This window comes from Cyclobacteriaceae bacterium, from assembly GCA_013141055.1.
Taxonomy (GTDB): Bacteria; Bacteroidota; Bacteroidia; order Cytophagales; family Cyclobacteriaceae; genus ELB16-189.
In genome coordinates this window covers 1,903,158-1,960,828 of sequence record JABFRS010000001.1, presented here as the reverse complement: position 1 = coordinate 1,960,828, position 57,671 = coordinate 1,903,158, and the positions used below count along the sequence as shown (strand labels likewise).

Sequence of the window (57,671 nt, the reverse complement as noted above, 5' to 3'; positions counted from 1 at the left end):
ACCAGCCCATAGAAGATCTGAAGACGAATATTCGCGAAGCACTTGTTCCCATCGTAAAAGAACAAGTAGATCAGATCTTCTTTTATGGAACGGGTGTTTCCTCTCAAAAGAATCAGGACCTGGTAAGAGCTGCATTCCTGGAATTTTTCCCCAAAGCAAAGGTTGAAATTGAATGGGATTTGCTGGCAGCAGCAAGAGCCCTGTGTGGTCATGAACCTGGAATTGCATGCATTCTGGGAACAGGATCCAATTCATGTTTGTACGATGGAAAAACAATAACAGGTCAGGTGGCAAACCTGGGATGGATACTGGCAGATGAGGCATCGGGCGCCAACATTGGAAAGAAGTTTCTATTTGATTACCTGAGAAAAAAGATGCCGGCAACACTCGCTGAACAATTTCAGAAGAGATTCCCATTCACAAGAGAGGAGTTTCTTGAGAAGATCTACCAGCAGGAAAAACCCAGCACTTTCCTGGCAACATTTTCCAAGTTCATTTTTCAGCATCTCAAGGAACCGTATTGTTATCGATTAGTGTATGACAGCTTTTCAGAATTCTATGAAAACAATGTGATGGCATATGAAGGTTATAAGAATCTTAAGGTTCACTTCGTTGGCTCTATTGCATTTTACTATAGTGATTTACTCAGACAGGTGGCGAATGATAAAGGCGTAACGGTGAAGGTTATTCTGGAAGCGCCGATATCCGGATTGACCCTGTACCACCAGGAGTTAATGAAATAACAGACCTTTGATTTACTAAATATCTCAATCGTGAGCACAACTGAATCAACTTCCCACTACGATCACCTGGAAAACATGAGCGTCCGCGACTTGCTTTCCAACATTAACAAGGAAGATAAGTCGGTACCCACGGCGATTGAAAAGATTATTCCCTCCATTGAATCACTTGTTAAAGTTATCGTTGAGAAAATGCAGGCAGGAGGCCGCCTGTTTTATATCGGGGCAGGCACCAGCGGAAGACTTGGTATTATCGATGCGTCAGAGATTCCACCGACGTATGGAATGCCTCATGGAAAAGTGATTGGACTGATGGCAGGAGGTGATGCGGCGATCCGCAAAGCCGTTGAGCATGCTGAAGATGATGTGAATCAGGCATGGAAAGATCTGGAAAAGTTTTCCATTACGGAACAGGATGTATTGATTGGGATTGCAGCGTCAGGTCGCACGCCTTATGTGATCGGTGGGGTTAAAGATGCACGGGCTCATAAAATAGCGACAGGCTGCATTACCTGTAACAACGGCAGTGATCTAGCTTCCAATGTTGACTATCCTGTAGAGGTGGTGGTCGGACCGGAGTTTGTTACCGGTTCTACAAGAATGAAGGCGGGCACGGCACAGAAATTGGTATTGAATATGATCTCTACAGCTGTAATGATTCAGCTGGGAAGAGTGAAGGGAAATAAAATGGTGGACATGCTTCTTACTAATAACAAGCTGATTGACCGCGGTACAAGAATGATCATGGCGGAATTGGGTGTTAATGAATACGAAGCCGAAAAACTTTTGAAAGAATTTGGATCAGTGCGCAAGGCGATTGCGGGTAAGAAATAATGCATAACATTGAGCCCTACTACAACTGGCTGAAATATTACGATTCCTCTTTTGATGAACGCTCACCGTTCTTTGGGAAAGAATACAACTACGATTTATATCAGGACAACATTTATGGCTATTACATCCATCCGGGATGGGATTCAATAGAGTCAGAGACGCTTTACCTGAAAGTCCTCTTTGTTAACTACGAGAAGAATTTTGCCATCATTGAGTTCATCGGTGAGTGGAATGATACCATCAATAACGACATCATGTCGCTGAAGAGAAACTTCATCGAAGTGCTCATGAAGGAAGGGATTTCCAAATTCATTCTGATAGGAGAGAACATCCTCAATTTTCACGGTTCTGATGACTCTTATTATGAAGAATGGTTTGATGAAGTGGAGGATGAAAATGGATGGATAGCTGCGGTAAGTTTTCCTGATTTTGTTCAGGATGAAATGCGTAAGTATCATGTTGATCAGTTTATCAACATGGGAGGCACTCTTCAGATTGAGAACTGGAGGACGTTACACCCCAATAGATTGTATGAGTTGGTGAGTTCGCTGATTGTGAGAAGACTTGGTCCCTGATCTTGCGCAGATTATAACAGGCTGAGTTGTGCGCTGTCGATGGGCACATCTGCAGGAACGAGATAATTCCGTTTGGTGTTGATCTCCCGGCAAATGACACGGGTTCTTTTCAACAGACCTTTCTTAAACCAGCGACCATGCAAACCAAAGATGCTTCCTTCCGGAATTTCTGAAAGCAGCGTTACAGATTTCTGGCGTTCGTCATACTGACGGAATGCGTGAGTTAAAGTGGAGTCAGAAAAGCTGGAGGCTTTAGGATCTGCCATGTGTCTTCTCAGCACTTTTAATAAACCTTCCGGGTAAATATCTTCCGTAAGAACAGGAGCCATCAATTGAGTGAAAGTATTTTTCCATTGATCACCGTGTGCTTCAATTTTCCAGCCATGCTGCTGATGCACAACGAGGTGAGCAACTTCATGAACATACGTCATGAGAAAAAGATAAGGATGACTGTCGTGATTGATGGTGATCCGAGGAGTCTTACCCTGATGACAGGTGAAATCACCAACCTTGGAGATTCTCTTTTTTCTAAGCTTGAAGTCGAAAGGATATCGCTGCCAAAGTTGAAAGCAATACGGAAGGGCCGCGGGGGGAAGATGTTTTTCCAGGATTGAGTAAAACTTGACGGCGTCCATGGAAAGTAAAGGAAATAAAAAAAAGGCTTTAGATGCTAAAGCCTTTCCCGGGAAAATCTCTTCGTCAAGAGATTACTTCTTTTTCTTTGTTGTTGCAGCAGCGGCGATAGAATCAGCCTTTGCTTGAGCAGCAACAGCAGCAGCAGTTGAATCAGCCTTAGCTTGAGCAGCGGCAGCAGCCATTGCTTGAACACTAGCAACTGAATCAGCCATTCTTGTAGAATCAGCTTTTGCTTTAGCAGCAGCTTCTTCCTTAGCCTTATTGCTACATGCAACGAAAGCCAGTGCCAAAGCGCACACCATAATTAGTCCGAATACTTTTTTCATAGTTTACAGGTTTTTTAAAATTCCCCGCAAAGATAGGAGTTTGGGCCAATTTTAAGGCATCCCCCAGGAAAAATTTACATTTTGGTGCAAATCGGGGTGAAAATTAGACCGCACACTTGTTAGGCCTTATTTCTTTCTGAAAAACAGTCGAAGGGGCACCCCTGTGAAGTCAAAGTTCTCTCTTAGCTTATTTTCAAGGAATCTCTGATATGATTCCTGAATGTATTGAGGAAGATTACAGAAGAATGCAAACGTTGGCGTTGCCGCATTTACCTGAGTAATATATTTGATCTGGATGTGTTTTCCCTTTGTCGCTGCTGGTGGATAATGGATGATTTCCGGAAGCAAGGCATCGTTCAACTGGGAAGTAGGGATCTTTTTCACCTTGTTTTTGTAGACTTCCATTGCCTTTTCAACCACCTGGAAAATGCGTTGCTTTTCTGTCGCGGAAGCAAAGATGATCGGCAGGTAATCCATCGGCATCAGCTTTTCCACCATCTCCTTCCGGATATTATCGGCGGTCTTGCTGTCCTTTTCAATGAGATCCCATTTGTTCATCATGATCACAATTCCCTTGCCCTGTTTCTGAGCTAACGACAAAATGCTCACGTCCTGAGATTCCATTCCGCGGGAAGCGTCAATGACAACAATGGCAACATCACATTCCTCCAGCGCGCGCAATGAGCGAAGGACTGAATAAAACTCTATGTCCTCATGGACCTTGTTTCTCTTTCGGATACCGGCAGTATCAATCAATATAAAATCATTGCCGAACATCCTGTATCGTGAGTGCACCGCATCACGCGTAGTGCCGGCTTCATCGGTAACAATGCTTCGCTCTACTCCAAGCAGTACATTCAGGTAAGATGATTTACCAACATTAGGTCTTCCAAGAATTGCAATCTTTGGAATGCCGGCGTTTGGATCTTCTACATCATCTGCTTCAAATACTTTCACAAGTTCATCTAGAAGTTCGCCGGAACCACCACCATTTTCTGCGGAGACAGGATATACTTCACCCATGCCCAGTGCATAAAACTCATTGGCAAGTATAGCCTTGTCGGGAGTGTCAGCTTTATTGGCTGCAACGAATACCGGCTTCTTTGATTTACGAATGATGTTGGCAAACTCTTTATCGTATCCGGTAAGTCCATCGCGTGCGTCCACCATAAAGATGACGGCAGTTGCTTCTTCGATGGCCATCTCAACCTGGCGACGGATCTGTGATTCAAATTTATCATCTGACCCCGTTACATATCCACCAGTATCAATGACTGTAAAATACTTGCCTACCCATTGCGCGTATCCATAGTGACGGTCACGGGTAACGCCAGGCATATCATCCATGATCGCCTCACGAGCTTCCACCAGCCTGTTGAAAAAGGTTGATTTCCCCACATTGGGACGTCCTACGATTGCGATGATATTAGCCATTTCCTTGAAATACGAAGTAAAAAGTCTGCAAAGGTAAGCAAATAATAAGGGTCTGGGGTTTGAGATGTGTGGGTAAGCGGGATGAGTAGTTTTTCAACTCAATCTGACACGCTGACATCATTTTTCTTTTCAGAGGATCAGATCATCTCAATTCCGAAAAGTCGTTTTCCGGATTTAAAAAGCTCGATTTTAAGAGCCTGAAGCCATCTTTCACGGTGTTTCATCTAAGTCTTTCCGATTTCTTCCCAGAGTCTTATCGGATAAAAGAGGGGGAGTGACCGTGGAGTGACCGTGGGGTGACCGTGGGTCGACCGTGCTTTTGAATGATTTTCTATGAATTGATGCTGGAAACGCTGGTGCAAGCTCAAAAAAGTGTGCAACTGAGCAAATTATTAGGTTTTAGAATTTTCGATTTGCTCGTTTTTCCGCTTTAAAACCTTAACAGGAATGTCAAAATGTCCCTATGGGGAGACCAGATTGGTAACGAAAAAGTTGATAGGAAGGATGAGGAAAAACTATTTTTTTGATTCAGATAATTCATCAGGAGTTACTCAAGATATCCAAACATTCTAAGCTTCTCTTTCTGCTTTCTCCAATCGCCGGCAACTTTCACATGGGTTTCGAGGAAGACCTTCTTGCCGAAGAATGATTCCATATCGGTTCGTGCTTCGGTGCCGACTTTCTTCAGAGAACTTCCGGCTTTGCCAATGACGATTCCTTTTTGTGAATCACGTTCAACAAAAATCGTAGCGCGTATGCGAAGTATCTTTTCTTCGTCTTTAAAATCTTCGATGCCTACTTCTGTACTGTAAGGAATTTCCTGCCCATAGTTCTGAAATATTTTTTCACGGATGATCTCAGATGCAAAGAACCGTTCACTTCTGTTGGTGAGTTCATCCTTTGGAAAGAAGGCTGGATGTTCCGGCATCAGCGCCAGCAATGAAGGAAAGATCTGGTCAACATTTTCTCCCGTAACGGCAGAAACAGGCAGGATCATTTTCGCTGCAAGATGACTCTTCCAGTATTCCACGATTTCCTTGCGACCGGTCTTTGGTGCTTTATCTACTTTATTAATAAGAAGAAGAATGGGTGCCTTGACTGACTTAAAACGCTCATAGGTGGTGACGTCAAATTTTTCTCCCCACTCCACTACCAGGAGGATGACATCGGCATCTTCGAGGGAGACTTTGACGTAATTCATCATTGCTTCGTGCAAAGCATACTTGGGTTCAAGAATTCCAGGGGTGTCGGAATAGACAACCTGGAAATCGTCGCCGTTCAGAATGCCCATGATCCGGTGGCGGGTAGTTTGGGCTTTAGGGGTAATGATGGATAGGTTCTCGCCCACGAGCCGGTTCATGAGGGAAGATTTGCCAACGTTGGGCTTCCCTACAATGCTTACAAAACCGGCTTTATGGGGTGATTTCATGCGTTTTTTGATCAAATTTAAGCATCATTTAGGTGGTTTGATCCATTTACCTTCCCTATACGTTAGAGTATTAACGTATATAACCCCCCAGTTGTGAAAAGCGCCGTTGTTGCCCTGATTTTTGCAGTTTTAGTTTCTTCCTGTATGAGCCACCAGTCGTCTGGTTCGGCTTCATCGGTTAGAAAATGGAAGCCTGTAAAGGATCGTACTTCGTATCAGAAGACAGTAAGGCAGGCGGAAAAAGATTAATAACAACAATGAGGTGAATTATTCATGCGTGAAAGCGCTTATGATATCCTCGGGAACGATTCAATAAGTATTCAGGATAAGTAGTTGTCTTTTCAGTTGAGTTTTTGATTTCGCTGGAAAGGAGTACTTTTGTGCCACTAAATCGCGGGGTGGAGCAGTTGGTAGCTCGTTGGGCTCATAACCCAAAGGTCGTAAGTTCGAGTCTTACCCCCGCTACAAAAAGTCGTTTGGCTCATGAAGTTCGAGCCTTATCACAACAAAAAGGTCATCCAAAAGATGGCCTTTCTTTTTTTCATGAAATATTACGTTTACGTTCTATACTCTGAGAAATTCCAAAAGATATATATTGGTTACACCTCTGATCTGAAGGCTCGATTTGAATCGCATAACATATTTTCAAAGAAAGGCTGGACTATCAAATTCAGACCTTGGACGATAATTCATCAGGAGGAATATGACTCTAAATCAGATGCTATGAGAAGAGAAAGAGAATTAAAATCGGCAAAGGGGCGAGAATTTATTTACACTAATCTCTTAAAAAGGAACTAGTCGTTGGACTCATATCCGCCAGCTGGCGGACGTAAGTTCGAGTCTTACCCCCGCTACAAAAAGTCGTTTGGCTCATGAAGCTCGAGCCTTATCACAACAAAAAGGTCATCCAAAAGATGACCTTTCTTTTTTCATGAAATATTACGTTTACACTCTATACTCTGAGAAATTCCAAAAGATATATATTGGTTATACCTCTGATCTGAAGGCTCGATTTGAATCGCATAACATATTTTCAAAGAAAGGCTGGACTATCAAATTCAGACCTTGGACGATAATTCATCAGGAGGAATATGACTCTAAATCAGATGCTATGAGAAGAGAAAGAGAATTAAAATCGGCAAAGGGGCGAGAATTTATTTACACTAATCTCTTAAAAAGGAACTAGTCGTTGGACTCATATCCGCCAGCTGGCGGATGTAAGTTCGAGTCTTACCCCCGCTACAAAAAGTCGTTTGGCTCATGAAGCTCGAGCCTTATCACAACAAAAAGGTCATCCAAAAGATGACCTTTCTTTTTTTCATGAAATATTACGTTTACATTCTATACTCTGAGAAATTCCAAAAGATATATATTGGTTATACCTCTGATCTGAAGGCTCGATTTGAATCGCATAACATATTTTCAAAGAAAGGCTGGACTATCAAATTCAGACCTTGGACGATAATTCATCAGGAGGAATATGACTCTAAATCAGATGCTATGAGAAGAGAAAGAGAATTAAAATCGGCAAAGGGGCGAGAATTTATTTACACTAATCTCTTAAAAAGGAACTAGTCGTTGGACTCATATCCGCCAGCTGGCGGACGTAAGTTCGAGTCTTACCCCCGCTACTACAAAAGCAGTCAAGGTGACTGCTTTTTTTATTTAAAGACCTTTTTATTGTCCGCATTTACCTCAAATGGTTGCGCACTCATTGAATTTCTCTAATTCTCCCGGAATCCTTGATATTTGCCTTTGATAATGGTTCAAAGGCGCATGATGATGAGGAAAAGAGTAATAAACGCGTTAAGAATTGCCCTACTATTTATTTTGGCAATTCCCTGTGTTGGCTTTGCGCAAACATATTCATTTCCATATTTAAGACCCTCTGACAACTTTGCTATTGACAATGATGACAACGGGGTCTACTGTCTCTACCGTTCTTCAAAAACCAAAACGAGCACAACCTTTCTGAAAGTTCTCTTAGATCAAAATCTGAGAGCCATTGATTCTGTTGAATATGTTCTGGATGGAAATGCTGAATTGCTTACCAGTGGTGGGAATGAGCGATTTACATTCCATGCTTTCGAATCAAAATCTGAAGGCGTACGGTTTATCGAATTTTTAATCACCAGCAAGTCAGGAAAGTTGCAGTATTCATTCAGAAAAGGAGCCGTTGACATTGAGCGAATGTTTGGAAAGCACACAAGGGTTCAGGATGTACGTTTAGAATTTTTATCAGACCCCGACAATAACATTCTGCTGGTTAAGTTTAACGAATTTCGTTCGAGAGACCCAATCATGATCGTAGCATTCGATATGCAAAATGGTTCCCAGCTGTGGAAGAGCACAAGAGGTAATTTCAACATCATTCAAACTACAGATTCATTAGTCATTGCTTTAAGGAGATTTCCTCTTGGCAGTGAGTCTTCTTACTCGATAAATTATTTTGGCAAACAATCTGGAGTTCTCATTAAGTCTATGCCTTACAATAGCGCTGGCGTCCGCCCTCGTGTGATTACTGTGATGGCTACCAATGGACAGCAATTGATGCTCGTTGGCGAAGAATACATAAAGGAGGCGTATGGAAAGGAATCACATTTCTTTATGACGATGTTCGATATGAATGGACAACAGATCTTTGATAAGGTTGATACTGCTGATCGGATGGGAAAACACCGGAGGCATTTATCAGGTTCTGTTTTCGATGCCCAAGGTAATCTTGTTTTGGTAGGTGAGGGCTATCGATTGGATGCCACGAGAATGGTTGTTTCTGGTCTGGCAACTATTGCATTGGCGGTAGCTACAGGTGCTAACACTTATGGTTATGGGGGGTTGGGGGGGCCTGATGATCGTGTAGATTTTATTACCTCAGCAATTATATCTCCTGAAGACGGTGAGGTCAAGCAGCATTGGAATTTTCCGGTCGGGCCCTGGATTGGGTTTCCAAGTTTTCTTACGGATGGCAAAAGAATTCTGATAGGTATCTCTAATAATTTTCTGCTTTATAAAGTTGATGCACCCGATGTGCCTCCTGTGAAATTTGTTTCGTTGAAAACCAGAGAGCAGTTAGTGCTAACCTCATACGGACCAGCGATTTCATACCGTCACTCCACTTTAAAGATGCACACGCTTGAATTGTTAAAACCTCTGCCAGAGCCTGTAAAAAAAGAATGAGCCAGCCCACCCCTGAGCCAGCCCACCTTATTACCCTATGAAGGTTTTCTTTATCGTATTGACAATACTTTGAATTCTGTTCTACGATTCATCTGATACTGTTCTTCTGAACATTTCACTCCGTCTCTGCACTTATTGACAGGCAAAGATTCTCCGTAACCTGCTGCACGCATTCTGGAAGGGATAATTCCTTTCGATGCGAGGTATTGAACAGCAGCATCAGCACGGTTCGCGGAAAGCTTCATGTTAAAATCATATGAAGATCTGCTGTCAGTGTGTGAACGCAACTCAATGCGCATATCAGGATATTTCCACATCAACTCAGCAAGCTTATTAAGCTCAGGCTGTGCATCAGCACGAATGTTGAACTTGTTAAGATCATAATAGATGTTCTCTATCTTAATGATATCACCAATACAGATCATCGTAAGGTCTCCGTTCAATACTTTTGAGCGCTTTAATCCCACGGTAGTGAAGTCTACCGAATTGAGACCGCAATTTTTTCTGGCCGCCACGACCGTGTAAGTACTGTTGAGATCAAGTTTGAATTTGTAAGAACCGTTTCTGCTGGTGGTTATTTCACGAATGGTGCTACCCGAAGCGTCGATCAACCGGACATTAACATTTTCCATTGGCTGCTTGTCTTCTTCACTACGCACAACTCCGGCCAGCTCAAAGTGAAGCGGACTTAAAGGCATTGGCACTTCACGACGATCAGAAGTGACAGTACGATCTTCATATGTTTCTTTGCCTGCTTTGAATGAATTATCTCCAGGGTTCATGCAGAAACTTGCGCGACCATCGCGATCAGTGTAAGCTTCCATATCTCCAGCCACGACTTTTACAGAGTCCATTGGAAGATTAGTAATAGAGTCGTAAGCAACCACTACTACAGATTGACAGTTTTGCTGGAAGCTATAAATGTCATCATCAGCAAAACCTCTTTTTCTATTGGAACTGAAGAATCCTCTTTTCAAATATTTATCCCAGGTGATGCTGAAATCATCCTTTGATGAATTGAAGGGAGCTCCCATATTAGTGATGGCTCCTATCCTTCCTTTTTTTATTGGTGCTTTGAAGATGTCAAGTCCACCTAAACCCGGACGGCCATCAGAAGAGAAATAAAGATTACCAGCTTCATCGATGAAAGGAAACATTTCATCACCACTGGTATTTACTTCTTCAACGTTAACAGGCTTTGACCAGCGACCTTTGTTGAAAGCCACAACATAAATGTCGGTGCCACCTTTTCCGCCTGGACGGTTAGAGACAAAGTATAATTGTTTGTTGTCAGGTGTAAGGGCGGGATGCCCGCTGGAATAACTTGATGCATTAAATGGCAGTAGGATCTGCTCACTGGATAATTTCATATCCTTAACAAAGGTCATGAAAAGTGCTTGCTGACTTACCTTTTTACCGCTTGCTGCGAGTGTGTAGGTATTGTTGCGGGTCATGATTAATGTGTCGCCACTTTTAAAGACGGCGGCAGGGCCTTCATGAAATTTCTTATTCAAATCCTCAAACCTTATGATCTTGGCAACCTTTTCATAGTGATAGCGAACACTGTCAAACATAAAAGCAGTTCCATAATGACCGGGAGTGTTTGTGTCATTGCTGGTTGTGTAGGTATCAGCATCATGAGCATTTTTACCAGTATTAACAATGTATGAAACCACCTCCTTGTTTAGTTCGGTGTAGAGGGCGGCGGTGTCGGTAACAAAATACCAATCAAGAAAAGCCGATTCATCATATTCTGAAACGTGTTTGATAGCATGTTCCTGCTGACGGTTGGAGAGAAAAGCCAGTCCGTTTTTTACATATACAGGTCCGAATTCAGACTGCCAGGTATTGATAGAGGCAGCGTACTTCAGGTTATATTTGGAAGAATCCTGATAGAATTGATTGATGTTGTGCATCGCCAGGGCGAATTTTTTTCCATTCGGATCATCCGGCAACAGCACAGCGTAATTCTCATACCATTTTGCTGCTTCCTCATATTGTTCATTTGAAGCAAGCGCTTGTGCATAATGCCATACACTTACTGCATCAGGATTCTCATCCTGTGCAAGATCAGAATAGATGCGCATGGCATTCTTAATGTCATTCATTTTGCGATAGCATTCTGCCAGTTTGACTTTTGCCTCATGGTTTCTTCTATCCTTTTTAAGGATTTGCTCATACCAGGTAATGGCTTCCATGTAGCGCATGTTTTCGAAATCCTTGTTGGCAACCTTCATCGTGAACGATTGTGCTTTCAGGGACTGGATGCTTAATGTCAGTGCGAGGAGTGACAATATGCAGTATGTGATCTTTTTCATTGGTGCTGTTGTAAATATTTTGATCATCGTGATTAGAAGAAACGGGGTGAGATCATTCTTTTCTTTTCATATCCGAATTCGTATCGGAGCATGATCTCATGACTTCCTGAATTTCTGAGCTCACTCAATGTCCAGTCATATGCATAACCGACGCGGAACTGATTATTAAGTTGTATTTCAAGCATAGAGGAAATAATGCTGCTGCTTCTTACAGATGCGCCTAATCCGATAGTTCTGTAAAACCAGGCATTCAGGTTTACATCGACATTGATTGGTGAACCCTGAACCATTCTTATCAGAGCGGAAGGTTTCAGATCAACCGCTGGCGAAACTGAAAACACATAACCTGAAGCGAGGAACCAGTGTGCGTTCTGACGTGACAGATCTTTACTCACGTTACTCTCACTATAAAATGTCCCCTGACCAAGAATGTGTGGAGAAGAAAATCCTACATAAAACCTGTCAGTGCTGTAAAATGCACCGGCGCCAATGTTAGGTTGAAAATCATCTAATGTTTGATTGAAAGCATTATCTACCTGACTTCCTGAAAGCTGGAGTGTCTGATAGTTTGCATAAAAGCGGGTGAATCCACCTTGTATGCCCAATGCCAATGTTCCTTTATTAAACTTAAGCTTGTATGAGTAGCTTCCGTACACGCCAGTAGTTTTGTTAATACCGATCTCATCATTGAGGATCTGAAGGCCAAGACCAACTTTTTTATTTGGAAGAGGTGAATCGATGGAGATCATTTGGGTAACAGGTGCTCCTGGAACGCCAACCCATTGAAGACGATATAATCCGGTAACGCTCAACACATCGCGGTTCCCTGCATAAGCAGGATTAACACCGAGCATGTTAAACATGTACTGTGAGTACAACGGATCTTGTTGCGCCTGACAAAGATTCAGGAGGGTTACACTAAAGATGATTGACAGTAAAAATTTCCGGTTCATAAAGGTTATCGTTTAAAAATTTTAAAGCTCCTCTTTCACGTCCTGGCTGGAATAATACCTGTGACATGGCGTAACAAAAGTGCCACTCCTGTACCTCCCATAAATCAGGAAAAGACTGGAATGCTAAAATCAGGAGTTACCAGTCTCATCGGGGTAATCACTGAGAGGGAGTTGAGAACCTCTATTTTGAGCTGTTTTGGACGATTTAAGCCTCAAAAGAAAAGCCCCCTGAAGTTCTCAGGAGGCTTTCTATCTATGTTTGGGAGGACTGAACCTTTATCTTTTGATGACTACGAAGCTTGTGAATTTCTGTCCGCTTGAAAGCTCAATGTTGTAGTAGTAAGTGCCTTCAGGCAGAGGTCTGTCAAGGAAAGAACCGTGGCTGGAAGTTCCATTCCAATCGTTCTTGTAGTCCGCAGAGCTGTACACCTTGTCACCCCAACGATTGAAGATCAATAAGCTTGCTGATACTCCACAGCTTAGTGTTATTTCATAGTTGTCATGCTGTCCGTCGCCATTAGGAGAGAAAGCATCCGGGAAGAACAAGTTCGCTGGAGCCAGTGTCAATGACGTCGGTACATTTTCACTTGGGTCATGGTTCAGGTCAGGATCAGCAGATGTTCCATCTGTTGACACATCGGTAACCTTATTATTTCCAGGGCCAGTACCAGTCGCTCTCGCAAGGTTAAGGAATGAACCATAATTTCCGTTAGGTGAAAGTATGATAGTGAATGACACCGTAGCTTTTTGCTGAGGAACAAAATTGTCTGTTCCGGTTAACAAATGACTGTCAGTGATACCATTGAAGTTCGCATTAACGTGCAGTGTCGGACTCATTACATTCGTCACTGAGAAGGTTGCTGGTAAAGGGAACACTTTACGAAGTGAATCCGTCACATCAAGCATCGTCAATGTAGAATTTCCGAAATTCTCAATGTTCATTGTATAAGTAACCTCGAAATCACAGCTGGTCAGTGCGATTGGAGTAGAAACTGTTTTAGAGATTCCGATCAGCTCGTTTGCAATTAATGTAATACGGGTTGCCTCATTTTCATTTGCACCACAAGGATTTCCATCGCCGTCTTCATCGCACACCATACCCATATCAGAAATATCCATCGTGGTTTGCAAAGTTGTCATACCGGTAGCCATTCCATCCACTGAGCTAAGGAAGAGTCCGAATGAATTGTTTGCTTTTACGTTAATGGAGAAGGAGATCCATTGTGTGTCACCAACTTCCAGCTTTCCTGAACTGATCATATCCGTGTTTGTCTTCCCGTTATAAGAAGGATTGAGTACAAGGGAACCAATTATTTGTGGTGCGGAAGTGATAGTCACTACTGCAGGAGCGGGGAATGCATCAGCAAGATCATTCAACAAATCAATACTTGTCAGATCTTCATTACCCATGTTCTGTACAGTGATAGTGAAGTTGATGTCATAAGAACCATCTGCCTTCAGCACTGGAGTCGAAGCATTGTTAGCAATACCCAATACCGGTGCAAGTTGCAACAGGAATGGAGTTGGCTGACTTTCATTTGTGTCATTAGGATTTCCATTTCCATTTGGATCAGGATCTGAACCTTGTGTTGAAATATCACCGTATGTCAGTGAATTGTCAGAGTTGCTCGCAAAAGCCAGCGCAGTGTTATAATATGGTCCGGCACTGATCGGTCCTGGGATGTTCACAGTAAACTTGATTGTTTCTTTTCCGCCGATTGCCAGCGTAGAAGTTCCAACCAGCAAGTTGACAATCGTGCTTCCATTGAAAGAAGGATTTGCCACCAGTGAACCAGTTGTTGCAATTGTGCTTTTCAAAGTGAATGGAGTTGCTACAGGTAATACCAATGCAATGTCATCGTATACTGCAATGTTGCTGAGTGCTGTGTTGCCTAAGTTCTCAACTACAATTGTAAAAGTAACATCGTATGAACCGTTCATGTTTAACAATGGTACGGAAGCGGATTTTGCAATACCTACTACCGGAGTCAGGATCAATGTTACCGGTGTTGCAGAATCTTCACCCACATCTCCAGGATTTCCATTTCCATTTGGATCAGGATTATTTCCAATCACAGACAAATCTGTAGTAGTCAAAGCTCCATTATTAGCATTAGCAGAACCCGTCGCTGAATTATAGAAAATTCCAGCGCTGCCATTTGCCTGAATGTGTACTGTAAAGTTCACAACGGCAGAGGCACCCACACTCAATGAGTTTCCGGCTGCGAATAAGTTCTTATCTGTTTTTCCATTGAATGCAGGGTTCACAGTAAGTGTACTTAACGTATTAACATGGTCTACTGTAAAGGTTGCAGGAGCAGGAAAAGCCTGTGCAAGATTGTCAGTCACCTGTACTTGATTCAGGATAATGTTACCAAGGTTTTCAACCGTTACTGAGTAGGTTACATCGAAGCTTCCATCAGTTTGCTGAAGTGGAACGCTTACTGCTTTTGCAACACCCAATACTGCGTGTGGTGTAAGGTTTACGCCAGTTGGGTCGTTTTCACCAGCATCAGAAGGATTTCCATTTCCATTTGGATCCGGATCAGTTCCATTGCTTGAGATATCTGTGTAGGTAGTCAGGGTGTCATCGCTGATGGATGTAACCGTCGCACGATTGTAGAACATTCCTGAAGTTCCATTCAGATTAACCAGCACAGTATAAGTAATTGAGAAGTTTGCACCGATCGCCAACTTGCTTCCAGGAGCCAGAAGATTAACATCTGTACTTCCGTTATAAGAAGGGTTAATGATCAAAGTTCCCGTTGTAGCACTGCCAGGAGCAACTGTGAAAGTCACAGGAGCAGGGTAAGCATTACTCAAGAAATCTTTTACCTGGATATTGTTGATAGCGTAGTTACCAAGGTTTTCAACCTGAAGTGTGTACACAATTTTGTATGTACCATCAGCTTGCGCAATCGGTAAGCTTGCAGCTTTTGCAACTCCGGCAATCATGTTAGGAGAGAAAGTGACTGAGGTTGCTATATCTTCACCGGCATCTCCAGGGTTTCCGTTTCCATTTGGATCAGGATTTGTTCCGCTGTTAGAAATGTCTGTGTACGTTACTGCACCGTTGGTTCCTTTTCCAATCGCACTATTAAGGAATGGACCAAAGCTTCCGTTCGCCTGAACTTCGACTGTATATGTTACAGTTTGTGTTGCGCCAACTGCAATGGAACCAGAAGTGATCAGGTTAATGTCACTTACTCCATTATAAGAAGGATTCGCAACCAGTAGACCTGAAACATTTGTTCCGATAAGGATGAACGTTGCTGGTAAAGGGAAAGCGTTATTCAAATCATCTGTCAACTGAATGTTATTCAACGTTACGTTACCCATGTTCTTTAAAGACACAGTGTAAGTAATGTGATATGAGCCGTTTGCCTGAACAATTGGAGTGCTTGCAGCCTTTGCAACACCTAACACTGGTTGAGGAGTCAATGTGATAGAAGTAGCATCGTCTTCGCCTGCATCTCCAGGGTTTCCGTTTCCATTAGGATCAGGATTTGTTCCGTTAGCAGACACATCAGAATAATTTCCGGAAGGGCTGGTAGCGGTACCTACGGCGCTGTTGTTGAAAGGACCAAAGCTTCCGTGTGGATCAATGATCACCTGGAACGTAATGGTTTCAGTAACACCAATCGGCAGAGTATTCACTCCGGAAAGAAGATTGATGTTGGTTGAACCATTGAATGCAGCATTAGGAGTTGCTGAACCGGATACCACTACAGGTCCGCTTACTGTATAAGTTGTAGGGCTTGTGAAAGTGTTATTAAGATTGTCAGTTACCTGGAAGTTTGTGAAAGGTGCATTACCAAGATTCTTAACCGTAACGGTATAAGTCACCTGATAAGTACCATTCGATAAGATCACAGGAGTTCCAGCTGATTTTGCGACACCCATGACAGCATTAGGAGTAAGGCTGATCATTGTTGCATCGTTTTCACCTGCTTCAGAAGGATTTCCGTTTCCGTTAGGATCAGGATTTGTTCCACTTGCAGAGATATCAGTAGTGTTGCCAGAACCGGATGCGCCAGTGGCAGATCCTTTCGCAGAGTTATAATAAGGGCCAAAGTTTCCGTTCACGACAACATTGGTTGAGAACGTGATCGTTTGTGATTCACCAGGAGCTAAAGAGTTTCCAGCAGCAAGCAGATTGATATCAGTTCTTCCGTTATATGAAAGATTTGGTGACAAACCGCCTGTGCTGCTAGGCAACTGAGTGATTGTAAATGTAGTCGGTGAGCTGAAAGCTGTAGTAAGATCATCCGTTACCTGGACATTGTTAAGAGTAACATTTCCATGATTTTTTACGGTGATCGAAAGAGCTACGACATAACTTCCGTTAGACTGAAGAGTTGAAGAAACAACTGATTTAGCAACTCCAATTGTAGGATTAGGAGCAAGTGAAATTGAGGTAGCTACATCTTCGCCAGCATCTGATGGATTGTTATTGTTGTTAGGATCAGGATTAATACCATCGGTAGAAACATCTGTAGATGTTACTGCAAATCCAGATGCAGTCGCAGTGGCAACAGCAGTGTTGAAGAATGGACCAAAGCTTCCGTTGGGCATTACATTGATATTTAATGTAATGTGTTCGGTTGCGCCGGCGGCCAATGTGCTTCCTGCGCTTAGAAGATTGATATCAGAACTTCCGTTAAATCCAGGATTTGCGATTAACGACAATGGAGTAGTCACTGAACCTATAACGCTGAACGCTGAAGGAGAAGGAAAAACGCTTGTAAGATTATCAGTTACCTGAACATTATTCAGCGCCACGTTGCCCATATTCTGGATCGTGAAGGTGAACATCATGTTATAACTTCCGTTTGCCTGAAGCGCAGGTGCACTCGCAGCTTTTGCAATACCAATCAATGCATTCGGTGTCAGTGTAAATGGAGTTGGAACACTTTCGTCTGTATCTCCTGGATTATTGTTTCCATTAAGATCAGGTTGTGTACCATCTGTTGAAATATCATTTGTGGTAGCAGTGGTCAAAGCATCTTTAGCAGAAGCAAGTGCCGTGTTAAAGAACGGTCCGAAGCTTCCGTTAGGAAGAACATTTGCCGTAAATGAAATCGTTGCTGTTGCACCCGTAGCTAAAGTACTTCCAGCCGCAAGAAGATTCTTGTTGCTGTTGCCATTGAATCCTGAGTTAACGGCCAATGTTCCTGAAGCAGAAGGAGCAACTGAAATAGTATAAGTAGAAGGTGCTGGAAGAGCGGCAACCAGATCATCCACAACCTGCACGTTTGTGAGTGCAGTGTTTCCTAAATTCTTAACTGTGAAAAGGAATGCCACATTATAACTTCCGTTTGATTGCAAAACAGGTACGCTTGCAGATTTCGCGATTCCAATAACCGGGTTTGAAGTCAGGTTAAGAGAGGTACAATTGCTTTCTGAAATTTCAGAAGGATTTCCGTTACCATTAGGATCAGGATTTGTTCCGCTGGTTGAAACATCCACTGTTAGACCAAGACCCAAAGGGCCTGTTGCAGTTACGATAGCTGTGTTACAATATGGACCGAAGAGACCACCAGGTCTTACATTAACTGTGAAATTGATCGTCTGTGTTTCACCGATTCCAAGAACACTGTTAAGTCCATCAAGAAGATTAAGATCCAGAGTTCCGTTGAATCCGATGTTAGCTGTCAATCCACCCGTTGTACTAACACTTGCTGTTAATCCAAAACCTGCAGATAAACCGAGAGCTTGAGTTAAGTTGTCAATTAACGTGATGTTATGAAGAGATACGTTTCCGTAGTTTTTAAGAATAATTCCATAAGTAACATTGTAGCTGCCATCAGGCTGCAGAATTGCGCTGATCACATTCTTTGCAACACCAATGATAGGTGATGGAGTTAATGTGATGATGGTAGGAAGAACTTCCAATGGGATACCGTCGCCGTTAGGATCAGGATTGTTGCCATCCATTGAAACATCGATGGTTGGCAATAAGCTTCCCATGCCCGTTGCAACAGCACTATTAATAAAAGGTCCGAAGAATATGGTCGGCTTGATGTTCACTGTAAAAGTGATGGTTTCACTAGCCCCAACATTCAGCGTGCTTCCTGATGCTAATAAGTTTTGAAGAGCATTTCCGTTGAATAATGTGTTTGCAATCAATGTTCCTGTTGAAACAACATTTCCTATAAGATTGTAAACTGTTGGAGAAGGGAATGTTGTAACCAAAGGATCAATAACCTGAACATTATTCAATGTTTCATTACCTAGATTCTCTACAACAAATGAGTAGGTAACATTATAGGATCCGTCAGGTTGAAGAAGCGGTGTGGAAGCGCTCTTTGCAATACCAATCACCGGCACGGGAATTAAAACAACAATCGTTGGTAAGGTTTCTAAAGGAATTCCGTCACCATTTGGATCAGGGTTGTTTCCATCCATTGAAAGATCGATCGTCGGCAAAAGACTTCCCATAGCACTTGCAATCGCAGTGTTTACAAAAGGTCCGAAGATTGCGTGAGGGACAGCATTTACCGTAACGGTGATCGTTTGTGTTTCGCCAACATTTAAAGTGCTACCTGGAGCAAGAAGGTTAGAAAGAAGATTTCCGTTAAAACCCGCGTTGGCAATTAATGTTCCGCTGGCAGCAACATTTCCAACAATAGTATAAACGCTCGGCCCAACAAATACAGATGCCATGTTATCAGTCACCTGAACATTGTGCAATGGTTCGTTTCCAAGATTCTTTACGGTGAATGTATACGTGACGTTATAAGAACCATCTACCTGCGCTAACGGAGCTGATGCACTTTTTGCAAGACCGATTATCGGCATTGGAACAAGATTGATGATCGTTGGCAATGTTTCCAGTGGAAGACCGTCACCATTAGGATCAGGATCATTTCCATCATAGGAAATGTCAGTTGTTGGAAGCAGGCTTCCGGTTGCACTTGCAATAGCTGTATTCAGGAATGGCCCAAAAGCCGTATGAGGTTCAACGTTAACCGTGAAAACTACAGTTTGAGTGGCTCCTACCGCAAGGGTGCTTCCAGCAGCTAATAAGTTTGTAATTCCAAAACCATTAAAGCTTGAATTGGCAATCAGTGATCCGCTGGCAATAATATTTCCGACTAAAGAATAAGTGGAGGGTCCGATGAAAGCTGAGGTCAATACATCAGTCGCCTGTACATTACTCAGAACTTCGTTTCCAAGATTCTCAAGTGTAAGCGTGAAAGTTACATTGTAAGAACCATTTGGCTGAAGCTGAGGTGAAGAAGCGCTTTTTGCAATACCAATGATTGGCACGGGTACCAATGTTACGATAGTAGGAAGCAACTCCAACGGAAGGCCGTCTCCGTTTGGATCAGGATCATTTCCATCAACTGATATATCTAAAGTAGGCAGCAATGAACCAGTAGCAGATGCAATCGCGGTGTTAACAATCAATCCAAACAAACCGTTTGGAACTACATTCACTGTAAATGTGATCGTCTGTGATGCTCCAACTGCAAGAGTGCTGCCAGGCTGAAGTAAGTTGGTGAAAAGATTTCCATCATATGCTCCGTTTGAAACAAGGGATCCGCTGGTAAGCACATGACCAACAATGCTGAATATGGATGGAGATGCGAATGTTGAAAGGAGATTATCCGTTACCTGTACGTTATTCAATACTTCATTACCAAGATTTTCAATAACGATGGTGAATGGAATGTTGTAAGAACCATTTGGTTGCAGTACAGGCACTGAAGCACTTTTTGCAACACCAATGATTGGAATGGGTAGCAATGAAACGATCGTCGGTGAAGTTTCAAGAGGAATGCCATCTCCGTTAGGATCAGGATTATTCCCATCAACAGAAATGTCAATGGTGGGAAGAAGACTTCCATTGGCAGATGCTGTGGCAATGTTGGCAAATGGTCCAAAGGAACCGTGTGGGTCAACATTTACGGTGAATACGATAGTTTGGGTTGCTCCAATCGCCAGGGTGCTGGTAGAAGAATTCAAAAGGTTAGTAGCAATATTTCCGTTGAAGCCTGCATTTGCTGTAAGTGTTCCGCTGGTGATAACACCGCCTACGATTGAGTAAGCAGAGGGTCCTATGAAAGCAGTGATAAGATTGTCAGTCACCTGAACATTAGTCAATGGCTCATTACCAAGATTCTTGACCGTCATGGTGAATGTCACATTGTTTGTTCCATCAGGTTGTAACAGTGGAGCAGTCGCGCTTTTCGCAATACCGATGATCGGAGTTGGAATTAATGAAATAGATGTAGGCAAAAGTTCCAATGGAATACCATCACCATTTGGATCAGGATTGTTTCCGTCAACTGAAAGATCAAGTGTGGGAAGAATGCTTCCGTTTGCAGAAGCAGTAGCAGTGTTTAAGAAAGGGCCGAAGAGTCCGTTCGTTACCACGTTTACATTGAATGTTATGGTCTGAGTAGCACCTAAACCAAGTGTGCTTCCGGCAGCCAGTAGATTTGAATTTGTATTACCATTATAAGAACCGTTGGCTACCAATGAACCGGTAGAAACAACAGAACCTACTGTGTAGGTTGATGGAAAAATAAATACTGAGCTAAGATTATCTGAAACCTGAACATTATTAAGGATCTCGTTTCCAAGATTCTTGATCGTGATTGTAAATGGAATGCTATATGATCCGTTCGCTTGTTTTTGTGGAGCTGCTGCACTTTTGGCAACACCAATAACTGGCAGAGGGCTAAGGTTAACAATCGTAGCAGATGTTTCAAGAGGAGTTCCATCACCATTTGGATCAGGATTGTTTCCGTTTACCGAAGTATCCAGCACCGGAAGAATTGTTCCGTTTGCACTGGCAACAGGCAAGCTTGCAAATGGTCCGAAAATCAAATTCGGAACTACATTGATTGTGAAGATGATCGTCTGCTGAACACCAACGTTCAGAAAGCTTCCTGCTGCAAGAAGATTGGAATTCAATCCGCCGTTGAAGGCAGGATTACCAATGAGCGTTCCCGTAGCAACAACATTTCCAACCATCGAGTAGGTTGTAGGAATTATAAAAACAAGACCCAATGCATCAGTTACCTGAACATTGGTTAGTTTTTCATCACCATAATTTTTCACCGTTAAGGTGTAAGTGATGTTATAGCTTCCGTCCGCCTGGAGAGCTGGTGCTGCAGCGCTGGTAGCAAGCCCAATCTTGGGAAGTAAAAATGGTGATGCATGTAATGTCTGGAAAAGACCAGATAACATGATCAGAAGGGTTACGGTGGTTAGTCGAAGTTTCTTCATAAGCTGATGTTTTAAGTCTCAGGTGCTGGGGGTGATTTGATCCGGCGACATGAGGCAACAAAAGTGGCCGGTTGGCGCCTCCCATGAATCAGGAAAAGACTGGAATGCTAAAATCAGGAGTGGCCGGGATCGTAGGGGTTTCTACTTAGGGGGAGTTGGGAAAGTGCTTTTTTAGCCAAAATGGACCGATTTTGTAAATCCCTGATTAAGAATTTGATAATCGGGATCCTGGTATTTCATCGTGGAAAAGTTTCCCCAATAAGCCTTTATCCAATTGGGGGATAAAAAATACCCCTCCTTTTAGCCCATTCTTCCGGTGGCATAATTCTTATCATATGTATACTAAACCTATAACTATGAAACAGATATTGAATCTTTTCCTCCTGGTAGCCGCATTTGTCCTTGTACAAGCTTGTGGACCTAAAAAGGAAAACACAGAAGAAACAATGGCAACCGAAACTTCAGTAAGCGCAACTCCAAAGTTGACTGTTGAAGAACGTCGCGCCAAGATTGAAAAAGACAAGGCTGATCGTGCAGCAGCGCGCCGTGCCAGATGGGAAGAAAAACTTAAAACATCACCTACTTATACCGATGAAAATGGTGTAGTAGTTTACAACAAAGCAGAGGTTGATCCGATGTATGTTGGTGGTGAAGATGCAATGAACAAGTACTTACGCGACAACCTCATGTATCCTGAAACTGCAAAAGAGCAGGAATTGGAAGGAACAGTGTTCGTTGATTTCGTGGTAGCAAAGGATGGCGTAGTTCGCAACGTGGTAGTAACTGATGAAGGTGATGTAGATCAGAGCCTTAGAATGGAAGCTATCAGAGTTGTATCCAACATGCCAAAATGGGTAGCAGGATCCCAAAAGGGAAAACCAGTTGATACCTATTATAGCCTTCCGGTTTCATTCGTTCTTTATTAAGACCCAAAAAATAACCACTACAGAAGAGCGGCCCACATCGGGTCGCTTTTTTTTATGACTAAACCCCACCGTATCCCCCTTTCCGATCATAAAACATAAGGATTTCCAGTGGATGATTTTCGTATTTTCAGGGTTTGAATGATTCACCATGACGATTGATTTACGAAGTGACACTGTTACAAAACCTACTCCTGGAATGCTGGAAGCCATGTGGCAGGCAGAGGTGGGGGATGATGTTTTCGGAGAGGATCCAACCATCAATAAACTGGAAAAGAAGTGTGCTGAACTTCTGGGTATGGATGCCGCGGTGTATTGTCCATCGGGCACTATGACCAATCAGATTGGGATCAAAGTGAACACTCAACCCTTTGATGAGGTAATTTGTTACCAGGGCGCTCATATCTATAAATATGAGGGCGGTGGACTGGCCGGCAATAGCAATGTCAGTGTAAGATTGCTTCCAGGTGATCGGGGCCGTTTATCTGTTGAGGATGTTGCAGGAAATATTAACAATAGTGCAGATACTCATGCTGCAATCACTTCAGTTGTAGCACTTGAAAACACAATCGTCAGAGAGGCTGGGAGTTTCTACACACTTAATCAGATAAAGCAAGTCAGTGAATTTTCCAGGTCGAAAGGTCTGAAGATGCATCTTGATGGAGCGAGATTGTTTAATGCTTTCGTTGAAACAGGAGAATCGATCAATGAAATCGGTAAGTACTTCGAAACCATATCGATCTGCTTGTCAAAAGGTTTGGGAGCACCGGTGGGGTCTGTGTTGGTATGTAAAAAGGATCTGGAATTTAAAATAAGGAAGGTGCGTAAGGCATTTGGTGGAGGTATGCGTCAGGCGGGATTTCTGGCAGCAGCGGGAATTTATGCCCTGGATCATCACGTTTCAAGATTGAAGGAAGATCATACCCGGGCAAAAGAGCTGGGTAATGTCCTCAAGGCTAAATCATATGTTCGTTCGGTCATGCCGGTGGATACTAATATTGTAATCTTTGAACTGGATTCACGAATCACCCCTCAACAGTTTCTTGCAAAGATTGGTGACCATGACATGAAGGCTCTCGCCTTTGGTCCGTCACAGGTACGGTTGGTTACTCATCTTGATTTTTCGGATATGATGCTGGAGAAGGCGGTCTCTGTCTTTAATAAAATTTCAATCTAGCATGGACGATTTGGAGAAATCATTACCGGGGGCTGAAGGCATGGTGGAAGCTGAGGAGGCTTCTTCCAAAAAGACTCACAATGAGTTTTGTCTTAATTGCGGTACACAACTACATGATAAATTCTGTCATCACTGTGGGCAGAAAGATATCCCACGTCGCCAAACATTAAGTGAACTGTGGGAAAACTTTATTTCCTCTTTTTGGAGTTATGAGGGGAAATTTTTTCGAACCACAAAATTTTTATTGCTTAAGCCGGGTTTCCTTGCGATTGAATACAATAAAGGACACCGTGAAAGCTACTACCATCCGGCAAGGATGTATGCCTTTATCAGTTTTGTATTTTTTCTCGCTTTTTTCTCTCTTCCGGATGCACCCGATGATGAAAAAGAGGAAATGCAAAAAACTATAAAAAAGGAAATTGCAGACGAACAGGCAAAAAAATATTGGGACCCAGCGAAGCTTGATTCAATTCTTGCTCAGATTCCTAAAGGAGATACTAGTAAAATTGACTCTATTAAGAAGACTAAGAAGTTTAGAAAAGGCAAGAAAGAGAAGTTTAGTATAACAGGTGAGAAGTATACAAGAGTTGGTGAGTATGACTCGGCTCAGGCAAAGTTGCCGGAAGACGAGCGTGATGGATGGTTTAAGAAGCGACTGATTTTAAAGACTATTCAATTAAATGAGCGCTTTGAAAGTTCTGATGAGTTTGGGAAAGAGTATGGAAAAATTTTCATGGATAATTTTTCTAAGGTTCTGTTTTTCCTTCTTCCCGTTTTTGCTCTTGTGTTAAAATTGCTCTACGTAAGAAGAGATTATTTCTATAGTGAACATCTTGTATTCTCTATTTACTACTACAATTTCGCTTACCTGGCGGGATCTCTCCAGATGGTGATCAATCTGGTTCCGGCCCTAAACTATGTTTCGGTCGCGGTAGGTTTCTGGATATTCTTCTATCTGTTGTTTGCAATGAAGAGAATGTACGGGCAAACGTGGAAGAAGACTATTGCTAAATTCTTTCTTTTTCAGTTCATGTTCTTTATCTGTGCGTGCATCGGGTTGGTTGTGGCAGGGATATACGTATTAATGATGATGTAATGGCTTTACTAAACTCTTCTTCACCACCATTGGCAGAACGCATGAGGCCTTCCAGACTTGAGGATCTGGTAGGTCAGGAGCATTTGGTAGGACCGACTGGCATTATCCGCAAAGCTATCCTCACGGGAAATATTCCATCCATGATTTTATGGGGTCCGCCAGGTGTTGGTAAAACAACAATAGCAAACATCATTGCCAATGAAGTCAAAAGACCTTTTCATATTTTAAGTGCAGTGAGCGCTGGTGTAAAAGATGTTCGCGAGGTAATTGAAAAAGCAAAACATACGAATCGACCCATATTGTTCATTGATGAAATTCATCGATTCAATAAATCACAACAAGATGCTTTGCTGGGTGCAGTAGAGAAGGGAACAATTACCCTAATAGGGGCAACGACAGAAAATCCTTCATTCGAGGTTAACTCGGCCTTGCTTTCACGAAGCCAGGTATATGTTTTGAAGCCTCTGGGTGAAAAAGAACTTCTTCAATTGATCGACCAGGCACTCAGTCGCGATACTGAATTGAAAAAGAGAAATGTTGATGTTAAAGAACATGCTGCTTTATTAAATATTTCGGGAGGAGACGCAAGAAAAATCCTAAATCTTCTTGAATTGATTGTTGAATCTGTTCCCGGTGATATTGAAGTTACTGATCAGTTGGTAATGGAAGTGGCACAAAAGCATGTTGCTATTTATGATAAGAGTGGCGAGCAGCATTATGATATCATTTCGGCCTTTATTAAATCTATTCGCGGAAGCGATCCTAATGCAGCTGTTTATTACCTCGCACGCATGATCACAGGTGGGGAAGATGTGAAGTTTATTGCACGAAGACTTGTGATTTTAGCTTCAGAAGATATCGGCAATGCAAACCCAACAGCATTAGTGCTTGCTACCAGTGCATTTCAGGCAGTGAGTATGATTGGGTATCCTGAAGCCAATCTTATTCTGAGCCAGTGCACAACGTACCTCGCTTGTTCAGCTAAAAGTAATTCAAGCACCGTTGCCATCGGAAGTGCAATGAGCAAAGTGAACCAAACGGGGGATCTTCCGGTGCCGTTGAATGTTAGAAATGCCCCCACCAAGCTGATGAAAGATATGGGCTATGGGAAAGATTATCAGTATGCACACAGTTTTAAGGATAACTTTGTGAATATGGAATTTCTTCCGGATCAGATTTCTGGAGAAAAATTCTACGAACCTGGCAACAATCCCAGAGAAGAAGAGTTAAGAAATTATCTGAAGAGATTGTGGAAAGAAAAATACGGCTATTAAACCCCGAACTCTAACATAGAATAAGCATACTACATGCAACGTCTTCTTTTCGAATATTCTCCGTTCTATTTTCTTCTTTGCCTGGCATTGGGAGTGGGATACGCGTATCTGTTATACTCAGTAAAGTACAATTGGAGTAAAACAATCAATCGTATCCTTTTTAGTCTGCGTACCGTTCTCGCTACCGGATTACTTCTATTACTTCTGGGACCAATTCTCAAGCAAACAGAAAATATTTTTGAGAAACCTTCAATTGTGTTTCTGGTCGACAATTCAAGATCTGTACATGAAATTGCAGACTCCGCTCAGATCATGACTGGATTAAACTCTGTTGCCAATGAATTGAAAAAGAACGATCGTCAGGTGTCATGGAGCAATCTTACATCAGTTTCAGATAGCATTTACTTCAATGGTTCTTCATCAGACCTTGCGCATGCTTTGCGCGAAACGGTAAATCGTTATGAAGGGAAAAACCTGGAAGGAATTGTATTGGTTTCAGACGGTATCTATAATAATGGGGTTTCACCACTATATCAGCCTTTGCGTATTCCGGTTTATACTGTCGGACTCGGTGATACCACACAGCGTGCAGATGTTGTTTTAAGAAATGTTAATTACAACCGGATCGTATATCAGGGGAATAAGTTTCCATTGCGTGCAGAGCTAAGTATCAATGGAATACCGGATCAGGATGTTACAGTTACGGTACTTCAGCAGGGTAAGGTTCTTCAAAAGCAGACAAAAAACTCGGGAGCCAAATCACTTCTTGATTTTGACTTTCAGTTGGATGCTGGAACTCAGGGCATTCAACGACTGGAAGTCCGCGTCGAAAATGTTAAAAATGAAAGCAATCTCAAGAATAACAGAGCCAGCGCTTTTGTTGAAGTAGTGGAGGGTAAGAAGAAAATCCTTTTGCTGGCTCGCTCGCCTCATCCTGACATCAAGGCAATCCGAAATGTTCTGGAGAAAAATCCCAACTATGAATTTTATGTTCACATTCCTGGTGTTGAAGAAGCAGATCGTTCTTTGCTGCAACCGGGAAAAGTTGATCTGATCATCGCGCATCAATCTCCAGATGCGGAAGGTAAGACCACGGCGATTTTATCCTCTTTTCTGAAAGCAAAGACCTCAGCACTCATTATTATTGGACAAAAAACTTCGTTGCGTGCACTTCCAACATTAGGGATACCTCTTGGTTTTGAGGGTTCCGGACAACGTGATGAGGTGCAGACCGTCGTTAATTCCAGTTTCCGTGATCTTGGATTTTCAGACGACATCAACTCAAACATTAGCCGATATCCTCCGGTGCAGGTTCCTTTCGGCAAATTTTCTTTCCCTGTTAACACCAAAATAATTCTTCATCAACGGATCGGAAGTGTGGTTACAGATCGTCCTCTTTTGATGACCATGGAAGATGACCAGCAAAAAATTGGAGTTGTCGTTGGAGAAGGGATCTGGAAATGGAGACTCAATGAATTTCAGGAAACTGAAAAGACTTCTTCATTCGATGAATTGTTCTCAAAACTATTTCAGTATCTCAGTACACGTGATGACCGAAGAAAATTCAGAAGCTTTCCGTTGCAGCATGAATTTACCAGTGATGGTCCGGCAGTGCTGGAGAGTCAGGTTTACAACGATCTTTTTGAGCCGGTCTACGGAAATACCATTGACATTGAATTGAGGGATGAACAGAATAAAATAACCAATTATCGTTATGTCACGGGTGCAGGAAACAGCCGCTATCGGATTGGCAATCTTAAAGAAGGAATTTATCGCTATAAGGCCACAACAGAAGTAAAAGGTAAGAAGGAAGAAGTTCGTGGAGAGTTTTTAATGACAGAACAAAATCAGGAAGAACAGAACTTGACAGCAGATTTTGGATTGCTTCGTCAGCTGGCTGTTAATACGGATGGGAAGTTTTATAAGCTTCAGGATATTAATAACCTGGCAACTGATCTTTCTGCGAAAGAATTAAAAAGCATTATTCACTCAGAAGAGACATTTAATCCCTTGATCAATTTGAAAGCCGTCTTCTTCATATTGCTCTTGCTGATTTCAACGGAGTGGTTTGTAAGAAAGTTTATGGGTTCATATTAAGTAAAAGGCGAGTCATAAAAAAAGGGCGGATATTACTCCGCCCTTTGTTATTAGTGGTGTTTGTCACCAACAGATTATTTATCCTTCTCCTTTGGTGAAGCCTTTGCTTTCTTCACTTTGATCGTGAGTACTTCGCTCTTGCCATCGTGGTCGGCCATGATCGTTCCGCCTTCCTCGATTTCACCTTTCAGGATCTCTTCTGCAACCGGATCTTCCAGATATTTCTGAATGGCCCTGTTTAAAGGACGCGCTCCGAATTGATGATCGTATCCTTTTTCTGCCAGGAAGTCTTTTGCCTTCTCTGTCAGTTCAACATGATATCCCAGTGCAAGAATGCGCGCAAATAACTTTCCAAGTGTAAGATCAATGATCTTGTGAATGTTCTCACGTTGCAATGAATTGAAGATGATCACGTCATCCAGACGATTGAGGAACTCAGGAGAGAAGGCTTTCTTCAAAGCACTTTGAATTGTGCTCTTCATGATTTCCTCTTCATTTGCCTGCTTTGCCTTTGAGGCAAAACCGATACCGGCTCCAAAATCTTTCAAATCGCGAACCCCGATGTTTGAGGTAAGGATGATGATTGTATTTCTGAAGTCAACACGACGACCTAAGCCATCAGTTAAGATTCCGTCATCCAATACCTGCAACAAGATGTTGAATACATCCGGGTGAGCTTTTTCAATTTCATCCAGCAACACAACACTATACGGCTTGCGTCTTACTTTTTCGGTAAGTTGACCGCCTTCTTCATATCCAACATATCCTGGAGGAGCTCCGACCAAACGAGATACAGAGAATTTCTCCATATACTCACTCATGTCAATGCGAACCAAAGCATCCTCTTTGTCAAAAAGATACATCGCCAACACCTTTGCCAACTCAGTCTTTCCGACGCCAGTAGGTCCAAGGAATACAAATGATCCGATTGGCTTCTTAGGATCCTTCAATCCTACGCGCGTACGCTGAATAGCTTTTGTAAGCTTCTTGATCGCTTCATCCTGTCCAATAACTTTCCCACCCAACTCACCGGCCATGCCTAAAAGCTTGTTGCTTTCTTTCTGGGCAATGCGATTGGTAGGAATGCCTGTCATCATTCCAATAACATCAGCGACGTTATCTTCTGTAACAGTATATTTTTCAGTGCGGGTTTTTTCTTCCCAACGTGCTTTCGCAAGATCAAGCTGTTCAATAAGCTTCTTCTCCTTATCACGGAGCTGAGCAGCTTCTTCGTACTTCTGACTTTTTACAACGCGATTCTTTTCTTTCTTAACATCTTCAATGGCGTCTTCATATTTAACGATGTCCTCAGGCACGTGAATGTTGTTCATGTGAACGCGTGCACCGGCTTCATCCAAAACATCAATTGCCTTATCCGGAAGGAAACGATCACTGATGTAACGATCAGAAAGCTTTACGCAGGCATCAATTGCTTCCTTGGTATAGTTAACATGATGATGATCTTCGTATTTCTCTTTGATGTTATCCAGGATCTGAATAGTCTCCTCAACCGTAGTAGAATCTACCATTACCATTTGGAAGCGACGGGCCAATGCACCATCCTTCTCAATGTACTGGCGATACTCATCCAGTGTTGTTGCTCCAATGCATTGTATCTCACCGCGCGCTAACGCAGGTTTGAACATGTTGGAAGCATCCAGCGAACCGGAAGCGCCACCGGCACCAACGATGGTGTGAAGCTCATCAATGAATAGAATTACATCCTGGGATTTCTCCAGTTCATTCATAACGGCTTTCATTCTTTCTTCAAACTGGCCACGGTATTTGGTACCCGCTACAAGTGAAGCAAGATCAAGAGTCACTACCCGCTTGCCGAAAAGTACACGGGAAACTTTTTTCTGAATGATGCGCAAGGCAAGTCCTTCTGCAATGGCAGTCTTACCTACACCGGGTTCACCGATAAGGATAGGATTGTTCTTTTTTCTGCGGGACAGGATCTGAGCAACGCGTTCAATTTCTTTTTCGCGTCCAACTATCGGATCGAGTTTATTGTCTTCAGCGAGTTTGGTAAGATCACGACCGAAATTGTCAAGCACAGGAGTGCGTGATTTTTCAATTCCTTTCTTTTCTTTTCCAGTACCACCGGCACCAGCTCCCCCCGCGTTTCCAAACATTTTGGAAGAATCATCATCCGGATCATCGGTGTCTTGAGAAGCCATCGGCTGATCATGTTGATATTCGAGCATTTCTTTTACAACGTCGTAAGCCACGTCAAACTTGTTTAAAATTTGTGTTGCGAGATTATCTGGATCACGCAGGATGGAGAGCAACAAATGCTCAGTGCCAATCAGCTGCGCCTTAAATACCTTTGCCTCGAGGTACGTGATCTTTAGTACCTTTTCTGAAGCGCGGGTCAACGGAATATTCGAGAGATTCTTTACCTGGTGTGTAGCAGTTCCTTTGGAGATCTTTTCAATTTCTCCTCTCAGTTCGTCGATGGGAACACCGAGCTTTTTCAATACACCTACTGCAACTCCTTCGCCTTCGCGAATCATGCCCAGTACGAGGTGTTCAGTACCAATGTAATCATGCCCTAAACGAAGGGCTTCTTCCCGGCTTAGGGAGATCACTTCTTTAACGCGATTAGAGAATTTTGCTTCCATGCGTGTCTCCTCTTTTTAGTGAATTATAAATGTAAGTTGATGATGACTCAAATCCAACTGGGTGTTAGCCTGCAATCGTTTACCGATTAAAGACAAAACACAAGTTCACTTTTATTTGTTCAATTTTTCTTGTGAGAAGCTTTTACAAGGGCCGCAGCTCCGGGACCCTCACAGAACACCAGGTCGATAAGGCTTAGGTTGGAAGCAAAGTTACTGCCAAAAACCTGCTGGTAGGATTGAGGAAGGTAGATTTCCCTCTGCGAAAAGTCCTTTTTGGCTGAAATGACGTTTCTCATATCGATGACCCCCTCAGATGTATATTTTTCGTACGACATACTTTCTGAGATTATCTTATTCCACCGCAACCATTGCAGACACATTGACAGGAGTCGGGTATTCAGATCATATAAATAGGTGTGCTCAAAAAACAATTCCCTTTTCAGATCATCGGCGTAATGCTCGAAGAAAGGTGACTTGGCGTAAGCAGATTCCAACGTCTTCCAAAGCCTTGCTTGCCATCGGGAAGTGTAATCTATTTTCACGTCTGTGATCATAACTTTTTTATGATCCGCTATTAATGGAATTGTCAATCGATCCGGTCCTTGTGATGTGAGAATGTAGCAACGATTTCGGAAGCTTTGCTTGATAAAGTTTTCATTCTTTTCGACGATGATTTCATCGACCGATTCAATGGTGCAGAAGTATTCTATTGAAGGAAGAAGGTGAAGTTCAATCAGTACCGAACTCATAACTTATAATTCATAGCTCCCTCTTGTTACGACAGGTTCTCCGGAAGTAAAATCAATTACAGTTGATGGAACGTTTCCGCCAGGCCCTCCATCAATGACAAGATCTACCAGGTTTTTAAAGTCATCAAAGATTTCTTCGGGATCAGTAGTGTACTCTTTTATCTGATCATCATCTTTTATGGATGAAGTAATAAGTGGGTTGCCCAATAACTTAACGATCTCCAACGGAATGTTATGTTTTGGAACACGTATCCCCACAGTCTTTTTATTAACACCAAGAATTTTTGGAACGAGACTGCTTGATTCGAAGATAAATGTGAAAGGTCCTGGCAAAGTTCTTTTAAGAATTTTGAATTCGGGTGTTTCGATGCGCGTCACGAATTCTGAAATGTGACTCAAGTCAGAACAAATAAAAGAGAGGTTTAGCTTTTGAGGCTTTACATTTTGAATCTTACAAAGTCGCTCAACCGCTCTTCTATTGAAAAGATCACAACCAATCCCGTAAATGGTATCCGTAGGGTAAACAATGATGCCATCATTTTGAAGAATTTCCACCGCGTGCTTGATCTTGCGTGGCTCTGGATTGTCGGGATGTATTTTGATTAATTCAGCTTGCATGAATCACAAAGATAGGGAGTTCGGAATTCCCGTCCGGGTTACTTCGTTTCGTTCTCAACTTCTTGCCTACTTTCACTATTTTTGATCCCCGATGGAAAAAATACCTAAAATAAAGCTGGCGGCATATCTGGTCGGCTCCATGCTTCTCATATCATTCTCCTTTTACTTCTATCAGATTGTCTATACACCTAATATTCTGGTGGACGGAACAGATCGCTTGTTTGTCATTAGCTCCGGAACAAGTTATCGTCAGGTGCTGAAAGATCTTGGTGAACAAAGAGTTGTAAATGATATGGTCTCATTCAGTTTTCTGGCAAGACTAAAAAACTTTGACAGAAAGATTCAGCCAGGACGATACATGCTTCGTCATAACATGACCAATCTCGCAGCGATCAATGCGCTGATGGGTGGAAGACGTGAGCCGATCAATGTGACTTTCACGAATGTAAGATTGCTGCCGGAACTTTATGAAAAGATAACAAAAGACACAGGAGTTTCAGAAGAAGAGTTTGAAGATGCTTTGGAGGATTTTATTTCAACCAATAAGGAAGGATTCACGGATGCCAACATCCTTTCCATGTTCATCCCCAATACTTATCAGGTTTATTTTAATGTCGTGCCTGCCGATTTAGTTGAGCGCATGCATCAGGAGTATGTAAAATTCTGGACTGCAGAAAGAAAAGCAAAAGCAGTTGCTATTGGAATGAAGCCAATTGAAGTTTCAATTCTCGCATCCATTGTTCAGGCCGAAACAATCAAAGTAGACGAAGCCCCCAGAGTAGCCGGACTTTATATTAACCGATTGAAAGCAGATATCCCTCTGCAGGCTGATCCAACTTTGAAATATGCTCTTGGTGATTTTGCAATCAAGCGTGTGTTGAATGTTCACAAAGAAGTTGATTCAAAATACAACACTTATAAGTACGCGGGACTTCCTCCAGGGCCAATCAACATGCCCGATATATCAAATCTGGATGCGGTACTCAACTATGAGAAAAGTAAATACATATATATGTGTGCCCGTGAAGATTTTTCAGGCTATCATAACTTTGCTACCAACCTTCGTGAGCATAATATAAACGCTACGAAATATCAAAACGCTCTGACCATTGAAATAAAAAAGGGTGCGGCATTAAGAAAGAAGAACAAGTAATGTACAAAACCGAGACTCTCATCCGGGTGCGTTACAGCGAGACAGACCAGATGCAGTATGTGTATTATGGTAACTACGCTTCTTACTATGAAGTAGCAAGGGTAGAAGCGCTTCGTCAGTTAGGCCTCACTTATAAAGAGATGGAAGCGATGGGAATTATCATGCCTGTGCTGGAGAATCATTCTGAGTTTCTGGCTCCTGCGCTGTATGATGAATTGCTTAAGGTAATCGTAACAATTCCTGAAAAACCCTCCGTCAGGATCCGGTTTCATTATGAGATATTCAACGAGCAACAGAAACTCATACATAAAGGCGAAACACTCCTCGCGTTTGTCAACCAGCGAACCGGCCGCCCATGTCGTCCGCCGGAAGCCTTCCAGACAGTATTAGCCCCTTATTTCTAACTTGCAGGCGGAAGTATGAAGTACAGTTACCGCAAACGCATCTTACAAGTCCCGTCCGCCCGCACCAGCCGGACATGGCTAAAAAAAATAAAGATCAAGGGGAGAGGCAATCATCATCTTTCTCTCTACAAATTCTTCAAGATATTTCTATTCAATATTCAGGAAGATGAGATAATGGATCGCGCTAATGGCGTTGCTTATAATTTTATCCTGGCGATTTTTCCAACCATCATCTTCCTCTTCACGCTGATACCATATATATCAACATATTTTCCCGCGATTACTACGGACGGAATCATGTTATTCTTGAGTGATTATATGCCCTCCAGCATGTATGAGGTAGTATCAGGCACCGTTACTGATATCTTAAGCAAACAACGTGGCGGACTTCTGACCTTTGGTTTTGTATTTGCACTTTACCTGGCAACCAACGGAATGATGGCCTTGATGCGGTCTTTCAATGCCTGTTACAAAACGGTTGAGAATCGTGGGTTCATTCGCATGAGGCTTACGGCAACCGGCCTTACATTATTATTAGCGATCGTTCTCTTCTTAGCGGTGTTCTTGTTAATCATAGGACAGGTTGCTCTTGACAGAGTCACCCATCAATTGTCAGACTATAGCAATATGAAGATGGATACACTGTCTTTATATGGACTTTTCAGCCTTCGCTTTATCGTCATCTTTATTGTATTCTTTTTTGCTGTATCGTTCATTTACTACTGGGGACCTGCCGTACATTACAATTGGAAATTCTTTTCCATTGGATCTTTTATTGCCACACTTACCTGCCTTGCGATTTCCTATGGCTTTTCTTTTTACATCACAAATTTCGGGAGCTATAATAAAGTCTATGGTTCCATCGGTGCACTGATAGCGTTGATGGTGTGGATACAACTCCTCACAGTGGTTTTATTATTTGGCTATGAGATTAACGCAAGTCTTCACTACGGACAAAAGCTGGAAGCTATTGAACAGCATAAGCGTGAGAAGAAGAGATTGAAACCCAGAACAGCAAAAGCTGATAAGGCATAAAAAAGAGACTGATGTAAGTCTCTTTTATTTTTAGTTTAAAATCCGGCTACTTGCAGGCGGCATTCAATGCATTGAAAAACTCAACGGCCTTGTCCCATGTCATCAGATCTTTAGAGATCGAAGCATTACAATTCTGCAGAAGACTTTGAGCGTATCCAGGAAACGCATCTTTTGTTACAGACACGACTGTGTTATTCTTTGTATCAAAAATCAGATACTCTTTTTTGTTGATCTCCACCTGACCGAGAACTTCACTCACCGCAGATCCTGCATTGACTGAATTCTCAATTGACTCATTTAAATTTTGTCCATCCTGAATACTCTTGGTTAAGGCTGCCTGTGCCGCACCTTTAGCCAATGAATCGGTCACACTGTTTTTTAATGAGGTGAAGAATTCATTTTTTGTTTTTGAATAAGGATTGCGGCTCAATCTATAGCGACCGTCTGTCATCCTAAGGAGATAGCCATCAACATATCCGTCCCACACCTGCATGGTTCCATTTATTTCCTGACCAAACTCTGCAATTCGACCGCCCTTGAACGAAGATGCTACTTCTGAGCCATCAGGGAGAAACATTATATTATATACAAAGAAATCATAATCAGAGAAGTCTCTCAATTGAGCGACCTTGCCAGTAACTTTTGCTCCTGTTGGAAGAACGATGTATCCACGTTGAAAATTCTTCTCAGGTTTTTTGAAGTCATTGGGATACTTGCCCTCATAGATTTTTGGATCCAACATGATGCTGGTAATATCTGTTGCCAGGATCTCTTTTTTGTCTTCTCCGGTGTTGACCTTTACTCTTTCGAAAACTTCTTTCTTTTTGAAGAAAGTAATTTTACCGGAGACAGAAGACCCGTCCTTCAATTTAACAGTTCCCTTTTGAGGTTGTGAAGACGTGGTATTGCCCATGCGATTCGGATATTGAATCTCTTCAATATTTACAGGAACCACATTGCGATACGGCACAGGCTGAGCATACAGCACAGTTATCGAAATGCCAAACAGGATCAAAGCAAGAATCTTTCTCATAGGGTGTTTAATGAATAGGTTAAAGATATTAATTATAAAATAAAAGACCGTAGCTGGGTCATGGCGCAACTTTTGTGAGAGTATTAGGGGTCATAACGTTTCAATAAGTGAGATTCAATTATGTTTTGAATCCTTTATGGATGAAAGAAATGTCATGAAAATGTAGATCAGAATCCCCAGTACTAGTATTAACATAAACCAGACTAACATGGCAACGATTCAAAAAATAACTCCAAATCTTTGGTTTGAGAAACAGGCAGAAGAAGCGGCAAAGTATTATGTCTCTATTTTTAAGAATTCAAAACTTGGCAGGATTTCATATTACAGTAAAGCAGGATATGATCAGCACAAAATGCCGGAGGGCTCTGTAATGACAGTTGAGTTTGAAATCGAAGGACAGAAATTTCTCGCCCTCAACGGAGGGCCGCTTTTTAAATTCAATGAATCCATCTCTTTCATAGTAAGCTGCAAGAACCAGGAGGAAATTGATTACTACTGGGATAAGCTTACCCCGGGTGGCGATAAAGATTCACAGCAATGTGGTTGGCTAAAAGATAAATTCGGATTATCGTGGCAGGTATCACCGGCAATTCTTGATGAAATGATGGCCGACAAAGATCAGAAGAAAGTTGATCGTGTCACAGAGGCTTTTATGAAAATGAAAAAGATGAATATTGCGAAACTGGAAGATGCGTTTAATGGAAAAAGTTAGTATTGCTGATAATTTAAAGCAACTCTTTTTAATTGAATAGATGAAAGCTGAATCTCTTTGAGAATCGGCTTTCATCTATTCAATCTCTTCCTTAATTCGCTTCCGCGTATTTCTTGAAACTATTTAATATTGCCTGCCATCCACCGCGCTGCATTTCTACGGAGTTGATTGATTCCGGATCAAAAGTTTCTACAACCTTTGTTTCATTTCCATTGGAAGCGAATGTCACCTTTACTTTTCTTCCGTCACCCATTCCATATTCAATCACTTTATGAGGAACTACATTGGAGTACACTCCTTCAAAATCAAAGCTCATGCTGCCATCACGTGCGGCCATAGTTGATTTAAATTTTCCATTTGTGCGCAGATCATTCTCTGCCGCTGGAGTATGCCAGTCATCGGAGGCGCTATTCCATTTCATAATATGATTTGGTTCCGACCACAATTTCCAAACTTTTTCTACCGGTGCTTTCACGGTTGCCTCTACAGTAATTGCATTTTTTGATGTTGTTTCCATAATATGTTTTTTATGTTTTGTTCCTCGTTTACCATACAAACATATCAATTGAATTTGAGGTTTATTTGGTTCAAAGCGACGAAATAGAGGGTCAATTGCGACAAAAAAAAGAGCCCTGGTTTCCCAAGGCTCTTCTCTTTTTATTTTCTGACGCTGGTCGTTACTTCTTGATTTTTGCAAAATCTCCTGCCTTGAAAATATTGATCTTGTCATAGTTGATCCATTTTTTCATAGCAGCATTTACCTGCTCAGGTGTCAAATCCATTACTTTCTTTTCAAGACTTTCATCCCACATAAGATCGCGCTTGACATAGAGATAGTTGTTTAAAGTTCCGGCAAGGCCACCATCCTGTGAACGATTGACAGAACGATTTTGTGTCCAGCCTGATTTGGCTGCGGTAACCTCTTCAGCTGTAAAGCCATCAGTAACCAGTTTAGTCATTTCATCTTTAAATGCTGCTTCCAGCTTCACCACATTTTCTGGAGCATAGATTGCAAATGCCTGGAAGTTGGCAACAGCATCCAATGAGCTTGCGGTAAACTGTGAACCCACGCCATAGCTTAGTCCTTCTTTCTGACGAATGCGAACAGCAAGTCTTGAATTCAGAAATCCACCACCCAGCATGTAATTGCCAAGTACCAACGCAGGGTAATCAGCATTGTCATCTCTCAGATCAAACACATAACCAGCCACGAAGAAGGCATTTGCCTTATCAGGTGTTTCAGTTGACTCATTTGCAGTAGTGACAGGGAATACCTTTCCAGGTAATCGTGAGAAAGGCTGAGGATTTTTCCACATGCCGAATGATTGTGTTACAAAGTTTTTGACCTCTGTAGCATCAAAGTCTCCAACCATAGACATGGTCGCACTGGAAGCTCCGTAGAAATCCTTATAGAATTTCTTTACTTCATCCAATGTCAGAGCTTTGATATCAGCAACGTCCTCGTCAAAAGTAGAGGTGTAGCGTGGATCACTCTTTGGCCATGGATTCATATGTCTTTGAATCTTAACAAAGGCAATTGCCTGAGGTTCGCTGCGGTTGGCCTCGATCTGCGCAAGCTGCTCGTTTTTATATTTTTCAAACTCGTCTGCTGGGAAGATTGGATCTTTCAGTACTTCCACCACAAGCTTCATTGCCTCCATCAGATTAGGACGGGTGGTAGTGATGTTTATAAAAGCCTGATTAGCGGAACCTCCGATAAAAACATTTGCTTTCAGACGATCGAATTCATCCTTGATCTGCTGACGTGTATGCTTGGATGTTCCTTTGTTTAAAAGAGCTGCTGCATACTCTGCGGCGGTTCCTTTATTTGCTAATGACTTTTCATCACCAAAACGCAACGTGATGCGACCTTCAACAGATTCACCGCGTGTCTTTTTTGGAAGAAGAGCAAGCTTCATACCATTAGGAAGCTCTGTCTTGGTTGTTCTTGATTCAATGTTGGCAGGAGCTGGATCAAATGCTTCGCCGGATGCTACGGCAGCGTTTCCTTTATAATCTTTTACCATTGCATCCACATCGGGAATCGCAGGTATTTCAGAACGACTTGGTTTCTCTGTTGGAATGAATACTCCGGTAGTACGATTGTCTGGTTTAAGATAAGTCGCTGCTACACGCAAAACATCTTCCGGTGTTACAGTCTTTATGCGATCGCGTGTCAGGAACAACATTCTCCAGTCGCCCATACCGATGTATGTGCTGAGTGTTAATGCAACGTTGGTGGATGAGTTGAAAGCAAGTTCAATTTGTTTGATGATCTCATTCTTAGCTCTTTCTACCTCTTCTTTTGTTGGAGGAGTGTTTGCAAATTCATCCAGTGTTTTGATCATGGTGTTCTTTACATCATCCAGAGATTTTTCTTTCAGCACCTCTGCAGTGGCGAACATTAAGCTTGGTTCTTTGAACTGGTAACTGTAGGCGTAGACAATACTTGCTTTTTTTGTATCGATCAATGCTTTATCAAGACGACCGGAAGGAGGGCTTGCAAGGATTCTTGCCAGTACCTGGATAGCAGCATAATCAGGATGTGATCCTGCCGGAATGTGATACGCAGTGCTTACTACCTGCACATCACCAACGCGTTTCAATACTACTGAACGCTCACCGTCCTGTGTTGGATCTACTGTATAGGTTGATTCAATTTGGCGCATTGGTTTTGGTGTCGTACCGAAATACTGATTCACCATTTCAATGGTCTTTGCTTCATCAAATTTTCCAGCTACGGTAAGAACAGCATTATCTGGTTGATAATGTTTTTTATAGAAAGCCTGAAGACGTTCGATTGGCACATTTTCAAGATCAGCTCTTGATCCGATTGTTGATTTGCCATAGTTGTGCCACAGGAACGCGGTTGAAGTGATGCGTTCATTTAATACACGTGCAGGACTATTTTCGCCCGATTCAAATTCATTACGAACAACAGTCATTTCACTGTCAAGATCTTTTTTGGCAATGTAAGAGTTGATCATACGATCGGCCTCGAGGTCAAGCGCCCATCTCAGGTTTTCTTCCGTTGCATTGAACGTCTCAAAATAATTTGTGCGGTCAGTCCATGTAGTTCCATTAGGCTGAGCACCGTGTGCAGTTAATTCCTGGGGAATGTTCGGATGTTTTGGAGTTCCTTTAAAAACAAGATGCTCGAGCAAGTGAGCCATACCGGTCTCACCGTAGTTTTCATGCTTTGAACCAACCATGTAAGTAATGTTTACAGTGATGGTTTGTTTTGAATTGTCAGGAAACATTAAAACCCGCAATCCATTCTGAAGCCGGTATTCTGTAATACCTTCAACAGAAGTGTACTTGACAGGAGCACCCAGTGCTGGTTTGTTTTCCATTTTGGATGCTTCCGGACCTGCTTTTGGCTTATCCTTTTTTTGCGCAATAGCGGGCAGCATGCATGCCATTGCGAAAAGCAATAGAATTGTTTTTAAACGCATAAAGTTGGTTTTTGTTGATTAATAATTTAATCGTGCGACGTAAGAGTGTACAAGCTAGTAAAAAAAATACATTGCAATGTCATTAAGATTTCTTCAGAATACATTCTGAAAAATCAAGTCAACATTACCGGAATAAAAAGAAGATGATCGCAAATGAAAAAAAGTTTTGCTGTCTGTTTTTATTTGAATTTTTCCTCGTTTTAATTTATTGAACTAATATTAACCATGTTCAATCGTGAAGAGACTTCCCGAATCCGACAGGAATTCTGGACCGTTTTCGGTAAGTATATGGTTCCGGTACCTTCTTCTGAGGGAGTCAGGGTAAACTGGATAAATTATCATACGGGTATAAAGGATGTGTATTTCCGGATGAATGTTGAACAGAACTCCGCTGCCATCTACATTTCAATTGAGCATAGTGATCCTGAAATACAGGAACTATATTTTCAACAATTCAAAGAAATGAAAAGCATTCTTCATGCTGCACTTTATGAAGAATGGGATTGGCAACTTCATATTGACGTTAATGGTAAAGTGATCAGTAGAATATATAAAGAGCTTCCCAATACTTCGGTATTCAACAAAGATCAGTGGCCTGAGCTGATCTCATTCTTTAAACCACGGATCATTGCACTGGATCAGTTTTGGGAGAATGGAAAGTATGGCTTTGAAGAACTCAGATGATTTCTCCTCGTCCCGCCTTACTCCATTCTCAGCGACATAACTGGGTTTGTGAGTGCCGCCTTCATGACCTGGTAACTGACCGTCAATAGGGCAACGGTTATAGAGAATCCAATCGCCAGCAGAAATACCCAAACGCCGATCTGAATTTGAAACTGGAAGTTTTGCAACCACGTGTTCATTAACCACCACCCGAGAGGAGCAGCAATCAGGAATGCAATCACGACCAAACGCGCAAACTCTTTCCAGAAAAGCCAGAGGATATTAGCGACGCTGCCGCCAAGCACTTTGCGTACACCGATCTCCTTGGATTTTTGTGTGACCATGAACGACACCAATCCATATAAGCCAAGACACCCGATGAAAATCGAAATGAATGAGAATGTCTTAATTAATGTGAGCATCGTTGCCTCGGCTTTATAAAATTCTGCAATGCTTTCATCCAGAAATTCATATTGAAAGATCTGATCAGGATGTTGTTGTGTCCATATCTTTTCTATCTCCTGTAACACTGATTGTGCTTGCCCAAGATTTAACTTTACGGCGAAGCTTTCATAATCTTCAGTGTTAGTAGTGATGAGGATTGGACTTATTTCTTCATGAAAGGATTTGTCATGAAAATTTTCAACAACCCCAACGATAGGAGCGGTCATACTACCACCATCTGCTGCAATTATCTTTCCGATAGCATCTTCAGGAGATTTGAGATCAAGCTTGCGGATCATGGCTTCATTAACAAGCATTTCTCTCACAGTATCAGAAGGAGATAAATTTCTTCCTGCGGCCAACTCCAAACCAAATGTTGAAAGGTAATCGGCATCGGCAGACTTGATGCTGGTTCTGAAATTGACTTCTTCGGAACTATTATTGAACATGATAGAGTTACCCCAGTCATCTTCAGACGCGGGCGCAGTAAAGCAAAGTGAGATCTTCTCAACCCCTGGTATTCTTGAGATTTCATTTTTTATAGCTTCCCTGCTATTGATTCCTTTTGGATCACGCCCGGTTGCAACCATTACGATTGCATCTTTGTCAAATCCTAGGTCAGACTCCTGTGCATATCGCATTTGATCAATCACTACAATCATCCCAATGATAAGAACCTGAGAGATGGCAAACTGAGAAACGATCAGCGAACGACGTGTATTGAATCCACCGACATTGTGTTGTGTAAGTTTTCCCTTCAATGCAGTTACGGGTTGAAATTGTGCAAGCACCAGAGCAGGATAATAGCCCGCCAGGAAAGTCACCACCACTCCAAGCGTAAGAATGAAATAGATCAGCATGCTATCCGTGAATGGATTGAATGACATGTTGATATTAAAAAGACCATTCGCATAAGGCATGACCATGAAGGAAAGAACAAAGGCTCCCGTAATTCCTATCGCTGAAATGATCGCAGTTTCAAAAATGAACTGCCAGAAGAGTTGGGTTTTGAGACTTCCTAAAACCTTTCTGACACCAACTTCTTTTGAGCGTTTTAATGCCTGCGCGGTTGCCAGGTTAATGAAATTCACACAAGCTGTGGCAATAAGAAATACTCCGATGATAGAGAGAATCCAGAGATTCTGTTTTTCCATTGCGCCGCCATAGTTTGCATTGAAGTGAACATCAGCCAGTGACTGAAGTTTGTAATGATGAACATTCTTGCTTGTCGGGCGATGCTGCTTTACATAAGCAGGCATGATGCTTTCAACCTGCTCAATAGAAACATTTGGGCGAAGAAGCGTGTAGCATTTCATGCCATCGCGTATGCCTCCCCAGCCACGATTATCCGTAAAGCTTGGCAGGTATGTCTTGAGTGTAGACCATGAGACAAACATTCCCGCCTTTAAATCTGTGTTCTCAGGAAAGTCTTTGAGGATACCGGTCACAGTAAAGGGAGTAAGGTTTGCCAGCCAGAATGTTTTACCAATCGGATCTTCATCGCCGAAGTATTTTCGTGCGGTTGTTTCAGTAATGATCGCAGTGTTGGGCTCTGTTAATACTGATCTTTTGTCACCCTGCAGCAATGGAAAATTAAAAATGTCGAAGAAGGCAGGTTCTGTAAATGCAATACCATCGGCTTCATTAAATCTGGATATTTCATCCTTCTCTCTTAATGTAATCAGTACATCGCGTTCGGTATAGACACGACCGACGATTTCACCAAAAGTGTAGTCATTGCGAAAAGCTTCTCCAAGAGGAGAGGGGACATTGCTTCGGTAGGCGATATCATCACGATGGAGCTCAGTCACAATTCTGTAAACCCTGTCTGAGTCTTTATGAAAATTGTCGAAGCTCAGGTGAAGCTTTACAAATGTGAAAATGAGAATACCACACGTCATGCTGAGTGCCAGGCCTGCGATATTTATAAATGCGTATCCTTTATTCCGAACGAGGTTTCTCCATCCAATTTTAAAGTAGCTTCTGAACATGCTATAGTTGTTTAGATTGATATTTGTTTGCGTTGGCCGGATGATGCCGGGTCTGAAGAGCATGAGCACGTCGATGATGAATCGGATATCTGCTTTTCTTTTGCCTGACTTCCTGATCCGACGTTGATGCACCTCCACGAGATCACCTTCAATGTAATCCTGCATCCTGGGATGACAGTACCATCGGAAGAACCTGAGGAAGATATCCGGCGGAGACTGATCTGACTTATGATTCATAGTTCAGCCTGTTCATTTGAAAAATTGTTTTCGGAATCGCGCGCCAGAGTTCATCGCGGGTTTCTTTAGAATACTGCATGGCCTTCTTTCCCATGGCAGTGATCTCAAAATATCGTTTGGGTCTGCCGGCTCTTTCTTCCGTTGCCTCACCGGCGTATGATTTGAGGTAGCCTTTATCTTCCAGTCTTTTGAGAGCGGTATGAAGAGCACCCATGCTGACGGATCGTGAAAGTCGTGATTCGATTTCATCCTTGATAGAAACACTGTATGCTTCGTTGTTCAGTATTCCAATGGTGAGAATGACGACTTCCTCGAACTCGCCGAGCTGATATTTTTTCATGGAGAATATTTTACTCTAAATGTAGGATTAATAATTGTGCCAGAAATTATAAGCAGCAAATGCAGTTGTTTTGGAATGATGGGGATGGAGTGATGTACGGATCTGAACGGAGAGTGCCCGTGTATGAGTTGGTAAAAAGAACCAAAGCCTTTTTTGCCGGATTAAAACAAAGCGCTATTTTTGCAATCCGTATTTAGAAAATATGGCCAGAACCTTAATAAACCGGAGGTTTTGGAAGAGAAACAGAGGAGTGGTAGAGCGGTTTATTGCACCGGTCTTGAAAACCGGAGAACCTTCACGGGTTCCGGGGGTTCGAATCCCTCCTCCTCTGCTGATAACAGTATCAAACAAGACAAAAGCCTGCAAATCGAAAGATTTCAGGCTTTTTGCATTTCTGGGGCATATCAAATTATTCAACCAATAGCGTTCCATTGGTGAGTGATCAGGTGAGTACTCAGAAAGCCAAAAAAAGACTCACCAGATTTCTTCTAACGAATTGACTTTCAACCGGTTCAAAGGGTGAACATCTTGAAAGCAAGTAACTGCACTTATAGTTTTATAAATGCATTTAAACAAAAACGTTATGAATCGATTCAGTGTGCTGTTCTATTTCAAGAAGCCAAGGACCTTTGTGAAAAATGCTTTGCCTATCTACATGAGAATAAGTGTAGGGTGTGAGCGAACTGAGATCTCAACACAGAGAAAGTGGAATCCCCTACGATGGAACGGTGAAGCAGAGAGGGCCATCGGAACCAAGGAAGATGCCAGGGCGCTCAATGCGCACCTTGACACTCTTCAGGGACGAGTCTACGAAGCGCAGCGTCAATTGATCGCCAATAATGAGCCTATCACAGTCGGTGCGCTACGAGAGAAAATTGACGGCAAGACCGAAAAGTCAAAAATGCTTATAGAGGTGTTCCGTTATCATAACAAACAAGTTGCAGAATTAGTCAATAAAGATTTCTCACCAGGAACACTTGAACGATACGAAACCGTCTTGAGTCATACCGAATCATTTATACAATGGAAATTCAAGACCTCAGACATTGAGATAAACGAACTTTCATACGAGTTCGCAACTGAATTTGAGTTCTGGTTGAAGACTGTAAGAAATTGCAGTCACAACACTTCTATCAAATACGTCAGCAACCTTAAAAAGATCATTCATATCTGCATGAAGAATGGATGGCTTCAACGTGATCCATTCATTGGATATAAGATGAGTAAAAAAGAAATTACCAGAGAGTATCTATCCAAAGAAGAAATCGAGTTGATCTATAAGAAACAGTTCTCCAGCAAACGGCTGGACGTTGTTAAAGATATTTTTATTTTCAGTTGCTTCACGGGATTGGCCTATGCCGACATTAAAAAACTAAAACGCACAGAGATTATTGTTGGCATTGATGGTGAAAAATGGATTTCTACAAAAAGGCAAAAAACAGATACTGCATCGAGAATTCCTTTACTTCCAATTGCACTTGACATCATAATGAAATACGACGGCAACATAAAATATATTAACGAAGATCTTGCGCTACCCATCTTAAGCAATCAGAAAATGAACTCTTATTTAAAAGAGATCACTGGCGTGTTGGGGATTAACAAGGAGTTGACCTTCCATTGTGCCAGGCACACTTTTGCAACGACTGTTACGCTCACAAATGGAGTGCCTATTGAAAGTGTTTCTAAGATGCTAGGCCACAGAAATCTTAAAACAACACAGCACTACGCCAAAATCCTTGACAGAAAGGTAAGTGACGACATGATGACGTTGAGAAGTAAGCTTGCATTACAGCCGGAAACAGCAATACCGGCTTAAATCGTGACATAAATGTCTAATTCAAAATACTTAAATTTGTAAATAAGATGGTTCATTCAATGAAGGTTAAAGTCTTAAAAAATAAATCAGGAATTCTTTCGGGGCTGGTTATTCCTGTCGAGGAATTGAATGCGGTAAAGAGATCATTAAAGAATGACACCGAACTCTTCGGCATCATTGAAGATCTTCTAAATACCCAACAGGTCGTTGACTTGAAAAACGAAACAATACTTTCGAGCGGACGTACTGTGACAGAGACGGAAGCCGAGGTTCAAAAAATTACAGATAAATTATACGCTGACGCTTTTAGCAAGGGCATTCCAATGTTTTACAAAGATGGTCGCAGCACGGATCTAACGCAATTCATACGTGCCAATCCGGATGGTTCAGAAGACCTCGTAAATTTTGACGCAACCAAAGGAGAATACACGCTCATAAAGAACCTTGTTTCGTCAGGGGCTGGTTACTGGTCATACCTATTGGCTAAGTAACAATATCTTATGGCTAAGGAGCTTCGGTTCTTTATTATAGCCGGTCCTAATGGTGCAGGAAAAACAACATTAGGTCGCGCACTTGTTCCCGCTGATGTTTCGATCTTCAATGGCGATCTGGTTTTTGAACAGCTTTGCAAGCAATATCCAGACATTGATCCAGAAAGATTGAAAGGTGGAGTTCCTGTGGCATTGGAAAAAGCCAGGGATACTGCCATGTCAGAAGGAAAGGATTTTGCATTCGAAACAAATTTTTCATCAGGTCTGACGATGGATCTGGCAAATCAATTTAAAGAAAAGGGCTACGACGTCAATCTTATCTATCTTGGTTTAGATAATCCAACTATTGCAGCATCACGCGTAAAGACACGGGTCAGTCTTGGCGGACATGATATCCCACTGGAAACAATTTACTTCAATTTTTACGAAGGAATTAAAGGGGTAAAAAACAATCTTTCATTTTTTGCCACCAACTCATTTTTCAATTCAACTGTCAGGCCAGCATTGGTTGCAAGCTTTGACAAAAATGCAAGAGCTCTTTTGGTATTTGATATTAGCATCTCCTGGTTTAATCAACATTTTAAGCAAAGTCTGGAAAATCTGGCGGTTGATATAAAAATAAAGCAAACGCGAAGTACGAAAACTGAGGAACTACCCAAAAGAAAACGAGGAAGAAGGCTTTAAGATTGTATTAATTTTTTCTGACGCGCTTTCTTTCCAGAGATGAAAAAAATCTTCATCAGAGCATTTGATACTAACACTCGTTTCTTCCACGGCATAGCTGCCATTAACTTCCTTTCAAGTATTTTCTTTTCTTCAATGCTATGATACACTATTGGCTTTATCACAGAATTATATTTTTTGAAGTGATCTGGAGATGCGGAGGAAGTTTTTCGAGTTTTAGAAATTGTATCCAAAATGAAGTCCCGGTTCTCCGATGATGAATTTAGGCCATTTATCATCCAACTGTTTAAACCCATCAGGCATTTCTGTGTGATATGCACGATGGGTAATGGCAATTGATGGTTGAATAAAAAATCTGTCTTTAAAAAGTTTGAAGTGATAACCAATACGGTATGTGTTGAAAATCTGAAAACCGTTGTCAAATTTTTTGCTTTTGTAGTTCACAAAATCCTGCCAAGTAGGCATTACATTAAGTTCGACGAATAAACCTTTCCACAAAAATCGTTGGTAAGCCACTGAAAAGCCATACTCACGAATATACCCTGGAAATTCTTCTTCTACCTTTCCGTATGATTTATTAAAAAATGGGTGAATACCATTCGGCCAGGCATATTTCCAGGTTTTTAGTTCTAATGTAATTACATCTTCACCTGTGACACGATAGCCTAAATTGAGTTGAGCAAATTCGGGACTGTTTGTGGTGGCAAAATTACCCAATACAAATATAGTGCTGCCAACGAACCACCGTTTGTAAGTGCTGTCTGTTTTGGCATATTGCGCTTTAGTTTGAAGCGGACCTGTCATCATTAATAAAAAACCAACGAATAAAATTTTCTTTTGCATGTCCTTTTTTTGTTAAACGATACTGCAAGCTTAAATTGGTAAAGTATAGTAAATAACTTATTTAGGTTAATAAATAAGCCAATCCCAAAAATAATCCGTAGCCCATTTCTTTGAACTTACCTCGTAAATTCAACTACTTGGGCACTCACCGTTATTGTTCTTTTGACAAAGAATGGGGCAAACCCACTTATGTGTTCCTCTGTCATCACGTTGATTACAGCTTTGGAGGCGTTCAGTAAGTTGGCTTTCTTCATCATCGCTGAATACGCGTTTTCGTATAGTTGCCTTTTATTAATGCCGCCAATTGCAAATACATACGACACCTCAGCACTTCCGTTTATCTGATCAACTACCTTGAAATTGCTGCTGCCTAAGTGTACCTCCGTGGCGTTTTGATTGAGGTTAGCAACAACGGCAGTGTTGATACCACATGAATTAAGAAATAATGCGAGGAATAATAGGCATGAATAGATGACGATGTTTTTCATTTAGTAGTTGGTTACTTATTTTATAGAATATATTAAAACTTAGCTCCTGAATGCAAGCTTGCTTATCTGGTCAAACGGGTCTGGCAATTACTCCAATAGGAATGCTAAAAGTTGAATCCAAAGTGAAGCCCGGGTTCAAATCCAAAGTAGCTGGGCCATTTGTTTTCCTTTAGCTTAAAAGATTCTGGTGTATTCGTTTTTACAGGCCAATGCGTTAAGCCAATTGATGGTTCAAAAAAGAAACGGTTTTTAAAAAATTTAAGCTGGTAGCCCAGACGGTAGGTCATGAACAATGTATATCCATCGGTAATCTTCTCGTTGTTCTCATCCATATATTTTTGAAAAGCATTCATTGCATGGACACCTGTATATAACCCTTTCCACCAAAAACGATTGTATGCTAATCCAATTACATTTTGGCACACATATCCCGGATAGTTTTCTCCCGGTGCATCAAATGATGGCCCCCAAGGGATACCTAACGGCCAAGTAAACTTGGATCTTTTAAGTTCTAAGAAAACAACATTTTTAGGTGTTATTCTATAGCCTACATTTATTTGTATAAAATCGGGTGCATTGGGGTCGTTAGGAACGAAATTTCCTAACATCAACAGCGTACTCCCAACAAACCAACGCTTGTAAGTGCTGTCTCTTTTAGCATGTTGAGCCTGGAGTTTTATCGCACTTATTATCAGTAAGACAAAACCAATCAATAGAATTTTCTTTTGCATTTCTTTTCATTTCAAACGATACTGCAAAAGTAGATTAGCGAACTACAATAACTCGTTCACTTAAGTTAAGAAACACCTTTTCCGCTCAGGCCATTTCCTCTCTTGCTACTAAATGCTGTTAACTAACGCAACGAGAAGGCCATTATTAGCTACCATAATTTTCCTTAAGTTTTTTCATCAATTGCTTTACTCCTTGCTGGGTAGCCGTGTTAAAGGAGTTTGTAAAAATTATATAAGCGTTGCCTTTCAATCTGTCTATATGCACTATGGTATAATATGTTCCTGCTGTTCCCGCATGCACTGAAAGTTCCTTTCCATTTTCGAATATATTAAACCAACCCATCGAATAGTTTTCAATTCCCTTGTGTATGAATTGATAGGTGGAGGCTTTCAGATAGTTATTTTCCCCACTAAGACCTCGTAAATTCAATTGAATAAATTTGATGTAGTCCTTCAACTTTATATTTATATCACCTGCTGGTTCCGTGAAGTCCAAATGATAATCAACTGTTGATGGAACGGGAATAAGTTTATCATTCTCTGAGTTGTGCCCCCATGTATCTTCTTGTTTTTGATTTTCGGGCCATGAGAATTTTACATTTAACTTTAAATCTTTGTTGAATACCTTTTCAACCAATTGTTCCCAACTTTTACCAGATGCCTTTTCTAACATTAATGTAGCCAACGTATATCCTGCATTTGAATAAATGAAGAGGCTCTGTTCGTCAAGTTTTACAGGTTCTAATGTCAATACTAACTGTCCAAATTGGTTTCTCTTCTCCTGATTTGTTCCTTTAAAGTCAGGTACTTTTGGATCGCCTTCTCCTTGAAATGGCTGTACCCCTGATTTGTGTGCGAGCAAATCTTGTAAAGTAATATTTTCATAATCAGTCCTACTTTTTTCTTTCCAAGCAGGAAATAAGTCAAAGAATTTTGTTGTCCATTTTAATTTTCCAATTTCTACATATTTGGCGATGATAAATGCCGTCATTGCTTTAGTATTTGAACCAATGTGAAACCTGTCATTTAATGTTGCCGCGTCTGGCAGGTCAATGGAATGCTTTCCCAGTGCAGCAATTTCTAAGATTGACTTGGAATCGATTGCTGCGTAGCTTATTTCCGGAATATTGTAAACACTATGGATTGAGTCAGCAAATTGACGAGTCTTTTGCCCAAAGCTTATTGTCACAAGGAATAGAAATATTATTGTCGTTAATTTTTTCATTTCTTAGTATTTATCGGCCTCGTTATCACAAATTCAGGCGGGTTGATATTAAAAGGTATTATCAGTGCAAAGAAGGTGGACGTTCCTCCAGCATCAGCCGCATCTGTTATTGAGCGCCCAATGGAGTACCCAACTCTTAATTATTGATGTACTGGAAAAGTAGATTGGCTAACTACAATAACTCATTCACTTAAATTAAGAAACACGTTTTAGCTCTTTTTCAAGAATTCTTGCTCTTAACCTACTTAATGATTGAGGTTTGATACCTAAGTAGCTCGCTAACTGGTGCTGTGGCACACGCTGAACAAGGTCTGGTCGGGACTGAGATAAATTCAAATAACGTTGTTCGGGTGAAGAAGTCTTAAACTCGTCAAAGTCTAGCTGTTGCTTAGCTAAAAGCTCTTCGGCTAACATTTTGCACATAGTTTCAAACTTTGGAAATTTACCGTTTATCTCTGCTTCCATATCGGAATCGGAGATAAGGAGTATAGTATCTTCTATGCAGCCTATATAATATTCGGATGGAGTGCTGCTTGTTACACAATGAGGTGTCAAGGCATCCATTTCTGTAAAGAAAGCTGTGGTTTTTTCTTCTTCATCGATGATGTAATATTTCCGTAGGCATCCTTTTAGGACAAAGTAGCTGTCCTTCGATATTTGTCCCTCGTTGAGTAAAATCGTCCCTTTCTTTACGGAGCGAAATATGTCCAGCGACACGATCGCGTTCCTCTCCTCGTCTGTCAGAGAAACGTATTTTGATATAAAGTCAAATAATAAATCTTGCATTGTTTTAGTTTTTACATGTAGCTATCAATAAACTCTTTCTATTCTCTATCCATTTATTTTCCCATTTTGTTGATCTTAATGAAATCAGCATAATGTCACAGAAACTGACCCTCGGTCGCCATTTTAATCAGTTCGGCCACATTTTTTGAGTGAAATTTCTGCATAAGATTCCTTCGATGAGTTTCTATGGTCAAGGGACTTACAAAAAGTTCGGCTGCTATTTCGTTACTGGTTTTTCCATCAGCAATCATCCGCAGGATTTCCTTCTCTCTCCGGGTCAGTCGCGGTACCGTTGCCCACTGAGAGCCTGATTGCATTGAAATAATATCCCTTACCTCTTTACTGAAAGTCAGCTCTCCTTTCAAAGCGCCTCTCGTGCACTGAATAAGTTCCTCGGCAGAAGCATTCTTTAACAAATATCCGCTTGCTCCTTGCTGCAGCATTTGCATGATAATGCTCCGCTGATTATGGTTGCTGAATGCTAGTACAGGCATTCCCGGAGTAATCTTTTTGATTTCGCTGCAGAGTTCAATACCGCTGCCTTCAGGCAAAGTAATATCCAGGAACGTCAGATCGATCGATTGGCCCGGCTGTTTTAAAACGCGAATGAATTCCTGTCCGGACGTGAACTGCAGGAATTCCGTAACACTAAATTCTCTTGCCAGAATTTTTTGTAGCCCCTCAGCCACGATCGGGTGATCTTCCACAATAGCAATGATGATTGCTTTATCACGCCCCGACATGAAGTTCAATGTTTATGGTAGTTCCATTCCCCGGTGTTGAATTGATCACCATCTTTCCGTTCAGGTAGTCAATTCTGGTTTGGACGTTTTGAAGACCCATACCTTTAGTATGATTTACTGCCTCAGTATCAAATCCTCTTCCATTATCTTCAATCGTTATAAAGAATGCGCTTTCGTTTTGGCTGCATTGAAGCATGATTTCCGATGCACCTGCATGACGAACGGCGTTGGTGAGCAATTCTTGTACAATGCGGTATATTGTCACTTGTGTTTCCTTTGAAAGGGAAGGGGCGATCTCGAAAGATTCAAATTCTACCAGGGTCATTTCGCTACTCAATGAGATACACATGTCACTCAAAGCAGATTCAAGCCCAAGGCTTATCAACGATTGAGGCATCATGTTGCGGGCAATGCGTCGCAACTCATTCACAGAATTATCAAGTTGATAGATCACTTTATTAAGATCAATGTTCATCGCTGTTGGCTCTGCGCTGTTGGCAAGGCGCGAAAGATTAATTTTGACTCCCGCCAGCATACCGCCTAACCCATCGTGCAGGTCACCTGCCAGGCGTTTCCTTTCTTTTTCCTCTCCTTCCAGCAAGGCTTGTGTGAACTGCATCTTTCGCTGTTGTTCCACTTCCTTTAATTGCTGCTGATAATTTAACTCACGCTCGCGTGAAAGTTTTTTGCTGTTTGTGAAATATTGAAACCCAAATATGAAACCAATGGCAAGCGATAAGCTGACCCCAGCCAATGCCCACACGAGAAGGCGATCATTTGCTGAGGTAAGGACAGCTTTGTCCTTTTCGACTTGCAGCAAAAAAATCCTATTCTGATTTTCTGAGTTCTGAAATTTTGCCTCCATCTCAACGACATCATTCTGGTACTTTTTTTCGTACAGACTGTCGCTTACTTCAATGTATCGCATCGACCACCGATACGCTTCCCGGATATTACCCATTTTAAAGTATGTTTTGTACAGCTCCTGGCAAAAAAGTTTGCGGTCTTTATCAAATAGAGAGGCACTGTCCAGATCCAGAAGCACGCTTACGGCGGTTTTATAATCCTTCATATTTGACAGTGTCTTATATTTTGCATATTTCAACCGGTTCTGAAAATATGGCGACTGTCTTGCTCCCGGAAAATCAAGGCCTTTCTTAAAACTCTCTAAAGCCTTTGCAAATTGCTTGATTTTATCATAGTAAATTCCTTCTGCATACCGGTAGTCCATATGAATGGTAACGGCGCCCGTCTTTTCATTTAACATAGGTTTGGCCTTATCAAGTTGAAGCTTCGCGGAATCGTACATGTTGAGATTCACATAGTTCTCAGCCATCATAATATAGGTCAGCACTAGCTCTGTAGCGATTCCACCCCGGTCCTCTTCTGAATTTTCGATCAAGATAGCTGTATTGTTCAGGTACACTTGCGCTTTTTTCCGTTGATCGGCATTCATGAGAAACGTAGCGATGTCCCTGTTTACCCTTCCCAGTACGAGCAGATCGCCAGATTTTTTTGCAAAGGGTAATGCCTTGCTCAGAAGAGCATTCATGGCGATGCTATCGTTGCCAATTAGTTGCTGAAGGTGAGCATAATTCTGCCAGACATTTGATCGAACCTTATAGGCTTCCGTATGTTCAAAAACTGCAAGCAAAGAATCACAGATCATCAGATTGCGATTGATTGCCGCGCGGTCATCATTGACAAACATCGAACGGGCCTTATAGTAATAAGAGACTGCCTTCATGAAAGGATTACGATCACTGAGATCCATCGCATTTGAAAAGTATTTCTTTGCCTTTATGGTGTCGTTCAGCAACATGAAGCGAACCGAAAGTTTAAAAGAATTATAGGCTTTAATACTGTCCCAAGTCGTTTCACTTATTTCTCGTTCAAGCTGTTCGATGTAAACCAGATCTGGATCTCCCTTTGAATACAAAATCTGGCAATGACCGTGGACCTGGGCCAATAGAAATGAAACGGCGATGAATACGAATCTCATTTTCCGGCAGTCCTGTGCAATCATTGGAATAAATCGCGAAAGTAGCACATCAATTCGGGGAACTTTCGGGTTGTGAAAAAAAATACCCGGAAACCAGTAGAAGAAATTACTGATCGGATGCGATTGAAGGGAAACGCGCCTCCATCTAGTTTTGCAAAGCTTTCCCTTAAAGTTTACTGATACTTAATAAATATATCTTATGATACGATCTTTGATGTTTTCTGTCACCTTCCTCACGATAGTTCTTGGTTTTTGCATGGCTTCCTGCAAGAACGATAACGAAGTAACTCCGAATAAATCCCGAAATATCAGGTACGAGCTAAAAGGAACGTACACCGGAAAAATGACGGTCGTCTACACGTTGGCCAATGGTGGCACGCAGGCATTTTCAGACATCCGCTTGCCGTGGACGATGGAAGTGGCGTATGAAAACTCGGTTGGCGGAATTGGGTTCGGTGGCAACGGAGACGTTAGTCTTAGCAATGTTCCCGGTCAAACCGTGAGTATCAACATTTATTCAGATAACAAAGTTGTAAAAACCGGTAGCGCGACGGTCGACTCAAATCAAGTCCTTCTATTGCCATCGTTGGCATATGTGTTCCCTTAGACCTATCATTAATCAAACGGTAAAACATTTGACATGAACTCAACAAGTGACGCTCAAGCTACTCTATTACTGCGCATCACGATTGCCATCGTTCTTCTGAGCCACGGCATTCCGGGAATGATCGATGGTGGTGTTAATGCATTCGGGAATCTATTTCTAAATCAGATCGGATTTTCGCCTCTCGGTGTTCCCATTGCTTGGGCGGTCAAGATATCACATATAATATGTGCTATTCTTCTTGTTAGCAACCGTTACATTAAACTCGCATGCATTATCACTATTTCGATTCTGATCATGGGCATTATTCTGGTTCATGGTAGAGAAGGCTGGTTTGTGGTGGGGGGCGGAAGGAACGGCGTAGAATACAATTTTGTGCTGATTGCCGTCCTTCTATATATTATGTTTCCAAAGGGGGTGCATCAGAAGATCATCCGCTAGCCGGCACTTTCCAATTAACAAGTTTCATATTTTATCAATCGTCCAACCATATCTATGTTGAAGTCAACCCTCGTCACTTTTTGTGTTTTACTTTCTCTAACGGTCATCGCACAGGGCACTCTACCGAAAGGCGCAAGCCAACTCAATGGCGGATTCGGCTTTTCTTCTTTTGGAGTGCCTGTGTATATCGGCGCTGATTTTGGAATTCATGAAACCATTACTATTGGACCCAGAGTTTCATACCGCAAAAACACGGAAAAGTATTTTGGAAATAATTACAACCAGTCTCTAACGGTTATTTCTTTCAACGGTAACTATCAATTCAACAAACTTTTAAATCTGCCCGATCCATGGAACCTCTATACTGGTCTGACAATTGGATACTATTTATGGTCCGATGTATCATTGAATGGGAGTCGCTCTGGTTTTAGCGGCGAGGGATCAGGACTTGGTGTAGACGCGCAGATTGGCGGGCGCTATTTTTTCACAAAACGTCTGGCGGTCAATCTTGAAATCGGAGGCGGAACAGGATCGGGTGGAAATATTGGAATCACTTATAAACTTCAGTAAAAGACCTTTTTATTTTCGTAAAGCTTCCCGTTAAAGTGTCAAAATTTGCTTCACAAAACAAGTAATCAAGATGGTCAGTTGATGAACTTGCCGATCCGCTGCTCTCGCTATTTGTCGAACACCTTTTCAAATGGTTTTTGGTAACACTGAACGCTACGGAGAATTAAAGTCTCTTTAGCGTCGAGGGATCCTTGATCTGTATTCAGTTGGATTGATACTGTATTTTTGTTTGAAAGCGGGCGCAAAATACTCAGTGGAATTAAAACCTGACTAGTAGGAGATTTCTGCTATCGATGCCGAGCCGGCCTTTAATAATAAATCTCCATGCTTTGAGTCATACTTTTTGTAAATACTTATGCGGACTAAACGACGTGAATTTCTTAAAGGCCCGCTAAAATGAAAGGGGCTCACGCAGCTGTATTCTGAAATGTCATAAAGAAAAATATCATAAATGAAATTTTCATGAATAAACTGTTTGGCCCTTTCAATAGGTGATTCTGCATGAGTGATTTATTCAGATCGTCTTCCAGTGTATCATTCGAAATTATGTTTATCACTTCCTGCAGCAGGTCCAGCACGAGCTGATCCATTTCCAGCTGTCCGGCAAAGCCGGCCTTGGCGATAACCGGGTGATGGAGATGATCAACATCCGGTATTGACTTGATCAATAAGGAAGAAGATTTTAGTTTCCAAAAAAGAAGGACAAAAATTAAGGAAATCTGACAATTAGGTAAATTTTCCTTGCAATTTTACTCATTTCTCGTCTGAATGCTGATTGATCCTATCAAACCGATGATGCATAAGCCTGCCGTGGCGTACATCGAAATGGGTTGGTATACCAGCCTGATTAAAATAGAAATGTATCCAAAAATTGACCTCATAGTCCGTTTCCTGAAAGTCTGTAAGAAGAATAAACTCATCAGCAGAGTGCGATTGTAAAAATTTATCTGCGATGGTTGGGCGTTTTACTACAAGTTTGCCGTCATCATTTAAGACGATACTGAGGTAAAAATCAAGATGTTTGCTATAATATTTCCCAGTAAGCTTTTGAAGATATTCCCTTGGATAAAAAGGCTCTACGTTAGTGTCTTTTACCCAATTAAAGATCTCAGGCTTACCAAATTGCTTATGCGCTTCTACCTGCATCAATGAATCAGGATGTGTTCGAAAAAAACGAAGCCAGACGGCAAAGTCGGGATCTTTAAAAACTCCATTTCCAATGTGTTGTAATGGTAGTATTTCTGTGGAGGAGTATTGCCAATACAAGGAATCACCTATCACTTTCATAGTATAATAGGTTCTGCTTTGCACTGTGCTTTGAAAATTCTCGCCGAATGATAGATAACGGCCTGCATATTTTTGCAACTCTTCTCCCTTTATTGGCTTGGGCGTTGAGGAAAATTTTTGCAACTGTTTTTTTGAGTTGTTGTCAATTTGCAAAAGGTAAATAGCCAGCTCATCCAACTTTTCGCTATAAGGTTCATGGTTGTTTGTGGTGCAGATAATGGCAAGTCCGACAGAAGGGATTCTGGAAAGATAGGAGTAGCCGCTTACCCCCATATGTATTGTTGTTTCATACGCACCTATCTTTTTTATTTTATGACCGTAGGTGTAATATTTTTCTTTCAGTACTGGTATCGGCCTGGCGTTTTGCCTCAAGCGTTCAAAGCCCTTGGTGACAAAAGAGTTTTTGTCGGCAAAAGCGCCAGCCCATCTTTCCTGATCATTGGCGGAAGTAAGTATGAAATAATTACCACCAGGTGAAGTTTTATCGCGAAGCCATACTTTATAAACGCCAGGTGAATCAGAAAAATAAGAAAAGGCGTGATTTTCAATTACCGTCTCTTTATTTATTCGCAAAGAAGTGGATAGCATGTGCAATGGTTTAAAAATTCTTCGCTCCATGTAGTAAGGTAATTTTTCATTGGAGGCTTTTTCTAGAATCAACCTGAGCAATCCAAAATCAGAATTACTATACATGTATCCTTTGCCAGGCTCAACCTGTGGATCAGGTTGATTGTATAGAAAATTTAAGAACTGTGACTCATCCAGTCGGTTGTTCATGCTGGCTTGTGTGAGTACCAGGGTGGCCCATTCATCGCAAAATCCGCTGCTGTGGTTGAGTAAATCCTGTAGAGTAACTGACTCTGCCCACAACGGAAGTTTTGGAAAGTATTTTCGGACCTTGTCATCCAAACTAAGTTTCCCATCCTGATCCAGCAACGCCGCGGCCAGAGAAATAAATTCTCTTCCTTCCGAATACGGTATAGTTACAATCGTGTTATGATTAAATGGAACGTTGTGCTCCAAACTTGCCCGACCATATTCTTTCTTTGTTATTACTTTCTGGTTTTGAATAACCGTGATAGCATAACCGGGTGACGCCGTGTTGTTGAATGCATTGAATAGCGAATCTAGTTTTTTTTCAAGTTGACCTTTGTCAATGGAAATTGTTTGGGCAGACAGTGAAACGAATGCGGTCGTAGTCAACAAAGTGATTAGAGTTGTCGAGAGAATGATTTGCGTTCTCATTTGAAGTGTATTTTAGGTTAATTCC

General features: G+C 41.7%; 48 protein-coding genes and 2 tRNA genes (1 of these 50 only partly in view). 26 read left to right on the top strand and 24 right to left on the bottom strand.

Annotation, left to right across the window (positions count from 1 at the left end):
- The 3 genes in view from HOP08_08780 to HOP08_08770 are tightly spaced (at most 30 nt apart) and all read left to right on the top strand, a layout consistent with a single transcriptional unit that may run on beyond the window.
- A protein-coding gene (locus HOP08_08780; GenBank protein ID NOT75010.1) for an N-acetylglucosamine kinase crosses the window boundary here: on the top strand, positions 1 to 743 show its 3' portion. The gene continues 103 nt to the left of window position 1, outside the view; 743 of the gene's 846 nt are visible here — the last part of the coding sequence; the start codon falls outside the window, past its left edge; it ends in the stop codon at positions 741 to 743.
- A 30-nt stretch (positions 744 to 773) separates the two neighbouring features.
- Positions 774 to 1,574 (top strand): N-acetylmuramic acid 6-phosphate etherase, encoded by an 801-nt coding sequence (gene murQ / locus HOP08_08775; protein ID NOT75009.1) that lies wholly within the window; start codon positions 774 to 776, stop codon positions 1,572 to 1,574.
- Positions 1,574 to 2,149, top strand: coding sequence for a hypothetical protein (locus tag HOP08_08770; GenBank protein ID NOT75008.1), 576 nt, complete (start codon positions 1,574 to 1,576; stop codon positions 2,147 to 2,149). Before murQ ends, HOP08_08770 begins: the two co-directional genes overlap by 1 nt.
- Before the next feature lie 11 nt (positions 2,150 to 2,160).
- On the opposite strand, the gene HOP08_08765 is transcribed toward HOP08_08770, so the two are convergent.
- From HOP08_08765 to era, 4 genes are all read right to left on the bottom strand, one after another.
- A complete protein-coding gene (locus tag HOP08_08765) occupies positions 2,161 to 2,784 on the bottom strand; it encodes a transcription elongation protein SprT (protein NOT75007.1) in 624 nt (207 codons plus the stop codon).
- A gap of 72 nt (positions 2,785 to 2,856) precedes the next feature.
- Positions 2,857 to 3,111, bottom strand: coding sequence for a hypothetical protein (locus HOP08_08760; protein ID NOT75006.1), 255 nt, complete (start codon positions 3,109 to 3,111; stop codon positions 2,857 to 2,859).
- 126 nt (positions 3,112 to 3,237) lie between these two features.
- A complete protein-coding gene (gene der / locus HOP08_08755; GenBank protein ID NOT75005.1) occupies positions 3,238 to 4,545 on the bottom strand; it encodes a ribosome biogenesis GTPase Der in 1,308 nt (435 codons plus the stop codon).
- A gap of 547 nt (positions 4,546 to 5,092) precedes the next feature.
- Positions 5,093 to 5,974, bottom strand: a complete 882-nt coding sequence (gene era, locus HOP08_08750; GenBank protein NOT75004.1) for a GTPase Era — start codon at positions 5,972 to 5,974, stop codon at positions 5,093 to 5,095.
- A 93-nt stretch (positions 5,975 to 6,067) separates the two neighbouring features.
- Here era and HOP08_08745 point away from each other — a divergent pair, with 93 nt between their 5' ends.
- The 6 genes from HOP08_08745 to HOP08_08720 all read left to right on the top strand — a co-directional run bounded on the left by HOP08_08745 (position 6,068) and on the right by HOP08_08720 (position 9,151).
- Positions 6,068 to 6,223 (top strand): hypothetical protein, encoded by a 156-nt coding sequence (locus tag HOP08_08745; protein NOT75003.1) that lies wholly within the window; start codon positions 6,068 to 6,070, stop codon positions 6,221 to 6,223.
- A 143-nt stretch (positions 6,224 to 6,366) separates the two neighbouring features.
- Positions 6,367 to 6,439, top strand: a tRNA-Met gene (locus HOP08_08740).
- A 78-nt stretch (positions 6,440 to 6,517) separates the two neighbouring features.
- Positions 6,518 to 6,772: a GIY-YIG nuclease family protein gene (locus tag HOP08_08735; GenBank protein NOT75002.1), complete on the top strand. Its 255-nt coding sequence runs from the start codon at positions 6,518 to 6,520 to the stop codon at positions 6,770 to 6,772.
- 133 nt (positions 6,773 to 6,905) lie between these two features.
- On the top strand, positions 6,906 to 7,160 hold the full coding sequence (locus tag HOP08_08730) for a GIY-YIG nuclease family protein (protein NOT75001.1): 255 nt from the start codon (positions 6,906 to 6,908) through the stop codon (positions 7,158 to 7,160).
- 116 nt (positions 7,161 to 7,276) lie between these two features.
- On the top strand, positions 7,277 to 7,549 hold the full coding sequence (locus tag HOP08_08725; protein ID NOT75000.1) for a GIY-YIG nuclease family protein: 273 nt from the start codon (positions 7,277 to 7,279) through the stop codon (positions 7,547 to 7,549).
- 255 nt (positions 7,550 to 7,804) lie between these two features.
- Positions 7,805 to 9,151: a hypothetical protein gene (locus tag HOP08_08720; GenBank protein ID NOT74999.1), complete on the top strand. Its 1,347-nt coding sequence runs from the start codon at positions 7,805 to 7,807 to the stop codon at positions 9,149 to 9,151.
- A gap of 50 nt (positions 9,152 to 9,201) precedes the next feature.
- Here the strand turns inward: HOP08_08720 and HOP08_08715 are convergent, their stop codons facing one another.
- From HOP08_08715 to HOP08_08705, 3 genes are all read right to left on the bottom strand, one after another.
- Complete coding sequence (locus tag HOP08_08715) at positions 9,202 to 11,469, bottom strand: OmpA family protein (GenBank protein ID NOT74998.1); 2,268 nt, start codon at positions 11,467 to 11,469, stop codon at positions 9,202 to 9,204.
- 32 nt (positions 11,470 to 11,501) lie between these two features.
- Positions 11,502 to 12,422 carry a type IX secretion system membrane protein PorP/SprF gene (locus HOP08_08710; GenBank protein NOT74997.1) on the bottom strand — a complete coding sequence of 307 codons (921 nt, stop codon included), beginning with the start codon at positions 12,420 to 12,422 and terminating at the stop codon, positions 11,502 to 11,504.
- 276 nt (positions 12,423 to 12,698) lie between these two features.
- Positions 12,699 to 21,662 carry a gliding motility-associated C-terminal domain-containing protein gene (locus HOP08_08705; protein NOT74996.1) on the bottom strand — a complete coding sequence of 2,988 codons (8,964 nt, stop codon included), beginning with the start codon at positions 21,660 to 21,662 and terminating at the stop codon, positions 12,699 to 12,701.
- Between the two features lie 356 nt (positions 21,663 to 22,018).
- Here HOP08_08705 and HOP08_08700 point away from each other — a divergent pair, with 356 nt between their 5' ends.
- The 5 genes from HOP08_08700 to HOP08_08680 all read left to right on the top strand — a co-directional run bounded on the left by HOP08_08700 (position 22,019) and on the right by HOP08_08680 (position 28,229).
- Positions 22,019 to 22,588 carry an energy transducer TonB gene (locus HOP08_08700; GenBank protein NOT74995.1) on the top strand — a complete coding sequence of 190 codons (570 nt, stop codon included), beginning with the start codon at positions 22,019 to 22,021 and terminating at the stop codon, positions 22,586 to 22,588.
- Between the two features lie 148 nt (positions 22,589 to 22,736).
- A complete protein-coding gene (locus HOP08_08695) occupies positions 22,737 to 23,762 on the top strand; it encodes a threonine aldolase (GenBank protein NOT74994.1) in 1,026 nt (341 codons plus the stop codon).
- Position 23,763: 1 nt separating this feature from the next.
- Positions 23,764 to 24,858 (top strand): DUF3667 domain-containing protein, encoded by a 1,095-nt coding sequence (locus tag HOP08_08690; protein ID NOT74993.1) that lies wholly within the window; start codon positions 23,764 to 23,766, stop codon positions 24,856 to 24,858.
- Entirely contained in the window at positions 24,858 to 26,132 is a 1,275-nt protein-coding gene (locus tag HOP08_08685; GenBank protein ID NOT74992.1) for a replication-associated recombination protein A, read from the top strand. The genes HOP08_08690 and HOP08_08685 overlap by 1 nt, the downstream gene beginning before the upstream one ends.
- Positions 26,133 to 26,165: 33 nt before the next feature.
- Positions 26,166 to 28,229, top strand: a complete 2,064-nt coding sequence (locus HOP08_08680) for a VWA domain-containing protein (protein NOT74991.1) — start codon at positions 26,166 to 26,168, stop codon at positions 28,227 to 28,229.
- A 74-nt stretch (positions 28,230 to 28,303) separates the two neighbouring features.
- On the opposite strand, the gene HOP08_08675 is transcribed toward HOP08_08680, so the two are convergent.
- The 3 genes from HOP08_08675 to HOP08_08665 all read right to left on the bottom strand — a co-directional run bounded on the left by HOP08_08675 (position 28,304) and on the right by HOP08_08665 (position 32,220).
- Complete coding sequence (locus HOP08_08675; GenBank protein NOT74990.1) at positions 28,304 to 30,853, bottom strand: ATP-dependent Clp protease ATP-binding subunit; 2,550 nt, start codon at positions 30,851 to 30,853, stop codon at positions 28,304 to 28,306.
- A 119-nt stretch (positions 30,854 to 30,972) separates the two neighbouring features.
- The gene (locus HOP08_08670; protein NOT74989.1) at positions 30,973 to 31,602 is read right to left on the bottom strand and encodes a hypothetical protein; all 630 of its coding nucleotides are present in this window, start codon (positions 31,600 to 31,602) and stop codon (positions 30,973 to 30,975) included.
- Positions 31,603 to 31,605: 3 nt separating this feature from the next.
- Positions 31,606 to 32,220, bottom strand: a complete 615-nt coding sequence (locus HOP08_08665) for a threonylcarbamoyl-AMP synthase (protein NOT74988.1) — start codon at positions 32,218 to 32,220, stop codon at positions 31,606 to 31,608.
- Between the two features lie 91 nt (positions 32,221 to 32,311).
- Between HOP08_08665 and mltG the strand changes: the two genes are divergently transcribed.
- Genes mltG through HOP08_08650 form a run of 3 tightly spaced genes read left to right on the top strand, consistent with a single transcriptional unit; the run spans position 32,312 to position 34,812 of the window.
- Positions 32,312 to 33,373, top strand: coding sequence for an endolytic transglycosylase MltG (gene mltG, locus HOP08_08660; protein NOT74987.1), 1,062 nt, complete (start codon positions 32,312 to 32,314; stop codon positions 33,371 to 33,373).
- Complete coding sequence (locus HOP08_08655; GenBank protein NOT74986.1) at positions 33,373 to 33,777, top strand: acyl-CoA thioesterase; 405 nt, start codon at positions 33,373 to 33,375, stop codon at positions 33,775 to 33,777. The genes mltG and HOP08_08655 overlap by 1 nt, the downstream gene beginning before the upstream one ends.
- 15 nt (positions 33,778 to 33,792) lie before the next feature.
- The gene (locus HOP08_08650; protein NOT74985.1) at positions 33,793 to 34,812 is read left to right on the top strand and encodes a YihY/virulence factor BrkB family protein; all 1,020 of its coding nucleotides are present in this window, start codon (positions 33,793 to 33,795) and stop codon (positions 34,810 to 34,812) included.
- 46 nt (positions 34,813 to 34,858) lie between these two features.
- Here HOP08_08650 and HOP08_08645 read toward each other — a convergent pair whose 3' ends face one another.
- Positions 34,859 to 35,845 carry a hypothetical protein gene (locus tag HOP08_08645; GenBank protein NOT74984.1) on the bottom strand — a complete coding sequence of 329 codons (987 nt, stop codon included), beginning with the start codon at positions 35,843 to 35,845 and terminating at the stop codon, positions 34,859 to 34,861.
- 208 nt (positions 35,846 to 36,053) lie between these two features.
- On the opposite strand from HOP08_08645, the gene HOP08_08640 reads away from it, so the two are divergent.
- Positions 36,054 to 36,557 carry a VOC family protein gene (locus tag HOP08_08640; GenBank protein NOT74983.1) on the top strand — a complete coding sequence of 168 codons (504 nt, stop codon included), beginning with the start codon at positions 36,054 to 36,056 and terminating at the stop codon, positions 36,555 to 36,557.
- Positions 36,558 to 36,648: 91 nt separating this feature from the next.
- Here the strand turns inward: HOP08_08640 and HOP08_08635 are convergent, their stop codons facing one another.
- Both HOP08_08635 and HOP08_08630 read right to left on the bottom strand, forming a co-directional pair.
- A complete protein-coding gene (locus HOP08_08635; protein ID NOT74982.1) occupies positions 36,649 to 37,074 on the bottom strand; it encodes a polyketide cyclase in 426 nt (141 codons plus the stop codon).
- Between the two features lie 160 nt (positions 37,075 to 37,234).
- On the bottom strand, positions 37,235 to 40,012 hold the full coding sequence (locus HOP08_08630) for an insulinase family protein (protein NOT74981.1): 2,778 nt from the start codon (positions 40,010 to 40,012) through the stop codon (positions 37,235 to 37,237).
- Positions 40,013 to 40,237: 225 nt separating this feature from the next.
- Here HOP08_08630 and HOP08_08625 point away from each other — a divergent pair, with 225 nt between their 5' ends.
- Complete coding sequence (locus tag HOP08_08625; protein ID NOT74980.1) at positions 40,238 to 40,696, top strand: DUF4268 domain-containing protein; 459 nt, start codon at positions 40,238 to 40,240, stop codon at positions 40,694 to 40,696.
- Positions 40,697 to 40,713: 17 nt separating this feature from the next.
- On the opposite strand, the gene HOP08_08620 is transcribed toward HOP08_08625, so the two are convergent.
- On the bottom strand, positions 40,714 to 43,347 hold the full coding sequence (locus tag HOP08_08620) for an FtsX-like permease family protein (protein NOT74979.1): 2,634 nt from the start codon (positions 43,345 to 43,347) through the stop codon (positions 40,714 to 40,716).
- Positions 43,337 to 43,687 (bottom strand): PadR family transcriptional regulator, encoded by a 351-nt coding sequence (locus HOP08_08615; GenBank protein ID NOT74978.1) that lies wholly within the window; start codon positions 43,685 to 43,687, stop codon positions 43,337 to 43,339. Before HOP08_08615 ends, HOP08_08620 begins: the two co-directional genes overlap by 11 nt.
- A 244-nt stretch (positions 43,688 to 43,931) precedes the next feature.
- Here HOP08_08615 and HOP08_08610 point away from each other — a divergent pair.
- The 4 genes from HOP08_08610 to HOP08_08595 all read left to right on the top strand — a co-directional run bounded on the left by HOP08_08610 (position 43,932) and on the right by HOP08_08595 (position 46,681).
- Positions 43,932 to 44,018: transfer RNA gene (locus HOP08_08610), tRNA-Ser, on the top strand.
- Positions 44,019 to 44,249: 231 nt separating this feature from the next.
- A complete protein-coding gene (locus HOP08_08605; GenBank protein ID NOT74977.1) occupies positions 44,250 to 45,506 on the top strand; it encodes a site-specific integrase in 1,257 nt (418 codons plus the stop codon).
- 59 nt (positions 45,507 to 45,565) lie between these two features.
- Entirely contained in the window at positions 45,566 to 45,997 is a 432-nt protein-coding gene (locus HOP08_08600) for a hypothetical protein (protein ID NOT74976.1), read from the top strand.
- A 9-nt stretch (positions 45,998 to 46,006) separates the two neighbouring features.
- The gene (locus tag HOP08_08595) at positions 46,007 to 46,681 is read left to right on the top strand and encodes a hypothetical protein (GenBank protein ID NOT74975.1); all 675 of its coding nucleotides are present in this window, start codon (positions 46,007 to 46,009) and stop codon (positions 46,679 to 46,681) included.
- A gap of 216 nt (positions 46,682 to 46,897) precedes the next feature.
- Here the strand turns inward: HOP08_08595 and HOP08_08590 are convergent, their stop codons facing one another.
- The 7 genes from HOP08_08590 to HOP08_08560 all read right to left on the bottom strand — a co-directional run bounded on the left by HOP08_08590 (position 46,898) and on the right by HOP08_08560 (position 53,499).
- Entirely contained in the window at positions 46,898 to 47,524 is a 627-nt protein-coding gene (locus HOP08_08590) for a hypothetical protein (protein ID NOT74974.1), read from the bottom strand.
- 116 nt (positions 47,525 to 47,640) lie between these two features.
- Positions 47,641 to 48,012: a hypothetical protein gene (locus tag HOP08_08585; GenBank protein NOT74973.1), complete on the bottom strand. Its 372-nt coding sequence runs from the start codon at positions 48,010 to 48,012 to the stop codon at positions 47,641 to 47,643.
- 104 nt (positions 48,013 to 48,116) lie between these two features.
- A complete protein-coding gene (locus tag HOP08_08580) occupies positions 48,117 to 48,743 on the bottom strand; it encodes a hypothetical protein (GenBank protein NOT74972.1) in 627 nt (208 codons plus the stop codon).
- Positions 48,744 to 48,888: 145 nt separating this feature from the next.
- A complete protein-coding gene (locus HOP08_08575; GenBank protein NOT74971.1) occupies positions 48,889 to 49,968 on the bottom strand; it encodes a serine hydrolase in 1,080 nt (359 codons plus the stop codon).
- 195 nt (positions 49,969 to 50,163) lie between these two features.
- Positions 50,164 to 50,754: a Crp/Fnr family transcriptional regulator gene (locus tag HOP08_08570; GenBank protein NOT74970.1), complete on the bottom strand. Its 591-nt coding sequence runs from the start codon at positions 50,752 to 50,754 to the stop codon at positions 50,164 to 50,166.
- A 95-nt stretch (positions 50,755 to 50,849) separates the two neighbouring features.
- Positions 50,850 to 51,497, bottom strand: coding sequence for a response regulator transcription factor (locus HOP08_08565; protein NOT74969.1), 648 nt, complete (start codon positions 51,495 to 51,497; stop codon positions 50,850 to 50,852).
- The gene (locus HOP08_08560) at positions 51,484 to 53,499 is read right to left on the bottom strand and encodes a sensor histidine kinase (GenBank protein ID NOT74968.1); all 2,016 of its coding nucleotides are present in this window, start codon (positions 53,497 to 53,499) and stop codon (positions 51,484 to 51,486) included. Before HOP08_08560 ends, HOP08_08565 begins: the two co-directional genes overlap by 14 nt.
- Positions 53,500 to 53,698: 199 nt before the next feature.
- On the opposite strand from HOP08_08560, the gene HOP08_08555 reads away from it, so the two are divergent.
- From HOP08_08555 to HOP08_08545, 3 genes are read left to right on the top strand one after another with little or no spacing between them, the layout of a single operon-like run.
- A complete protein-coding gene (locus tag HOP08_08555; GenBank protein ID NOT74967.1) occupies positions 53,699 to 54,106 on the top strand; it encodes a hypothetical protein in 408 nt (135 codons plus the stop codon).
- A gap of 33 nt (positions 54,107 to 54,139) precedes the next feature.
- Positions 54,140 to 54,544 carry a DoxX family protein gene (locus tag HOP08_08550; protein NOT74966.1) on the top strand — a complete coding sequence of 135 codons (405 nt, stop codon included), beginning with the start codon at positions 54,140 to 54,142 and terminating at the stop codon, positions 54,542 to 54,544.
- A 54-nt stretch (positions 54,545 to 54,598) separates the two neighbouring features.
- Complete coding sequence (locus HOP08_08545; protein ID NOT74965.1) at positions 54,599 to 55,114, top strand: outer membrane beta-barrel protein; 516 nt, start codon at positions 54,599 to 54,601, stop codon at positions 55,112 to 55,114.
- A gap of 407 nt (positions 55,115 to 55,521) precedes the next feature.
- On the opposite strand, the gene HOP08_08540 is transcribed toward HOP08_08545, so the two are convergent.
- Positions 55,522 to 55,782: a hypothetical protein gene (locus tag HOP08_08540; protein NOT74964.1), complete on the bottom strand. Its 261-nt coding sequence runs from the start codon at positions 55,780 to 55,782 to the stop codon at positions 55,522 to 55,524.
- 85 nt (positions 55,783 to 55,867) lie between these two features.
- Complete coding sequence (locus HOP08_08535; protein ID NOT74963.1) at positions 55,868 to 57,646, bottom strand: beta-lactamase family protein; 1,779 nt, start codon at positions 57,644 to 57,646, stop codon at positions 55,868 to 55,870.
- Between the last annotated feature and the right edge of the window lie 25 nt (positions 57,647 to 57,671).

Coding starts and splice junctions, on each gene's coding strand:
- HOP08_08770 (NOT75008.1), top strand. CDS start 1,574: ATGCATAACATTGAGCCCTACTACAACTGGCTGAAATATTACGATTCC.
- HOP08_08765 (NOT75007.1), bottom strand. CDS start 2,784: ATGGACGCCGTCAAGTTTTACTCAATCCTGGAAAAACATCTTCCCCCC.
- HOP08_08760 (NOT75006.1), bottom strand. CDS start 3,111: ATGAAAAAAGTATTCGGACTAATTATGGTGTGCGCTTTGGCACTGGCT.
- der (NOT75005.1), bottom strand. CDS start 4,545: ATGGCTAATATCATCGCAATCGTAGGACGTCCCAATGTGGGGAAATCA.
- era (NOT75004.1), bottom strand. CDS start 5,974: ATGAAATCACCCCATAAAGCCGGTTTTGTAAGCATTGTAGGGAAGCCC.
- HOP08_08735 (NOT75002.1), top strand. CDS start 6,518: ATGAAATATTACGTTTACGTTCTATACTCTGAGAAATTCCAAAAGATA.
- HOP08_08730 (NOT75001.1), top strand. CDS start 6,906: ATGAAATATTACGTTTACACTCTATACTCTGAGAAATTCCAAAAGATA.
- HOP08_08725 (NOT75000.1), top strand. CDS start 7,277: ATGACCTTTCTTTTTTTCATGAAATATTACGTTTACATTCTATACTCT.
- HOP08_08715 (NOT74998.1), bottom strand. CDS start 11,469: ATGAAAAAGATCACATACTGCATATTGTCACTCCTCGCACTGACATTA.
- HOP08_08710 (NOT74997.1), bottom strand. CDS start 12,422: ATGAACCGGAAATTTTTACTGTCAATCATCTTTAGTGTAACCCTCCTG.
- HOP08_08705 (NOT74996.1), bottom strand. CDS start 21,662: ATGAAGAAACTTCGACTAACCACCGTAACCCTTCTGATCATGTTATCT.
- HOP08_08700 (NOT74995.1), top strand. CDS start 22,019: ATGAAACAGATATTGAATCTTTTCCTCCTGGTAGCCGCATTTGTCCTT.
- HOP08_08695 (NOT74994.1), top strand. CDS start 22,737: ATGACGATTGATTTACGAAGTGACACTGTTACAAAACCTACTCCTGGA.
- HOP08_08690 (NOT74993.1), top strand. CDS start 23,764: ATGGACGATTTGGAGAAATCATTACCGGGGGCTGAAGGCATGGTGGAA.
- HOP08_08685 (NOT74992.1), top strand. CDS start 24,858: ATGGCTTTACTAAACTCTTCTTCACCACCATTGGCAGAACGCATGAGG.
- HOP08_08680 (NOT74991.1), top strand. CDS start 26,166: ATGCAACGTCTTCTTTTCGAATATTCTCCGTTCTATTTTCTTCTTTGC.
- HOP08_08675 (NOT74990.1), bottom strand. CDS start 30,853: ATGGAAGCAAAATTCTCTAATCGCGTTAAAGAAGTGATCTCCCTAAGC.
- HOP08_08670 (NOT74989.1), bottom strand. CDS start 31,602: ATGAGTTCGGTACTGATTGAACTTCACCTTCTTCCTTCAATAGAATAC.
- HOP08_08665 (NOT74988.1), bottom strand. CDS start 32,220: ATGCAAGCTGAATTAATCAAAATACATCCCGACAATCCAGAGCCACGC.
- mltG (NOT74987.1), top strand. CDS start 32,312: ATGGAAAAAATACCTAAAATAAAGCTGGCGGCATATCTGGTCGGCTCC.
- HOP08_08655 (NOT74986.1), top strand. CDS start 33,373: ATGTACAAAACCGAGACTCTCATCCGGGTGCGTTACAGCGAGACAGAC.
- HOP08_08650 (NOT74985.1), top strand. CDS start 33,793: ATGAAGTACAGTTACCGCAAACGCATCTTACAAGTCCCGTCCGCCCGC.
- HOP08_08645 (NOT74984.1), bottom strand. CDS start 35,845: ATGAGAAAGATTCTTGCTTTGATCCTGTTTGGCATTTCGATAACTGTG.
- HOP08_08640 (NOT74983.1), top strand. CDS start 36,054: ATGGCAACGATTCAAAAAATAACTCCAAATCTTTGGTTTGAGAAACAG.
- HOP08_08635 (NOT74982.1), bottom strand. CDS start 37,074: ATGGAAACAACATCAAAAAATGCAATTACTGTAGAGGCAACCGTGAAA.
- HOP08_08630 (NOT74981.1), bottom strand. CDS start 40,012: ATGCGTTTAAAAACAATTCTATTGCTTTTCGCAATGGCATGCATGCTG.
- HOP08_08625 (NOT74980.1), top strand. CDS start 40,238: ATGTTCAATCGTGAAGAGACTTCCCGAATCCGACAGGAATTCTGGACC.
- HOP08_08620 (NOT74979.1), bottom strand. CDS start 43,347: ATGAATCATAAGTCAGATCAGTCTCCGCCGGATATCTTCCTCAGGTTC.
- HOP08_08615 (NOT74978.1), bottom strand. CDS start 43,687: ATGAAAAAATATCAGCTCGGCGAGTTCGAGGAAGTCGTCATTCTCACC.
- HOP08_08605 (NOT74977.1), top strand. CDS start 44,250: ATGCATTTAAACAAAAACGTTATGAATCGATTCAGTGTGCTGTTCTAT.
- HOP08_08600 (NOT74976.1), top strand. CDS start 45,566: ATGAAGGTTAAAGTCTTAAAAAATAAATCAGGAATTCTTTCGGGGCTG.
- HOP08_08595 (NOT74975.1), top strand. CDS start 46,007: ATGGCTAAGGAGCTTCGGTTCTTTATTATAGCCGGTCCTAATGGTGCA.
- HOP08_08590 (NOT74974.1), bottom strand. CDS start 47,524: ATGCAAAAGAAAATTTTATTCGTTGGTTTTTTATTAATGATGACAGGT.
- HOP08_08585 (NOT74973.1), bottom strand. CDS start 48,012: ATGAAAAACATCGTCATCTATTCATGCCTATTATTCCTCGCATTATTT.
- HOP08_08580 (NOT74972.1), bottom strand. CDS start 48,743: ATGCAAAAGAAAATTCTATTGATTGGTTTTGTCTTACTGATAATAAGT.
- HOP08_08575 (NOT74971.1), bottom strand. CDS start 49,968: ATGAAAAAATTAACGACAATAATATTTCTATTCCTTGTGACAATAAGC.
- HOP08_08570 (NOT74970.1), bottom strand. CDS start 50,754: ATGCAAGATTTATTATTTGACTTTATATCAAAATACGTTTCTCTGACA.
- HOP08_08565 (NOT74969.1), bottom strand. CDS start 51,497: ATGTCGGGGCGTGATAAAGCAATCATCATTGCTATTGTGGAAGATCAC.
- HOP08_08560 (NOT74968.1), bottom strand. CDS start 53,499: ATGAGATTCGTATTCATCGCCGTTTCATTTCTATTGGCCCAGGTCCAC.
- HOP08_08555 (NOT74967.1), top strand. CDS start 53,699: ATGATACGATCTTTGATGTTTTCTGTCACCTTCCTCACGATAGTTCTT.
- HOP08_08550 (NOT74966.1), top strand. CDS start 54,140: ATGAACTCAACAAGTGACGCTCAAGCTACTCTATTACTGCGCATCACG.
- HOP08_08545 (NOT74965.1), top strand. CDS start 54,599: ATGTTGAAGTCAACCCTCGTCACTTTTTGTGTTTTACTTTCTCTAACG.
- HOP08_08535 (NOT74963.1), bottom strand. CDS start 57,646: ATGAGAACGCAAATCATTCTCTCGACAACTCTAATCACTTTGTTGACT.